Source organism: Arthrobacter sp. ISL-69 (genome assembly GCF_018613775.1).
Taxonomy (GTDB): domain Bacteria; phylum Actinomycetota; class Actinomycetes; order Actinomycetales; family Micrococcaceae; genus Arthrobacter.
The window spans coordinates 1-56,081 of the sequence record NZ_JAGGPO010000047.1 but is presented as its reverse complement, the minus strand read 5'-3'; the positions used below and the strand labels follow the sequence as shown (position 1 = coordinate 56,081).

Here is a 56,081-nt window from a genome sequence, read left to right as displayed (position 1 = left end):
ACCTACCTGGTGGAACAGTCCCACGGCAGGTTCCGAGAGCATCCGGGCCACGGCCGCGCGCTGGTGCGGGCGTGGGGAGAAGTCCTTGGCCATGCCGGGCAGGGTCAGCCGCTCCCCCTCGGTGCTGTAGTCGCGCAGCACGATGGAATTGAAGCGGCGGTTGTACTCGTCGATGAGGCGGGTGGCCCGTTCTGGTTCCTCCCAGACCCACTCGCTGAAACGCTCCTGCAGCAGCTGGGCTTTCTCCTGGGCTGCTGCGGTTTCGGTGGGATTCAGGATGCGGCGCTTGTCCTCGCCTTCATCAGTGACGCGGACGGGCCGCTGTTCCAGGACCTGCTTGAGGACGTCAGACGCGGGCATCCGCTGGGTGCCCCAGTTGCTGGTGGCCGCAAGGGTATGGCGGTTGGCTTTGACGTCCCACATGGACCCGGCGGCATTGGAGACGGTGGCGTAGGGGTCATTCAGGATTTCCCGGACGAACTCCTGGTGGGTGCCGGCGTCGATCCAGACCGCGCCGAGACGGGCTTCCACTTCGTCCATGCGCAGCGGTTCCGGCATGGCTTCGGTGAGGGCCTGGACGTTGGCGGCGTACCTGTCGTCCGAGAGCGCGGCCGCTTGGGCGACTTCCAGCTTTTCCCGCACGTTCCCGGACAGGTACTCGGCCCGGGTCTGGTAGGTCTCCTCGGTGCCGGGGACCTCGTAGATGCTCTCCCCCATGGCGGCCCGTGTTTCGTCCCGGCTGATGCCCAGCAGGGACGCGGCGTAATCCAGGTCAACCTCTCCCACGGTATCGAGGGTGACGGTGAGGGCTTCTTCGGCGGTGTCCACACCAAGGACCGGGCGGCGGGGCTGGACCTGACGGCTGGAGAGCAGGGCAGCCGGGGAGGCTGTCTGCGTGGCTTCATCGAAGTTCTCCAAGGCCATGACCAGCGGCCCGAACGGGTCACGGGAGACGATGGAAACTGCCCGTGGCGTGATGCGGGCCTGGATGGGCTCCTGCGTCTCTTCATCCACGCGGCCGGTGTCCCGGAGCGTGAAGCGGTTGATCGGCCCGTAGGTGTCCGCGTACTGACTGTAGGCCGTCTTCAGGTCCTCACGCAGGGAACCAATGTCGGCGGTGTCGTCGCGGCTTTCGGCTTCTGCGGTGAGCAGCGTCCGTCCGGCGTCGCGCAGCCCCAGCAGGGCTCGGAGTTCAGCGGCCTGGGTTTTAGGTACTGCGAGGTCGGCGTGGGAGCCGTTCTGGACAACGGTGAAGCCGTCGTCCTTGGCGCTGATGTGGCCGTCCCATTCGTGGGTGGCGGCCGGTACGTAGGCGGCACGCTGGCGTTCCTGCTCGACGGTCCGCTCGGTCATGACCATGCCCGCGGACCGGGCTTCGTTAACGACATCAGCCAGGGCAGTGTTCAGGCGCACCGGGACGGCTGAGAGGTCGTCCGTGGTCAGCTGCAGGGTCTCGGCCCCGTACATGCCATGGCTGACGTGCAGCTCGCCCAACAGGCGTTCGGGGTACTCGTCAAAGTAGGAGTTCAGGCGGGTAATAGTCCCGTCGATCCGACGGGCTGTGACGGTCTCCCAAAGAGTGGAGGCCGGTTCCTGGCCAGGTTCCCTGCGGCGGAAGATCAACAGGTCCGTCATGGCGTCCGTGCCGGCTGCCTTCCGGTGGGAGCCGGTGGGCAACCTGACAGCGCCCACGAGGTCGGCCAGATGGTTCATTTCCCTGCGGGCTGCCGGGTTCGTGCCGTCCAGCGTGAAGCTGGACGTCAGCACAGCCACCATCCCGCCCGGGCGGGTCAGTTCCAAGGATTTGAGGATGAAATGGTTGTGGATCGAGTGGCCGCCGGCGTTGTGGCGAGGATCGTGCAGCTTGACGTTGGCGAAGGGCACGTTGCCGATAGCAAGGTCGAAGTGCCCGGTCGGCAGCTTGGTATCGGCAAAGGACTCGGCACGGACGGTGGCCTCGGGGTAGATGGCCTGGGAGATGGCCGCCGTGGTCGGGTCCAGCTCCACACCGGTCATCGTGGCGGTGTCAGGGGCAAAGCCCATGAAGGTTCCAACCCCGGATCCCGGTTCCAGAACAGTGCCGCCGTTAAAGCCCAGTTCCTGCACGGTTGACCACATGGCTTGGACGTAGGCAGCGTCCGTGTAGTGGGCGTTGATCGTGGTCCGCCGCGCGGCGTCGTACTCGGACTCGGTCAGGAGGCTGCGCAGATGCTCACGGTCCCCGGCATATTCCTCCCGGTTTTCATCGAATATCTGGAAGACGCCTTGCGCTCCCCAACTCCCCCACCGCGCCAGTGACGCCTTCTCAGCCTCCGTGGCCTGCCGGTCCTCATCCTGCAGCGTCTGCAGCACCTCGAGGGCTTCAAGGTTCGCCCGGATACGGCTACGGGCGCCGGGTGGGGCAAGGTCGTCCTGGGAAGACGGGCGGAACCTGCCCGTCCCGCTTTCTAGTAGAGCTGCTCGCGCAGCTTGTCCGCTTCCGCCATCGAGTCCAGGTACTCCTGAATACTCGGGTTCACGTACTCGTCCTCCTCGTCCTCCGTCTCCGGCGGCGAAAGCAGGTCGTAGCGAACGATCTCCTCGGCCTGGTTCCGCGCTGCGTTCAACCTGCCTACCTTCTCCAGGTAGCCCTCCCCCTTTGGGTCCGGCCCCGCGAGCTTGATCAGCAGCCCGTCCACTTGTTCTTGGGCTTCCTCCCCCAGCTTGGTGAAGAAGTCCTCCGGGTTCTGTATCTGGCTGTAGCGCGTGGGACTGGCTGTCTTCCAGGCTTCCTGAGCCTGCCTGCCGTACTTGTTCATTGCGATCCTCCTCTGGTGCCGCCCAAAGAGCTTCAAAGCTCAACTGGCCATCAATTTGTTTCTTTCGCCCCGCCATGGACTTCTCCCCCTGGTGCCTCGTGTGGTCCCGAAGGTCACGCTAGCGGGGATTCACCCGTATTACCTGTCACAGGAGGACTACTCCCCCGCGATGGCGGGGATCGGTCGTCCAACGGATGCCCGGACGACGCCATTCGTGGGATACCGGGGCGATACTGATCTGATATCACGAGGATACTATGGTGCTACTGGTTGCGCTCCGCTTTCCGGCGTTCCAGTTCCGGCCAGATGATGGATTCAAGCAGCTTCTGCTGGCTACGCCTGTCAGCGTCTGCCGATTCCTTGAGCAGCTGCTTCTGGTAGTCGTTGATCCTGAAAAGGATGCCCTGCGGGCCAATTGGCGCGTTGGGATCCAGGGGAGCCTCAACCACTTCCGGCGCGTATCCGCCCTTCCCGAACTCGTCGGCCTTCCGGGCCACGGCGTCTTCGTCCCCGGCCACCGCGGTGGATGCCACTGCGCGGGAGTCGCGTTTCTTTATAGCCATTCCTCAATCTCCTTCACTAGTACCTGCACTTCGGCCTTGGCCGATCCGTTCGAAATCTCGATGACGCCCTTGCCGGCCGGGATGCTGTCCCGATAGGCCTTCCTGATCTTCAGTGCGGCGTCGATACGCGGGATCTGCGGGTAGTCCTGCAGAAAGTCCTTGGCTTCATCCTCTTCAGTCGCAGAGGAGTAGGTGGGCACCTGGGTAAGCAGGGCAGCGACTTTGAGCTTCGGATTCATGTCCTTGGCCGTCTCGATGAGCTCGACCATGCCGGGCATGGTGTCCAGGTCGAACTGTGAGGGCCGCACCGGGATGAGCATCAGGTCCGCGACGGTCATGGCCGTCCGCATTTCCTGGCTGTCGTGCCCGGGAGCGTCCACGATCACATAGTCGTACCTGGCACTCAGGTCTTTCAGTGCTTCCCGGACATTGCCGGTCTTCTGGATGGCGTGGACGCGGGGGAGTGACTCATCCTGGGCGCGATCAGCGGCCCACGTGGACGCGGACTGAACGCTCTTGTCGCAGTCAACGATCAGGACGTCACGTCCTCTGCGGGCAAGCTCGGCCGCGACGTTGATGGTCGTCGTGGTCTTGCCTGTCCCGCCCTTCTGACTGGCTATAAGGAGTACTGGCATGGGGTCTTCCTCTCTTCGGGGCAATGATACTGCGGCGATATCAGACTGAAACTGTTTTGGGGTAGTTTCGCGGAGATATCTAAACAGTATAAGAGTGAAACTGTTTTGATACTAATATCAAAACGATATCACAACGATATCGCTTGTCAGGCCGGCTGTTTATCAGCCCAATTGGGCTTGGCGAATCCGGGCGACGCGCTCTCTCCAGGGCACGGTGGGCGGCGTGTAGCTGGAACGTTCCGCCAGCGCACGTTCCCGGCGTTCGGCGGCCGCCCGGGTTTCAGCGGCGCGTTGAGACCGTTCGGCCTCGCGTTTTTGGCTGGGGGAGCGGTACAAACCGCCGTCATGGCGGATCCACTTGCCCAGGCGGAACTTCAGCCATGCCCCAGTGTTTCCCACGCCGTGGGCGCCGTCATGGTGGTACTTGGCATCGGTATTCGGCCGCCAGTCGATGGCGTGAAGAATGTCCTTGATTGTCCAACCGGCCCGGAAGAAAGGCCGGCAGATGGCGGCGACATGCGCGGTGGAGATGCGCTGCAGCGGGAAAGACCTGAATTGAAGCTCCAGCGAGGCTAGACGCTCAGTCTCGCGGCGCTCACGCTTGGTCGTGGCGTCTGTCGTGGCGTTCGGGTCCCAGAGGGGTTCTGTCCGATTGAGCAGCTGGTGATTGACCTCGTGCCGCTGTGCGGCGCGCTTCAAAGAAGGTTGCGGCGAAGCCGCATCCATTTGAGGATTTGACGATTCGCCCGCCCGCGCGTGCGGGGGGTTATTAACAGCCCTAGTGGGCACCGGTACGCTACTTTTTTCCACACCCTGATCTTCGGCTTTTTCCAGCAGCACATAGATGGCCGCTTCGTTCTCGGTGCGGCCGCTGGATTTAGGGGTGAACTCGGCTGTGCGCCCCGTGGCAACCACAGCCAGCACGCCCCAATCCCTGAGCCGGCGGAAGTAGTTGGAAATGCTCTTGGAGGGGAATCCGAACCGCTCCTGGAGGCGCTGCCAGATGGGCATGATGGTCATACTGGCGGGGTCAAAGCCGGGACACTGTGCGACGGCGTTGGCGAACCGCCAGATGTTCGCCTTCAGGTCCTTGCGGGCCAGCTGGAACTCTGCCAGCTCCTGAATGCTGCGTAGCCAGCGGACGATGTGCCGGGCAGGCCTGTGCCCTGCCGGAATGACCGCCCACACGGCACGGTTGCTGCGCTCCTTCGCCTTCCGTACGCGCCTGGGCCTGTGCTTGCCCTTACGTCCTGCGCGTCGCTTGCTGCGACCTGTAGGGGAGTCAGGATCGGCGGTGGTGCCTTCCGTCCTGGGAAGGGCGGCACCAAGGGCCGCCACGTTCTCGGGCGTCAGGTGCAGTTTTTCGGGGTCTCGTTCGGCTGCTTTTTGCAGCCCGACACTCGCGCGGACAACCGTTGACGCGGAACCGGGGTCCGGTACCATAGGCATAAGTACTTTCTGTGAGCGCAGAAGGTGCGACAAAGGGAGCGTCCTCGCAAGAGGAAGCTTGAATAGTTCAGATCGAATCCCGCCAAGAACGAGATCTGAACGTAGAACTTGTTGAAGGCCCGCCTAGTGCGGGCCTTCCTAGTTAACTGGCCCGGTCGATAAGAGCCCCTTGGCCGTTGTTGTCGATTTTGTTGGGTAGACCGTTGTCACGGTCAATCAGCGCACCCAGGTAGTCACTGACAGACAGCCCGTAGCGGTTAGCCGCTTCGTGCGCACGTTTGTGTTGAGTTGGGGAAATACGGCCACGCAAAGCAACGCGAAGGCCGTCCAGCTTCGGGGTTGCGTATGGAATATTTGCGCTCATACCTCACATACTCGCTTAATGTCAGGGACGGAACCGGTACCGATCGGCGGCGTGTCGCAGATCATCTTCGGGCTCCAGCAGCCCCGGAAGAAGCCCTACTGACCGTCGAGGTATGCCGCGTAGTCCGCCAAGGCCTTGTCGCGCGCGGCCCGGTTGAGCGCGTAGACGACCCTCTGACCTTGGCGCTGATCACCAGCATCCGACGTGACAATGCCCTGCTCTTCCAAGTCCTGCAAGTGCCGGAATATGGTCTGGTATGTCGCGGACAGCTCGCGCGTAATTTGCCCAGAGGTAGTCCCGCCCGGGTGAAGCGCTAAATGTCGAATTATCGCAGCGCGCACCTGATTCATTCCGAACGCCTTCATGGCCGCATCAGCTTGTGGCTGTATGGCGGCGAGGGGCTTGGCGTATCGGGGCACCTGCCTATTTTGCCGTATTTGTTCACACCTGGATATTACACTAACATTTAATGTTAGGCTTAGGCGTGGGAGAGATGTGCATCTCACCGGGTCCTTGTGACAAGCGGTTTCGCGGAAATACAGGGACAATGGCGCGGTCCATCGATTGGATTTAGAAGATCGGTGGCTGCTGGTAAGTATGGAAACGATGTTCAGGGGGAGGACAGAGCATGCCTACGTTGTTACCGTTCGGCACGGAATGGCCAATGCACGGCCAACTGCGCGAACGAGCAGTGCAGGAACGTGGAATATTCCGTTCCTGGGTCGCCGGACTTGACGTATCTGACCAGCAGGAACGGGTCCTCAATAAGCTTCTGGAACTGATGGATGAGCGCGAGTTCGTTGAGGGCCGCGCCGCTTGCGTGACCTACGAGGCCGAGCTTGCCCGCCGTACAGGGCTGGGGCATTCCCTGGGAGGTGTCCTCGCGGACCTGAAGGACGCGTTCGTACTGACCTCCCACCGGGCGGCCGAAGTCTTCGAGGATGCCCGCCCGGGCGTGGTGCTGAGGATTCGACGCCCTGGCGTCGTCCTGACCGTAGAAGCCGCCGGTCCTCTGCGGCTCAAGGATTCATTGGTCCGCAATCGGGCCGGGGGACTGTCCTGATGCAGCGTAAGTCGCTTGGCCTGGTGGCCCTCATTGCCATCCCCGGACTGATCCTTGGTCTGATCTTCACCATGCTGCTGTTGTTAGCCCCCGCGAAGCCGGCTGAGGCCAACTGTGGCCCGGCTGTTTCTGTCGTCATTGACGGCAACACCAAGGTCGATGGCTACACCGAAGAGCAGCTGAAGAACGCCGCCGCGATCATGGGTGCCGGTAAGGCACTGGACCTGTCCGTGAAGGGTCAGATGATCAGCGTCATGGTCTCCCTGGGGGAGTCGGGGCTGAGTGTGCTGGACCACGGCGACGGACCCGGCCCTGATTCCAGAGGACTGTTCCAGCAGCGCGACAACGGCGCGTGGGGCTCCTACGCAGACCGCATGAACCCCGCCACCAGCGCCACGAACTTCATCAAGGCCCTGCAGGCCGTTCCCGGCTGGGAGCTCATGGAACCGACCATTGCCGGTAACAAGGTCCAGCGCAACGCCGACCCGTACCACTACCAGAAGTACTGGCCCGAGGCCGTCAAGCTCGTCCAGGCACTTTCGAACTCAAAGTTCTCCTTGGAAGGCAGCGACTGCGCCATCCCGGGGCAGTCCGGCGCCGGGGATGACTACCCCTGGAAAAAGGCTCCGACCTGGTTGCAGGTCGGCGCGAACACTGCCAGCACCTCGCCGCTGGGCATGTACAACCGGGAGTGCGTGGACTTCGCGCTGTGGCGGGTGAACCAGCAGATGGGTTCCACCAGTGCCCCGTTCAAGGTCCTCAACGGCACCTTCCGCCCGGACGGGCAGGGCCTCGGCTCGGCCCTGACATGGAAGGCCGGTTGGGATGCCAAGGGCTGGCCCACCGGCAATACACCCCGGGTCGGTGCGGTCGTCTGGTACGCGCCCGGTGCAGGGGGAGCGGACCCGACCTTCGGCCACGTTGCCGTGGTCAAGGAAGTCCAAGACAACGGGACCTACGTCGAAGAGGGCTATAACGGCAACCCGCCCCCGGATGACCACAACTACTACACCCGGGCCGTCAGCAACAACGTCCCGTCAGCTTTCCTGTACCTGCCCACTCAAGAGGAGAAGAAGTGAAAAAGTCCCTGCCCCTCATCGCCATGGTCCTGCTCTGCGCGGCGTGCGCACCGGCAGCGAACACCGCCCCGACGGAATCAGCCGGCACCACCCCCACAGCGTCCTCGCCCGTGTCCCTGAGCGCCAACAGCGGCCCGCAAGCACCCGGCGGCACAGTCCCGGCAACGAGTGGCATCTCCTGGGATCAGGCCAGCAAGGATCAGGCGGTGGACGTCGCCCAGAAGGCAATGGCGGACTTCGCCCGCCCGTCCGTGGAGGAACAGCAGTGGGCCAACGATCTTGCCCGCTGGCTCACCCCGCAGGCCACCGCCGACTACTCGGCCGTGGACCCAGCCAACATCCCGACCAACCGTGTCACTGGTCCGGCCACGCTGAGCGTCGATGAAGCCAACGGCTACGGCGTCACGGCAGCGGTCCCCACCAACGCCGGGACCTACACCCTGCAGCTGCTCCGCACGGGCAAGGATGCCCCGTGGAAGGTCAACCGGCTCACACCACCAACATCCTAATCGCCGCACCTCTCCATCTCACACGTAAGGAAGAAGTTCATGGGTACTACACCAACCGAGGTCCTGGCCTTTCCAAACATCAGGGCCATCGTCCGGGACAACGGGACCGCTGAGGTCGTCGTCGCGGGTAACTCCCGCGTCGTGCCTGCCGGGGACTCTGTACAGGATCTCCGCAACAACGCCCTGGCCCTGGTCGTGGGCGAGGCGCAGACACTGCAGCGCCCCGTCCGGGTCCAGATCGAGGATCCCGAAGGACACGGGGAACTGATCGTGCACCCGGACAACAAGATCGAATCCGTCTCCTACGAACCGCGCCCGGCACGCCGCCGGGCAGAGGCCCCGGAAACCACCCCCGAGACCGTCGCTCCAACCGTCATTGATACGGTCCCTGTTGCTGCTCCTGAACCAGTAGCCGTCCCCGCACAGCCCACCACTGCAGCAACGGTGGACCGCCAGCCATGGCCGCCCAACCCCGTCGAGAACGAGCCATCAACCGAGACTCCTGAGCCAGCCCAGCCCTCGGCCGCCGCGGAAGAACCGCAGAGAACCGCAACCGCCCCGGAAGCACCGCTGACCCGGCGCAGCCTGAAGGAAACCTCGTTCCTGGTCAGCGCCCCGGTTTTGGAACCGGCAACACAGGGCTGGCGGGGAACGCTCACGCGACTCGGATACCGGATGGCCCCATCCACGGAAGAACTCTCCGAACGGGAGGACATTCGCACTGTCAGCCAGCACTGGCCCGGCCCGCGCACCATCGCGGTGGTGAACCGCAAGGGCGGGGCGAACAAGACCCCCACGGTCGTCATGCTCTCGGCCATCCTCGCCCGCTACAGCGGGGCCGCCACAGTGGCCTGGGACAACAACGAATCCCAAGGCACCCTCGGGTGGCGGACGGAAAAAGGCTCCCACGACCGGAGTGTCCTGGACCTCATCGATGCTTCCACCGAGCTGCTGTCACCTTCAACGAACGCGGCCGAAATCGCCAAGTTCGTCCATCACCAGACCGCTGACAAGTTCGACGTTCTGCGCTCGGATGAGAACGAAGAAGGCGATCACGAAGTCACCGCTGAGGAAGTCGATATCGCCCACCAGGTGCTCACCCGGTACTACCGGCTGGTGGTCATGGACTCAGGCAACACCGCCCGGGCGGCAAACTGGCGTCGGATGATCGACCACACCAACCAGCTCGTCGTCCCTGTGACCGCCATCGAGGACCGCGCCGAAGCCGCCCGGCTGACGCTGCAGACCCTCGAATCCCGTGGTGGCCACGACGCGGAACTGGCACGCAACGCCGTCGTGATCGTCTCTGAGTCCACCGACGCCAAGCGCAGCATGACCGGGGACGCCCTGAAGCGGGCCAAGGACGAGGCGCAGCGGATCGCGGACGGCTTCGAACCGTTCGTCCGGGCGGTCGTCCGGATTCCTTACGATCCGGCCATGGTCAACGGCCCCATCCGCTATGAAGCCCTCCAGCCCGCCACCCAGCGAGCATGGCTGGCCGCAGCGGCCGCCGTAGCCGCCGGCTTCTAAAACAACCCACCAACGGATTCTGAAAGGAGGAACCATGCAACAGTCCCTGAACCCCTGGATCACCAGCCCCGCCGCCGACGGAGCAGAAGAGGAGGCGCCGGACGCGCACGTGCCGCCTGCGGCAGTGATCAGTGAACCGCTGAGGGGAATGGTTGAACCGGACACGGCAGACCGCCTATCCCGCCGCACCATGTCAGGTTCTGCAGCGCTGTGGATTACCGGCGCCCAAGGGGGAGCCGGCGAGAGCCGCATCGCTGACCTGCTCGACGGGGCCCGCCCCACCGACCACTGCTGGCCCGTCCTGCAGGACGGGAGCACACCCCGGGTGCTGCTGGTCTGCCGGGCAGACATGCGCGGCCTGACAGCGGCACAGAGCGCACTGACCCAATGGGCATCAGGCGCGGCACCGAAGCTGGATCTGCTCGGCCTCGCCGTCCTGGCGGACGCACCGGGGAAGACTCCCAAAGCGCTCCGTGACTTCGCCGCAATCGTCGGCGGGGGAGCGCCCCGACTCTGGACCCTGCCCTGGGTAGAGGCCTGGCGGCACGGCGACACCACAACGCCGCCAACGGGCCGCGAATACCAACGATTCATCAATGACTTGGCCTCCCTGGCCACCGACACCACACCCAGAACCACCCACTGAAAGGTCTCACCATGAACTCGTTCTCCGCACTTGCAGCAAGCGTCATCCCCAACCCCACCCCGACCGTCCCGGCCGAGGCCGGCGGCCTGCTCACGGTCCTGAACTGGGCCTCCGGTATCGGCCTGGTCCTGGGTGTCCTTGGCGTCATCATCGTCGGCATCGGCATGGTGATTCAGCTCCAGCGCGGCGAGGGCGCACAAGCCATCGGCAAGCTCGGCTGGGTCCTCCTGGGCTGCATCATCATCACCGGCGCCTCCGGTATCGTCCGCGCCTTCGTCTAAGCCAGCACCAACAACGGGAGGTTCATCATGAGCCAGTCAACAGAGAGCACCACCGAAAGCAATCCGTTCACCAAACCCGGTTTCCTCATCGCTGCCGCGCTGGTGGTCGCGCTGATCGCAGCAACCGTCGTCATCTTCCTGCTCCCCAAAGGACAGGGAAATGCCCAGCCGGCTCCTGCCCCGACAGAGACCAGCAGCACAGCCGCAGCCAGCCCCAGCGCCTCCGCTGGGGCTGGCAAGAGCGTCTGCGGCCTCCCTGCGAGCAAGGAAACTGCACTGGGAACCGCGCCCAAATCCAAGTGGGACTTGCTCGGAACCATGGCCGTTCCAACAGATCCATCAACAGCAGGCCCCGGCACTGTGGGCAAGGACGGTCTGAGGTCGTGCTTCGCCCAGTCACCCACAGGGGCTCTTTACGCAACGGTAAACATCTGGGCGTCGTCATTCAACGGCTATGCAAAACAGGTTTACCTGGAGCTTTCAGCTGACAGCCCTTCGCGGGACAAAGCAGTACAGGCCATAAAGGAAGGCAAGGACGTCAGCGGTGGGACCTCACCGAAGGTCCAGATCGCCGGCTTCATCATCCATTCATACACTCCCGAAACAGCCGTCGTGGAGCTGGCCATCAAGAGCAACGACGGCGGATATGGTGCTTTCTCAACGTCAGTGCTTTGGGAGGACGGCGACTGGAAACTCGATATCCCGCCCGCTGGCGGAGGCGCAGTTCGCCAGATCAGTGACCTGAGCTCGTTTATCCCTTGGGCCGGCGTCTGACATGGCAGAAAAGGAATGCGAAGTTTGGAACGCGGTCTGCTGGACCCAACAGGGTGCCAGCAATGTCGCGGCGGGGATCGCAGACGACGCAATCAACAATCTTGCAAAAGCCATCATGGAGGGCATGAGCCAGATGGTGACAACACTGTCTACCTTCTGGGTCTCCATGCCCACGGTGAACCTGGCCAGCGAGGACGGCACCACGCCAAGTCCCGTTGTTTCTGCGGTCAATAGCGAATTGATGCCCTGGACGCTGGCGCTGGCAGTCCTCGCCGTCATCCTCGGAGGCATCCGGATGATCTGGGAACAGCGTGGGGCACCGCTAAAGGATCTTCTCCGCTCGCTGCTTACGCTCACTTTGGTGTCGGGCCTTGGCTTGGGTGTCATCTCGATTCTGGTGATCGCCGCCGACGCCTTTTCTGTCGCCGTCATCGAGCGTTCCACGGACGGGAAGGGATTCGCAGAGTCGATGAACATCCTGGTCATAACCAACCAGACCGGCGTCGGGGTGTTTATCCTGATCGTCCTGGGGTTGATTGGCCTGATTGCCTCTCTCGTCCAGGTCGTGCTGATGGTGGTGCGCAGCGGCATGCTGGTGATCCTGGCGGGCATCCTGCCGACCACGGCCGCGTTCACGAACACGGAGATGGGCAGGCAGTGGTTCCAGAAAGCAGTTGGCTGGACTATTGCCTTCATCCTCTACAAGCCTGCGGCAGCCATCGTTTACTCGGTCGCGTTCCTGCTAATGGGCAACGGTGCGGGCCAGAACGCGCTGATTAGGTCCATCACGGGCTTCACGCTAATGGTCGTTGCCTTGTTCGCCCTGCCAGCCCTGATGCGTTTCGTCACGCCGATGGTCGGTGCCGTCGCCTCTGGCGGGGGAGCCGGGGCAGGCGCGGCAGTGGGGGCCATGGCAACAGGTGCCGTCTCCCTGGGCCGCAGTGGCAGCGGCAAAGGCAATGCCGCACCGACACCAGCGAGCACGCAGAGCAACCAGTCAGGCACGTCTCCGAAGGGCAGCGACGGAACACCTGGGCCCAAGGGAGGCGGCGGCCAGCCGACGCCAGCGTCGACCGGTCCTGCTGGAGCCACCGGCACCGCGGCGTCTGGCACAGCAGCTGGTACTGCAGGAGCTGGGGCGGGAGCAGGAGCAGCAGCTGGGGGAGCCGCAGCAGCAGCTGGACCAGTTGGCATGACCGTAGCCGCAGGAGCACAGGTGGCGTCAAAGACATCGCAGGCAATCGAAAAGACCGCGCAGGATTCAACCGGGGAGGGCCCCAGTGGCAGCAATTAGCACTGAATACAAAGAACCGTCCTACGGCAATTGGCGCGTACCGCGCTCAGCCGGTCTGGGCAACCTCGGCGCTATCGGCACCGGGATTGTCATGGCCGGGCTGTTGCTGGGCATCACCAGCTTTGCTATCTGGGGTTTGTTCCCGGGCCTCGCTGTTCTGGCCTTGGCCGGGGTCAGCGCCCTGTTGCTGACGGTCAAGGACAAGCATGGCCAGTCCGTTGTTGACCGGTTCGGCACCCGCATGGCTTTCAAGCTCTCCAAGTCCTCCGGAACGAATCTCTACCGTTCCGGCCCCCTGGGCGTGACGCAGTGGGGCATGTACCAGCTCCCTGGCCTAGCCGCGAAGTCCACCCTGTACGAGTTCACCGACTCCTACAAGCGCCCCTTCGCCCTGTTGCACGTGCCGACCACCGGCCACTTCACGGTGATCTTCTCCACCGAACCTGATGGTGCCTCGCTGGTGGACCCTGAGCAGGTTGATGCGTGGGTGGCGAACTGGGGCGGATGGCTCGCCGGGCTGGCGGATGAGGCCGGGCTGGACGCCGCGGCTGTCACGGTGGAGACCGCCCCGGACTCTGGGTACCGGTTGCGGAACGAAGTCATGATGAACATCGACCCGAACGCGCCGGCATTTGCCAAGGACATGCTGAGTGAAGTCGTTGATACGTATCCGGAAGGATCGGCCACGGTCCGCGCCTGGGTGTCCCTGACCTTCAACTCCGCTATTCGGGCAGGGTCCAAGAAGCGCACACCGGAAGATGTTGCCCGTGACCTCGCCTCGCGGATCCCGGGCCTGTCGGCCCGGCTTCAGTCCACCGGCGCCGGTATTGCCCGTCCGATGTCCGCGCAGGAACTCTGCGAGGTCGTGCGGATCGCCTACGATCCCCCCGCTGCCCTGATCATCGATGAAGCCCATGCCGCCGGTTCTCCGGTGTCCCTGACCTGGGGCGAGGTCGGCCCCACCGCGACGCAGGCGAGCTGGGATACTTACCGGCACGACAGCGCGTTCTCGGCCTCCTGGACGATGACTGGCGCCCCGCGCGGGTCTGTGAATTCCTCGGTCCTGTCCCGGCTGCTGGCCCCGCACGGGGACGTTGACCGTAAGCGAATTTCCCTGCTGTACCGCCCGATGGATTCCGCCCGGGCAGCCGCCGTGGTCGAGCGGGACCAGAACAACGCCAACGTCCGCATCACCTCCGGAAACCGGCCCTCCGCCCGCGCCCTGGTCGACGCCCGCTCCGCCGTGCAGACAGCGCAGGAGGAGGCCCAGGGTGCCGGGTTGGTGAATTTCGGGATGGTCGTCACGGCCACCGTCACCGACCGGGAACGCCTCGATGATGCCGTCGCCGCTGTGGAGCAGACCTCCGGTACTGCCCGGGTGTTGTTGCGCCGCGCTTACGGCGCGCAGGACACCGCGTTCGCGGCCTCCCTGCCGCTTGGCCTGGTGTTGCCCAAGCACAGCATGGTGCCGTCCGAGATTAAGGATGCCCTCTAATGACCCTCATGAAGATGTTCACCCGTACATCCAAGCAGACCACCGAGCCGACAAAGGCTGCGCCCAAGAAAAAGGCTGAGAAGCAGCCGCGCGAGGCCGGGCCGGGTGCCCGTGGCTGGTCCGGTCGTGGCGGGGGCATGGCCCAGCTCGTCCCGTCCGTGAAGGAATACCGGGGAACAACGGTTCAGGTCTGCGGCCTGTGGCCGTTCTCCTCCGGCGCGTCCTCGCCCATGATCGGCGTCCCACTCGGACGCCACGAGGAAACCCAGGCCACGGTCTGCTGTGACCCCATCAGCTGGTTCCAGCGCGCCCGACTCATCTCCAACCCCTCGGCCTTCATCCTGGGCAAGCCCGGGCTGGGGAAGTCCACCGTGGTGCGCCGGATGTTCATCGGCCTCTCCGCGCAGGGTGTTCACCCCCTGATCCTGGGAGACCTCAAAGGCGAGCACGTCAAAGCCGTGGAAGCCCTCAACGGGCAAGTCATCAAGCTTGGCCGTGGCGTCGGGTACCTGAACATTCTGGACCCCGGCCAGGCCGTTGAAGCCGCGCAGCTCCTCGAGGACAGCGGCCACCATGAGGATGCCACCCGGGTCCGGGCCGACGCGCACGGCCGGCGCCTGACGATGGTCGTTTCGCTGATCACGATCAGCCGGAACAACCCGCCCACCGATCAGGAACAGACAATCCTTGACCGGGCGCTGCGGGTACTCGATGACCGGTTCGAGGGCGTCCCGGTACTGAAGGACCTCCTGGACGTGATCATCTCCGCGCCCGATGAGCTGCGCCAGGTCGCACTGGACCGGGGAGACATGACCGTCTACCTGCAGGAAACCCGGGCCTTGGAGGCGACGCTGCTGGGCCTGACCGGTGGAGGAAAGCTGGGGGAAATCTTCTCCCGGCAGACCACCAATCCCATGATGCGGGACCGCGCCGTGGTCTTCGATGTCTCCAGCATTGACGAGACCGAAACAGACCTGCAGGCCGCAATTTTGCTGGCGTGCTGGTCCTACGGATTCGGAACCGTCAACGTCGCCAACGCCCTGGCAGATGCCGGCCTGGAACCGCGCCGGAACTACTTCGTCGTCCTCGATGAGCTGTGGCGGGCGCTGCGCTCCGGCAAAGGCATGGTTGACCGGGTGGACGCCCTCACCCGTCTGAACAGGTCCGTGGGTGTCGGGCAGATCATGATTTCCCACACCATGTCTGACCTGCTCGCCCTCCCCGCGGAAGAGGACCGGATGAAGGCCCGCGGCTTCGTGGAGCGTTCCGGCATGGTCATCTGCGGTGGTCTGCCGGCCTCCGAGATGCTGCTGCTGACCTCGGCCATTCCATTGTCCCGCCAGGAGCAGCAGAAACTCATTTCCTGGCAGGACCCGCCCGCCTGGGACTCACGCGGCGTTGACGTCGAACCTCCCGGCCGCGGGAAGTTCCTGATCAAGGTCGGCGGCCGCCCGGGGATCCCGGTGCAGGTTGGGCTGACCTCGATCGAAACCGGAGACCATGGCGTGAACGACACCCAAACAAAGTGGCACGCCCCGGCTGATTCCCTCCTTGAGCCGGCAGCTCCGCAGCTGCCCACCGAAGGAGGCACACCGTGAGCGCACCGAACCGTAAAGGAATGGGCCTCGGGGATGCCCTGCTGGTCTGGCTGGCCATCGGCTTCATCGTCGTCTTCGGCGGCGGGACCTACGCGGCCGCCCACCTCGGTTCCTGGATGGCCGGCATCGAAGCACCGCCCATGCACCCGATTGACCTGATCGCCGGTCTGGTCAAGGGCCGGGTTCCCTGGCCAACCCAGTCCACGGTGGCCGCGGCCCTCATGGCCGCCGTGATCCTGGTCCTGACCATCGTCGTACTCGTGGCCTGGAAGAACGGTGCGTCCAAGCGAGCCCGGGTCGATAAGGCCGCCCGGTACCTGGGCCGTGGGAAGTCCCTGGCCGCGTTCTCCGAGAAGGGCGCAAAAGCGACGGCCGAGCGCCTCGGAGTGAAGGACACTCCGGGCATCGTCGTCGGCAAGGTCGTCTCCACGAGCCAGACGTTCATGCAGTCCTGGGAAGACCTCAGCCTCGATATCTGGGGTCCTCGTACAGGTAAGTCGACTTCACGGGTCATGCCCGCGATCCTGGACGCACCCGGTGCCGTTGTCTCCACCTCGAACAAGCGTGACGTGGTGGACGGCACCCGGGGGGTCCGCGAGCTCACCGCCCCTGTGTGGGTGTTCGATCCGCAGAAGATCGCCCAGGAGGAAGCGGAGTGGTGGTGGAACCCGCTCTCCTACGTCACGGACGAAGAGAAGGCCTACAAGCTCACGCAGCACTTCTCGGTCGGTTCAAGGGTCCCGGGATCCAAGCCGGATGCCTACTTCGACCCCAAGGCCGAAGACATTCTCTCCTCGTACTTCCTCGCGGCCGCGCTGGGTGAGCGGCCCATCACGCAGGTCTACCTGTGGGTGACGGAGCAGGTTAACCGGGAACCAATCAACATCCTGAAAGAGCATGACTACGAGCTGCAGTACAAGGGGCTGGAGTCCACGCTGGAACTGGCCGACAAGCAGCGCGACGGTATCTTCGGCACCGCCGAGAAGATGATTCAGTGCCTCAAGAGCAGGAACACGCTGCGCTGGGTCGCTCCGACAGGTGGCGCGACGGTGGCCACGGATACCCGCCGGCAGTTCAACCCGCATGCTTTCGCTGCCTCACAGGAGACGATCTACATCCTCTCCAAGGAAGGGGCCGGCTCTGCTTCCCCGCTCACCACAGCTTTGACGGTGGCCATCGCTGAGGCGATGGAGGAACGGGCCGAGCGCAGCGGCGGCCGTCTGCCCAAGCCTGCGCTGTTCGCCCTGGACGAGTTGGCCAACGTCGTCCGCTGGGCTGCCCTGCCGGATCAGTTCAGCCACTACGGCTCCAAGGGCCTGATCGTCATGGGCATCCTGCAGTCCTGGTCACAGGGCGTTGAACTGTGGGGCGAGGCGAACATGCGGAAAATCTGGTCGGCCGCGAACGTCAAGGTCTACGGCGGCGGCGTGGCCGAAGAAGGTTTCCTCCGGGCACTCTCGGACCTGATCGGGGACTATAGCTACACCAACGTCTCCGTCTCGTCCGGAAAGTCCGGCTCCAGCCGCTCCCGACAGGAAGGCAAGGAACGCATCTTCGACGTCTCCAACCTCGCCGAACTCGACCGCGGCCGCGCGGTGGTCCTCGCGTCCGGTGCCCCGGCCACGCTGGTCCGGACCATGCCCTGGTACACCGGCCGGCATAAGGAAGCCGTGGAGGCGTCCATCAGGAAGTACAGCCCCCGCCCGGAGGAACCGGAGGCCGTCCCGGTGTCCGCTGCACCGGTCGCTAATCCCTGGGTCACCGGGTAAGGAAGCAACCAGCCATGGCAGATGATTTCGGATTGTTCGATACGGACACACCCGCCCCCAACCCCGGCACAGGCGAGGACGGCAAGCCGGAGAAGGCACCGGAACTCGTCTACGGCACGGCCGAAGAGTTCCTTCACGAGCAGCTGCTGCCGACATACGTCCGCAGCGTCACCGGGAAGACCGCAAAGTGGTGCATCGAGTGGTACTTCCACCCCGAAGCCGTCTCCCGCGTTGCGGCCTTGTGGCGTTCCTGGGAGCACCTGCGCCTCGACCCGGCAACCGGGATGAGCGTCTGGTGGCGCGATCACGCAGACCACCACATGGGCGTCCTGTTGAACCCCCAAGGGCCGTTCTACAACTGCGATATGAAAGAACACCGCGACCCGGACCATCTGGAACCCAAGAAAGCACCTGACGGCTGGTTCCGCGACGCAAGGACGCAAGCTACCTAAGCACGAAGACGAAAAGGGGGAGACCGCCAGTTGGCGGTCTCCCCCTTTTGGGGTGGCTTGTGAAAAAGTGAAATATCCAACGTTAGGCATCGCAGCGTCCGGTAACGATCGTTACCGGACCTAATCCGACAATGGCTTAGCGCTACTTTTCCGCGCATTGGTCCCGGACTCCCGAAACGGCGCCTGGCCACCACGTACGGATAGTCCGGCGCCGTCGCTTCCAAGGCTGGGCAAGGGAGTCCCGACGAGGCGCAGTTAGCGTCCTACGAGTCCCATCTGGTGTTCGTTGTACCGGTCGCCTTGCACTCCTACCCGTGCGGCCAGGGCATCGAGGCCAGCGAGCTCGTCAGCTGAGAGAGCGATCGTCGTGGACGCTGCGTTCTCCTCGACGCGTTCCCGGCGGCGGGTACCTGGAATCGGGACGATCCAGGGCTGCTGGGCGAGCAGCCAGGCCAAAGCGATCTGGCCTGGGCTTGCTTGTTTGCTGGCAGCGAGGTTTCCGATGTGGTCGACGAGAGCCTGGTTCGCGGCACGGTTCTCCGCCGTGAAGCGCGGGATGGTGGTCCGGACGTCGCCGTCACTGAACGTGGTGGAGCTGGTGACGCTGCCGGTGAGGAATCCTTTGCCGAGCGGGCTAAAGGGAACAAACCCGATACCCAGCTCCGCCAGGGTCGGAAGCACTTCAGGTTCGGGGTCCCGCGTCCACAGCGAGTACTCGCTCTGCACAGCCGTCACAGGCTGAACGGCGTGAGCCGCCCGGATCGTGGCGGCAGATGCTTCAGAGAGTCCGAAGTGGCGGACCTTGCCGGCCTGGATGAGTTCCCCGACGGCGCCGGCGACGTCCTCGATGGGCACATTCGGGTCGACCCGGTGCTGGTAGAACAGGTCCAGCGTGTCCACGCGGAGCCTGCGCAGTGATTCATCGGCGACCTGCCTGATCCGCTCCGGGGTGCTGTCCAATCCGAGGACTTTGCCGTTATCGATCTTCATCCCGAACTTGGTGGCGATGACGACCCGGTCGCGGACAGGGGCCAGTGCCTCGCCAACGAGTTCTTCGTTGACGAAAGGCCCGTAGACCTCCGCAGTGTCGAAGAAGGTGATGCCGGTGTCGACCGCGCCGCGGAGCACGGCCATCATGGCCTGCCGGTCTCCTGGGTTGGGCCCGTAGCCTTGGGACATGCCCATGCAGCCCAATCCGATGGCTGAGACCTGCAGTCCCTGGCCGAGGGTACGTGTATGCATCTGGTGTTCCTCTTTCCTGTTCGTGTTTACTGCTGTGTGCACACCACCGGGTGCGGTGCGCGGCTGTCAGTTAGTAGCCGGTAGGGGTGTTTTTCCATGGTGGCGGCGCGGGTCCGCTCAACGACCACGAGTGATGTTGCGGCCGGTGTCGAATCCCGAGCGGTAGGGCCGTGGTTGCTGCACCCTGCGTTGCTGCACCTTGCTATTGCGGATGCCATCAGGCCAGAGGCTGTTGCTGCCGTAAATTTTCTTGTTCATGGCTCCTGCCGGTGCAGTGGTTCTTTTCGGTTTCTTATTTGAGGTTTCGTCGGCCCGGCCCTGGGCCGGAAGGATGTGAAGGGAACCTACTCGGTGCTGTCGTGGCGTGACAGCCTGACTTCTTCTATGTCGAGCCTGGCCTGCACTTGGCGGAGCACTGTGTCATCGATGCGGCTTTCGTCCCGGAGCCTGACAACGGCGGCGCGTTTGCGGGCGAGTAGTGCCAGGCGCAGCGCGGTGTCGTGCTGGTCGTGCCGGAGCGCTCGTTCGTCTCCGGCGCGGTCGTTGCTGGCGTGCAGGACGCGCAGGTGTTCGGCGTATTCGCGGCGGAGCCGGTCGGTGACTTCGTGGTCGGCGCCAAGGTCGTCGGCGAGTCCCGGGAGTGCTGTCAGGGCTTCTTCGATGGCGGTAGTTTCGGCGAACTGGCGTTCCTCACCGGCGGACCTGTCGTGGGGCAGACGGGCCCAGCGGACCACTGCCGGCAGCAGCGGACCCTGGATAACCAGGGTTACCACGATGACTCCGGCGGTCACAAAGATGATCATGTCCCGGCCGGGGAACGGGGCGCCTGAGGCCAGCGTCCCAGGTACAGCCAGTGCCGCGGCGAGAGACACGGCCCCACGGAAACCTGCGACTCCGCTGACTACCCGGGCACGGTTGCTGACCCTTCGCAGGCGCTGCTGGGGCCGCCTGTCGATGAGCCGGATCGCGTAGGTGGTGACGAACAGGAAGAGGAAGCGGATGCCGACCACCACTGCCGAGACTGCCGCCACAGCCAGCAGTCCGCTCGCGAGCCCTACACTGTTCAGCCCCCGGACAGCGGACTGCAGCTCCAAGCCAACCAGGACGAAGAGGGCGCCGTTGAGCAAAAACGCCGTGAGGGACCAGAACGCCTGTCCCTGCCGGCGGGCTCCGGCCCGGACCACCCGGGGACCGATCTGGCTCATGAACAGCCCGGCGACGACCACGGCCAGGACTCCTGAGGCGTGGACGGTCTCGGCGAGCAGGAAGGCGGTGAAGGGGGTCAGGATGGAAACGACGTTGGCCAGCAAAGGGTCCTCCAGGCGGCGGTGGATCTGCATTCCAACCCACGCTGTCACGGCTCCGGCCAGTGCCCCGGCGCCGTAGGCGAGCAGGAACAGCCCCGTGATGCGGGGGATGTCGAAGTGCTGCTCGCCGACGGTGATGCCCACGGCCAGGCCGTAGATCACCAGGGCGGTTCCGTCGTTGATCAGGCTCTCGGCACGCAGCGCCGTGACGTTGCGGCGGGGCAGCGCCCGGGCGAGTACCCCGACGGCGGTTGCATCGGTGGGGGCGACGGCGGCGCCGAGAACCCAGGCAGGCCCCCAGGGCAGGCCGAGTGCGTGCGCGACCAGGGCCACGCCCCCGGCAGTAGCGATTACCAGCGCGGTACTCATTAGCACGATGCCGCGCAGGTTGTTCCGGATTTCCCGCAGGGACGTGGTCAGACTTTCCCAGTACAGCAAGGCCGGCAGGAACAGGAGCAGCACGGTTTCCGGAGGCAGATGGACCTCACGCAGTGTGGGAATGAAACCCAACAGGGCGCCGCTGGCCAGCAGCAGTACCGGGGCGGCGACCCGGACGCGGCGCGCTGCGATGTTGCACACCAGCACCAGCACGCCCAGGATCACGACTAGTTCTAGTCCAAGCACGATTATTGCCTTTCACGTGGTCGGTCGGCCCGCTTCGCCCATGATCCGCAGGTCTTCCCCATCTCGATGTCCTCTCGGACGCGACCCATTCGGTTGCGGTCGTAGAAGTCCCGGGCCTGAGGAACCGGCGTCCGTCATCGCCGGACGCGAGGAGAAGTCCCTTCTCTTCGCGTGAAGTGAAGAGAAGGGACTTCGGAGCTCGTCTTCGGCCTTCGCCGCTAGTCGGTAAACACCTTCTTCGCGATCCCCATCGCGGCCATCCCGTAGGGCCAACCGGCGTAGAAGGTGACGTGGGTCAGGGCTTCGATGAGCTCTTCCTGGGTCACGCCGTTCTCTACGGCACGGCCAAGGTGGAACTCGAGCTGCGGGTAATGACCGCCGGCGGCGAGCAGCGCGACGGTGATGAGGCTGCGGTCGCGGGCCGCAAGCTCGGGGCGGTTCCAGACGTCCTCGAAGAGCACGTCGTCGGTGAGGGCGGCGAGCTTGGGGGCGAAGTCTTCGAACAGGTTGCGTCCGCCGCCTACCTGCTTGGGCTGGTCAGTCATGAGGATCCTTCTTTCATTTGGGTGGGTTGGTGGTGGGTTCTACGGTTGAAGCGGCACTCTGGTCCGCCACCGTCGTTCATCTGATGGCTGGAGCCGCGGTTCGTGGCGCTGCTCCGGCCGGGTCAGTCCGCGTCAGTGGAGGACGCGAGCTGCTTCTGGGCCTCGAGCGCCGTGAGGCGATCCTGCAGAACCTGATGGGTTGTGCCGTAGGCGTCGGAGCCGAGCAGCAGTCGCAGCGGCGCGGGCTCGACATCGACGCTGTCGATCATCGCGGCGACCATCTTGCCCGTGTCACCGAGCGCCTCAACACCGATCAGCCCGCGGAACGCGTGAGCCGGGTTGCCTTCATAGGCGGCGAGCTCGTCGGCGATCTGCACGCTGCCTCCGAGGAACTCGGTGCGCGCTGCACCGGGCTCGACGATCGTCACACCGATGCCGAACGGGGCAACTTCCTGCGAGACGGACTCCGCAAAGCCTTCTATGCCCCACTTGGTGGCGTGATACATCGATGAGCCGGGGAAGGTGACTTGCCCGCCGTAGCTGGAGATCTGGATGATCCGTCCCCCGCCCTGTGCACGGAGGTGCGGCAGCGCAGCGCGGATCAGCTGGATTGAGCCGGAGAGGTTGGTGTCAATGATGTGCTGGATCTGCTTGTCGGAGAGCTCTTCGGCCGCACCGAAGAGCCCGTAGCCGGCGTTGCTGACCACGACGTCGATGCGCTCAACGTCTCCGAAGGCGCGGTCGACGGTCGAGCGCACAGCGGCGGCGTCGGTAACGTCGAGCAGCTCCACGCGGAAGGCGTCGCCGTACTGCTCCTGCAGATCGGCGACGGTTTCGGGCTTGCGCACGGTCCCGATGACATGGTCGCCGCGTGTGAGCAGCTGCTCGGTGAGCACCCGGCCGAAGCCGCTGGATACACCGGTGATAAGCCAGGTGCGCTTGGTGGTGATGGAATCGGTGGTCATGGTTCTCCTATTTTCGAGGGTCGGCCGGTTAGAAGGTCTTGGGTTCGTTAAGAGATGAGGAGGCTACCGTCGGCGCTGCGGGTGGTGCGCACGCTTTCGGGTCAACGTTTCGGGCACCGGGCACGACCGTGTGGCCATGAGCGGCGGGACCTGGCGAGGGCCCGGCTGACTTTCTGCCCGTCCCGAGGATCCCCTGTTCTCACGATTCGCCTCCGGGCCTGTCAGCGGGTGTCGGGAGGGCGACGCCGGTGTGGTCGGCGATCTGTGCGATGAGCTCGTCCTGGAAATTTTGGTTCAGGGTGGCTGGGTGGGGTTTCTGCTGGTGCATGTGGTGCCAGTACCCGCCGGTGACTTCGGCTCCGGGGTCGTTGCTTCCGGCCAGCCATGCCTGGGTGAGGTGGCCTTCGCGGAGGTCATCCGACGCGCCGGCCCCGCCCATACGGGTGGGCACCCAGCCGGGGTCGACGGCGTTGCTGAAGGTGTCCGGCCAGGTGCGGGCGAGGAACATCGTGAACGCGGTGATGAACAGTTTCGAGTCCGAGTACGTCTTGGTGGCCCGGGTCCCGGACCAGTCCGCGCCGGTCAGGTCGGCCCGCCCGCCGCGGTGCATGCCGCTGCTGAGGTACACCAGCCGGTCCGGGAGTTCAATCAGTGCCGTGAGCAGGTAGGGGGCGACGACGTTCACCGGCAGGAGGGCGGCTCCGTCGACGACGCCGGCGTTATGGATGATGGCGTCCATCCGCCCGATGCTGTTCACTTGCTCTGCGACAGCGCGAACGCCGTCGGCTCGGGCGAGATCTCCGACGACGATTCGGACACCGCGTGCGGTCAGATCGTTCAGTGCGTCGGCCCGGTGGGGATTGCGGGCGTGGAGGACGAGCTGGTGCCCGTCGTGGAGGAGGTCCAGGGCGGCGTTCCGGCCAAGTCCTTCGGAGGATCCGGTGATGAAGATGCGGGACATTTAAGGGATCTCTTTCCTGGTGTTCGGTGGTGTCAGTTCTGGTCGACGAGAGCACCGCGACGGGTGAAGACCCAGACGAGGAGCGCGACGATGACGATGGCCAGTGCGGTGCCGGTGATGGTGGGCCACCCGCCGGTGGCCCACAGCGGCCCGGCGAGGGCGGAGCCGATCGCGCCGCCAAGGAAGTTGCTGACCACGAACGCGGTGTTCAGGCGGCTCCGGTTCTGACCGGGCAGGGACAGCAGCCGGGTCTGGCCGAGCACGAGGGCGCCCTGGGCGGCGAGATCCAACACGATCACGACCACGATCAGTGCGATCACGGAGGACTGTGCCAACCAGGCGCCGACGAAGGAGACGGCCAGGAGGGTCAGCGCGACTCCGGAGGCTGGCACTGACCAGCCGCGGTCGTGGAACGAGCCGGCGCGCCGCGCGGCGACTGCACCTGCGAGGCCCGCGAGGCCGACCAGGCCGATCTGGCCGACGGTGAAGGAGAACGGCGGGGCGGACAGCAGGTAGGTCAGCGAGGTCCAGAACAGGGAGAACACGGAGAACACTGCGGCGCTGATGAGGATTGTGGGCGCGGCTGCACGGTGCTGGGCGACGGTGGTGAACACGGACCGGAGCAGACGGAAGTAGTTCGTGGCCGGGCGCTGTTCCAGCCGGGGGATCATGAACGAGAGCACGACGGCGAGTGCGACGGTGAGGATGGCGGCGAGGACGTAAATGGCGCGCCAGCCGACGTACTCTGCTACGGCTCCGCTGATCGTGCGGGACAGAAGGATGCCGATGAGGGCACCGGAGGCGATGGTGCCCAGCACACGCCCGCGCTGTTCGGGAGCCGCCAGCTCACTGGCCAGCGGGGTCAGCAACTGCGCCGAAACGGTGGTCAGGCCCACTCCGCCGAGCGCGGCGAGCAAAAGCGAGAAAGTGGGGGCGACGGCCGCGCCGATGAGGGCGATCGCTGACAGTCCAAGAATGAGGGGAATCATCTTCCTGCGGTTCAGGACATCGCCAAGGGGGACGATCAGGAAGATCCCGAGCGCGTAACCGATCTGGGTGACGGTTACCAGCGACGCAGCGACAGCCGAAGACACATCAAGCGAGCGAGCGATCTCCTCGATAAGGGGCTGTGCCCAGTAGAGGTTTCCAACGGCGAGGCCGGCGGCGATCGCGAAGGTGATAGTCCGAAGACGCGTCATGCCACTGGTGCGCGTCATGCCACTGATGGTGGAGGTTGTCATGATTTCCTTTCCTGATGATTGCGTAACGCTCCCAGCGGTTGCGTCAGGGGTATTCAGCCGAGCCAGCCGCTGAATTCACCGTTGCAGCTGCGGATACCACCGATCGGGGACCACGTGGGGAACCTCATACGTCGCCCTGTGCGGGTGTCGGAGTCACTGAGCGGCGCTGAGCGAAGACGAGTGCGCTGAACAGGATGAGGGCGATGGCGGCGAACGTGGTTCCAACGACCGGTGGTGCGAGCTGGCCCAGGGTGCTGGTGAGGGCGGCGCCGGTAATGGCCGTGCCGATGGCGGTGCCGACGTTGAACATGGAAGTTGCCATCGCGCTGGGAAGGGTGGCGCCGTGCCCCCCGTACTTCGTGACAAGCGAGAAGAGCACCGGGTTGGCTGACAGTCCCACGGCTCCGAGCACCGTGAAGGCGACAAGGGTAGCTACCGGAATCGTCGAGACGATGGACAGCATTGCCATGGCAAGAAGACTGATGAAAACAGTGACCACGGGTGTGCGGAACGGACGGGTGTCACCGAGACGCCCACCGACGACGTTCCCGGCCAGTGCACCGACACCGAAGAGGAGCAGCGCTGCGGGCACGTACGACGCGGAGAGTCCCGTCCGGCCGGTGAGCAGCGGTGAGATGAAGCTGTAGACGGACAGGACCCCGGCGGTGACGGCGGCGCAGGTAGCGAGGACCAGCCACAGGCGACCAGAGCGGAGTGCGGCGAACTCCGCACGGATCGAGGGAGCGGTTCGGCCTGTTGTCTCTGAGGGCACGAGAGATGCCACCGCACCGATGGCCACTGCAGACAGGAGCGCAAGAGCCCAGAACGGTCCGCGCCATCCGACGACCTGGCCGCCGAGGGAGCCCAGTGGCACGCCCACGACGGTCGCGAGCATTCCGCCTCCGAGGACGATCCCGAGCGCGCTGGAGCGGCGCTCGGGGCCTACCAGGCCGACGGCGACGACAGCGGCGACGGACCAGAATGTGCCAGTCGCGATGGCAGCGGCGAAGCGGCTGAGCAAGAGCACGACGAAGCTGTCGGTGAGGGCAAGTACGACGTGCGCAACGGCGAACAGCCCGAGCGCCATGACGAGGGTGACCCGCCGGGGCAGGCGCAGCGTCAGCATCGGCATGACTGGTGCGCCGATGATCATGCCGACGGCGAAGGCAGTGACCGCCAAGCCCGCGTGCGCCTCGGTGGTGCCGAAGTCGGCGGCGACCTCGGGCAAGAGCCCGGCCACTACGAACTCGGTGGTGCCCATCAGGAAAGTTCCTGCGGCCAGGACGTACACGGCCAGGGGCAAAGAAGGTCCGCGCCGGCGGGCGAGCTGGAGGGGTGGCTGGACGGTGGTCGTGTCAGGCATGAAGGCTTCCTGGGGAGGGGAATGGGGAAAGGCGCAGGTGCCGGCGGCGGCGGGAGCTGGGCGGTTCAGGGCAGGTGGGGAACCTCAACGCCTGGTTCTGGAGGCGCCGGTGGTGCCGAACTTCGGAGTTTGGATGCACGGTGTCTGACGACAGCAAAGTTAATCCTAGAAACCGGATACTTGGCATCCATATAAGAAATTTATCATACAAGCGGATACGCCGCAACCGCTTAGCCGAGCGGGTGCCGCGGCTGGGGGCCAGCACCCGCTCGTCGCGGTAGCGTCGGCGAGGACTACTTCAGGTTGTTGTTGAAGAACTCCGTGATGGTGTCGAACGGGATCTTGTCCGCCCGGTCGTAGAGGTCGACGTGGTTGGCGTCCTCTATGATCATGAGCTCCTTCGGCTCCGCCGCGGCGGCGTAGGCGTCCTCGCTGAAGTACCGCGAGTGGGCGTCCTCGCCGGCGATCAGCAGGGCCGGTCGCGGGGAGATTTCGGCGATGTTGGTCAGCAGCGGAAGATTCATGAAGGACAGCGGGGTGGTCGCGGTCCAGGCGCCGTTCGAGTTCGGCGAGTTCTCGTGGAAGCCGCGCGGGGTGCGGTAGTAGTCGAAGAACTCTTCGGTGACCGGGTCGGTGTCGGCGTCCAGCTTCTCAGGCAGAATCCGGGGACCGGGCGCTGTGGAGTCGTTGTCGGCATCTGTCCACCGCTGCTCGCTCAGCTGCTCGAGCAGCCGGGTGCGCTGGTCGGTGGTGAGGCTGTCATTCATGCCGCGGCCCATGACCCGCGACATGTCATACATGCTCGCGGTCACGACCGCCTTGATGCGCTTGTCGACCGCCGCGGCGGACAGGCCCATGCCGCCGAAACCGCAGATGCCGATGCGGTTGCGGTCCACCACGGCCTGCTGGCCGAGGAAGTCGACAGCGGCGCTGAAGTCCTCGGTGTTGACGTCCGGGGTGGCCACATTGCGCGGCTCTCCGGCACTCTCACCGGTGTACGAGGGGTCGAACGCGAGGGCGGCATATCCCCGCTCGGCCATCGTCTGGGCATACAGACCCGACGACTGCTCCTTGACCGCGCCAAACGGACCAGAGATCGCGAGTGCCGCCAACTGTCCGCCGGCGGAGTTCTTCGGCAGGTACAGGTCACCAGCGAGGATGATGCCGTAGCGGTTCTTGAACGCGACCTTCTCGTGCTCGACCTGATCGCTCTTGGGGAAGGTCTTGTCCCACTCCTGGGTCAGCTCCAAAGCTTCTCCTTCTATCTCAGATACATTCGTGCTGGCTCTTCCAGTCTGGCGCGAACGCGCACTGAACCAGTAGAACGATGCTGGCTCGTTCTTGCCTGATCCTGCGAAGCGGGGCTCGGATTGGGCAGAAGCTCCCGCTTCGGTGGCTACAATTTTGTCCTGAGCGGGTCACTGCCGCCGCCGACGACGAAGGAGGGACCCCGGTGCCGGATCATCAGGACGACCATCAGCCAGACCGGCGCCAGGAAGCGCTCCGCCGAATCCTCGCGGGCACGATCGACCGCTGGACCAAGGGCTCAGAGGACATCCCGACCGCTATTCCCGGTTTGTCGTTCTTTCGCCGCGAGGCACCGACCGAACCAGGGCTCTGCCAGATCGAGCCAAGCGTCGTGCTCGCTGTCCAGGGTGCCAAGCGCATCCTGGTCGGGGAAGGTAACTACGCCTATGACAGCCGGAATTTCCTGATCGCATCGCTCGACATCCCCGCTAGTTCGCAGGTCCTGGACGCGAGCCCGGAACGCCCGTGCCTGGGACTGATCATGCAACTCGATCTCCGCATGCTGGCCGAGCTGGGGGCGCAGACCCATCTCCCGCCTCCGAAGGACTGCTCGGACCGAAGGGGGGTGGCCCTGGGAACCGTCACACCGAGCCTGCTGGAGCCGTTTAAGCGGCTCACAGACCTCCTTGAGGAACCCGAAGCGATCGAGGCGCTGGCACCGCTTGTGCTGCGCGAGATCCACTACCGGCTGCTCGACAGCGATCAATCAGGTCGGCTGCGTCAGCTGACGGCGGTCGGAAGTCAGAGCTTCTCCGTCGCCAGGGCCATCGGGTGGCTCAAGGCCAACTACGCCTCACAGTTGCGGATCGAGGAGCTCGCCGACCGAGTGCACATGAGCCCGTCGAGCTTCCACCACCACTTCCGCCTGCTCACGGCCATGACCCCGCTGCAGTACCAGAAGTGGCTGCGGCTGCACGAGGCCAGACGGCTGATGCTCACCGAAGGGTGCGACGCCACCAGCGCTGCGTACGAGGTCGGCTACGAGAGTCCCTCGCAGTTCAGTCGCGAGTACTCGAAACTCTTCGGGGCCCCACCCCGACGTGACGTGATCGGCCTGCGCCGCAACGCCGTTCTCGCGGCGCACTAGCCGTACGCCCCGGCACGTCATCGGATTCGGGACAAGCCGCAGCACGGGCGGGCCGCCGAATAGATGCGGCCCGCCCGTGGGTGGGGTGATGCTCAGGCTTCGTCGATGACGATGCCGGAGGACTCGAGGTCGAGGTTGTCGATGTCGAGGGTATCTCCGGTGTCCAGTGCGTCGATGCGGGTCAGTTCATCGCCGGTCAGCTCGAAGTCGAAGACGTCGAAGTTCTGGGCGATGCGTTCGGCGTTGATGGACTTGGGGATAGCCGAGCGGCCCTGCTGGATGTGCCAGCGGAGCATGACCTGCGCGTTGGTCTTGCCGTAGACCTCACCGATGGCACGGATCGTGGGGTCGTTCAGCGGGTTGGAACTCGCCCCGTTGTAGCTGCGGATACCGCCGATCGGGGACCAGGCCTGGGTGAGGATGCCGTGTGCGGCATTCTTCGCCTGAATCTCGGCGTGGGTGTTGTACGGGTGCAGTTCGATCTGGTTGACCGCCGGCACGATGTCCGTTTCGGCAAGCAGGGCGTCCAGGCGGGCCGGCACCAGGTTGCTGACACCGATGGCGCGCACAGCCCCGTCGGCCAGGAGCTTCTCCAGCGCCTTGTAGGCCTGGATCGTGCGCTCGAACTTTGCGGTCAGCGGCTGGTGCAGGAGCAGCAGATCCAGCTGCTCGACGCCGAGCTTCTTGGTGCTCTTCTCGAATGCGTGCAGGGTCTCGTCGTATCCGTAGTCGCTGATCCACACCTTGGTTTCGATGAACACCTCTTCGCGCGGCACTCCCGAGCGGTGCAGGCCCTCACCAACTTCCCGCTCGTTCAAGTAGGCGGCGGCGGTGTCAATGTGTCGGTACCCGAGTTCCAGTGCGGTCTGCACGGCTGTGACTGTCTCCTCCGGAGCGGTCTGGAACACGCCCAGGCCGATCGCGGGCATAGTGACGCCATTATTGAAGGTAAGTGCCGAGGACATTTCTTCTCTTTTCATCTATCGGTTCAATGTTGACGTTGGGGCGCCACTCCCACGACCAGGGTGTCCAGTCGCATCAGAAGCACGTCCGCAGAAATGGCTGGCGCCGTGCTTAGGAAGCTTCTGCCGGGACGCCGGGTCCGGGCTTGTGGTGGGCGCTCATGTCGCCGACGCCATCTGCATCGACGATCCGTTCCTGGAAGCGCCACGATCCCTCGTCGAGGACGAACGTGTCGAGGTAGCGACCCTGGAATATCAGCTGGAGGGGGAAGTCCTTGGTGACCTGGATCGAATCGACGTACGAGACGCTGCGTGCGGTGGCACCGTCTTCCGCGATGTCGATGATCAGGTTGCTCACGACGTGCCGGGTGCCGAGCCGGTCACCGTAGACACGAATGACCTGGAGGGCTGCCAGATGCTCCTCGGCGCCCTGGCAGATCACCTCGGGCGATAGCTGCCAGCGTGCGTTCTCGAACAGTGCAGCGGCGCCGGCCAAGTCAGCACCATCCAGACGATGGCAATAGGTGTAGATCAAGCGTGTGATCGCCGATTCGGCGTCGCGACGCTGCTCAGATGTCAACATGTTTTTCCTTCACTTCTAATCGGCAGTACGACTGACCCCTGTTCGCGCTGGGCGCCGGAGCGTTGACTGCTACAAATCTGGAATACCCGAGTCCAGACGGGAGACCTGGAAGCCCTTCTGGAGGCGCCGGGTTTTGGTGTCTAAACCTCGGAGGCTGGATGCACACTGTCTGATGGCAGCAAACTTGCAAGAAAACGGATACCGCACATCCATATAATGAAATTACCATAGAAGCGGATACGCCGCAACCGCTTTGGTAAGCTCTTGAACATGACCGAACTCAAGCTGCGTAAGGATGCCGCCCGCAATCGCGCACGGCTATTAGAAGCAGGGCGCGAGGTCTTCGCCCAGCGGGGCCTGGATGCGACCCTGAACGATGTCGCCCACCATGCCGGCGTGGGTGTGGGCACGGCGTACCGACGGTTCGCGAACAAGGAAGACCTCATCGACGCGATTCGGTGTCAGCAGGACAGTGAACTCGAGGCAATCCTGAATGAATCTCTCGCCATGGATGACCCCTGGGACGCACTCGTGCTCTATCTGGAGAAATCGCTCGCCCTGCATGTGAGAGACCGCGGGATGGCCGAACTCCTCACCGGACGGCGCGTCCGGCCGGAAATGCACGATCAGAGCCGCAACCGGCTGGCGCCTCTCGTGAATCGCGTCGCCGAACGTGCACGCGACGCCGGAGTCATACGCGCAGACGCCACCGGCACGGATTTGATCTTCCTCCAGATAGCCTGCATATCCATCGGCAACGTCGTGCAGAACGGCCCCGAAATCGAAGAACGCAACGATGCCCGCGACCTATACCGCCGCTATCTCTGGGTCATGCTCGATGGCCTGACCCCTCAACGCGGCGACACCGCACCACTCCCCGTACAAGCACTCACCACGGCGCAGCTCCACACACTCCTCCGCGGCCCCATCACCGCGGACAACTCACACGCGATGGGAAGCAACGCCAACGGCAGGCCGTAGGCCGTTCCCCACGGGTCGACACCACGTCGTCACCCACGAAAAATTCATCGAAACCATCACCCACGTCCCGCTCTACGCCGACTGGCCCAAGAGCATGTGAGCCATGGCGTCGCCAAGAATGTCTTTACACACAGCAGGTAGGAAAAACATGAACATCGAACCCCTAGTGCCGACCACCAAGAACCCGCCGGCCCAGTTTGCCGGGGACGTGTGGCTTGACCCGATCGCCCTACCCCACGAGGACGACCAGACGATGGTCGTCGCGACGGTCCGTTTCGCCCCCGGAGCACGAACCGCCTGGCACTCCCACCAGCACGGCCAGTACCTTCGCGTGACCCAAGGCATCGGCCGTTTCGGTACCCGGGACGGAAAGATCATCGAAGTCCACCCTGGCCAGACGCTTTACACTCCACCCGGCGAAGAGCATTGGCACGCCGCCGCCCCCGGCTGCTTCATGGAACACATCGCCATGCTCCAAAACGGCGAGGACCCGTCCAAAACCACCACCTGGGGCGAGCACATCACCGACGACGAGTACAAGGGCCGCTAACTGCAGCTCGTGACTCACAAGCCAATAAGGAGTTGGGTCTTCTCCTTGCACAGAACACGCCAACTCTTCAAGGGGCCGTCTCATAACCCTTCGTTACCGGACGTCGCGAAGGCTTAGCGTGGGATATTCGACTTTTTCACAAGCCGCCCCCTTTTCGTCTTCGTGGGCTGTCTAGCGGGCGGGACCGCTTTTGGCCCGTTCCGCGTCCACTGCTGCCCCTGTGCGGGTCTTCTTGGCCTTTGTTGCGCCCTTGCCCATGGTGACGGCCGCGCGGGGGTGTGTGCCCTCGCTGCGCTCCGCGGCGGCGCGCCCACGGACTTGGGTTTCGTTCGCTCCGGTTCCGGCCAAGGACGCGGCGAAAGCTTCCTGGCGTTCCGCTGAGCCGTAGTCAGCGGCAGACGTCGTCTCTGATTTGAGGCCCTGATCTTTTAGCCGGCTGCTGTCGTTACCGGTGACGCGGTTCTCGATCTCGCGGCCGACGCTTTCCATGCGAGCGAAGAGTTCCTTTTCGGCTCGTTCGTACCGCTGTTCCACGGGCGTCCGTTCGGACCCTTTGAAGCCTCCCTCGGCCAGGAGTTTGGCTTCGTGCATGTCCTTGGCTGCTTGGACGAACGCGGGATCCTCGAAGTGTGAATCTCCGGCGCCGTTGACGTTCGCGGTGGTTTCCTTGCGCAGCTGGTCGATGTCGGGCCCGTTAATGCCGTCCTTGCCGATGAGGAACATGCGTTCCTGCACGCTGGCATCCGCGGCCGCCACTGCTGCGGGGGTCTTCGCGGTGTGTGCAGTCTGCAAGGCCTGGGCCAGTTCCGGGTTGGCAAGGTACTCCACGGGCACCTGGTGGCGTTCCATTTCCGGGGCCAGCGTCGCAGCCTGGGCGCGGAGTTCTTCGGCGCGGGCAGCCGCTAGCAGCTGCATGGCCTTCTCATGTTCGGCGGCCGCCGTGCGTGTTTCTTCTTGGCTGCGTTCCAATGCGTCCTGCCGGGCCTTATCCGTGGCGGCGGTCCTGACGCCTGACTCCAGATGGGCAGCGTCCGCGCCGATACCGCGGGTGTCGATCCCGTAGCGCGTGAAGACTTCCTGACGGATCTTCTCCGAGGCCGCCAGAGCGGTCGGGTCGTGGTCCTTCCAGCCTTCAGCGACGGCGTGTGCCGTGGCAATGTCGTGGGGCTGGGCCTTGTCCCACCACTGCTCCTTATTTACAGGGGCCAGAGCCGCGTGTGCTGCGCTGCGATCTGCCGTGAGGCGGGCCTGCGCTTCGTGCGCTGCCTGGGCGTCCTGGTGTTCCTGCTGCCGCTGGGATTCCTGCCGTCGCCGGGCCAAAGTCTCGGCAATGCGTGAGGCGATCATCAGCGACTGCCGCAGGCCGCCGTCCAGGACTTCATCCATTCCATCTGATTCACTCATCGTGCTCCCCTTGCAGTTGGTGGTGGTCTTTATCGGTCCAGCACGGGGCCGGAATCTCGGCCCGTGTGCTGGCGGGTTTTGGCTGGCGTTGGTGTGCTCGGCACCGCTGACCCTGGGCGAATGGGCGCCATGCCGCGAAGTCCAAGCTCTACGGAATTCGGTACCGCTGCCTGTTCCGGTGCACCGACGGTGACCGGTCGGGGCATGGTGGCAGCGAACGGTTTCAGCTGCTCAGTGACGACGGCACGGAGCCGCTGCGCTTCTCTGGTTCGTCCGGACTGTTGGTGCATTTCGTGGATGGCGAACGCAGTGTTCACCAGCTGCAGCATGAGTGCCGCCTGGGCGGCCGTCTTGTTCTTGCTGGACGCAGCCATGAACAACATGGCAGTGCCGGCAATGGACGGCAGGGCGACGGGCTTGCTGTGCTCCCGTGGTGCCCGGAGCTGGGCGGTGCGGGACAGCTCAGCCGCGGTGGCGGCCAACGGACCCGGCGTCGGTTCGAGCCGGTGGGACCATGCCGCGAACGCGCCGGATACTTCCCTCGCTGCTTTCGCCCAGGTGGCGTGATCATCACGGGGCAGTGCGCGCAGCTGCTCAACCAGTGCGGTCGCGTTCCGGGTGTACTCGACCCACATTTCGGCCGGTGGTGTTCCGTTCTCGGGGCCGGTCTTGGACACGGTGCGCCTGTTCCGGGCCGCTGCGTTCCATTCCGCTGCGGCTTCGGTTGCCAGGTGCGGAGAGTCCATCCACTCTTCACGCAAAGCACCGAGCTTCAGGTCGGACGCGAGGGTGCCGCCACCGAACCAGATAGGACGTTCGCCCAGCTTGGGCCGCTCCGCAACGGAGTACCCGACAATGACGTCGGTGGTGTTCTTCGCGTAGCGCGGACGGACCAGCATGCCGGTGTCGCGGGCACGCCGGACGAACTCACCTTCGGTAGCCGAGGCGCTGGCACTGGCACGGACTTTCCGGGCCAAAGATGAGCGGTGCATTTCCCGCTCGTCCCGCACAGCAGTGGCTTTCTCGGCCCGGTCGTAGCCCCGGGTGGAGTGCACCGTGGAGAGCTGTTCCAGCCCGTACTTGACCTCCAGCTCACGGCACGACTCTTGCGCCTTCTTATAATCGCCGTGGGTGGATGCCTTGGTTCCGTCTTCGCGGACCAGGGAGACGGCCAGGTGGATGTGGTGGTTGCCGTTCTCGCTCGTGCCGTGGTTGACCGCAACCCACCGGCAGCGCGCCTTCCCGCTGGTTTCGGTGAAGCCCATGGAGTCCACGAAGTCATTGGCGATATCGCCCCACTGCTGGTCCGTCAGTGCGCCCTCTTCGGCGCGCAGACTCAGCGAGCAGTGCCACACGCTGGCGTCCTTGTAACCGACGTGGACGCGCTCCTTCTTGGCCGCGTCCCACTGCATGTCCTTGATCTGAACCGATACGCCATATGCCCTGCGCGGCTGGTCAAGATGCTTGGCAATAGCAAGCGCATCGTCACGGTCCAAAACACCGTCGTCGTACCACGCCATGATCGCAGCGTCGCCTGCTACCAAGTGGGGATCGCTGTGTGCGTTCTTGGTCTTGTTGGCGTCCGTCGATGCCAGGTAAACCATGAGTCCGCCCATGCGTGAACCGCGGGTGATGTTCGGGATCATCTCTACATCAGCCCCTCAATGGTGCGGTCAATGCGCATCGCCACTGACCGGAGGTGCTTCAACGCTTCGTGCGCCTCAGCGGGGAACTCGCTCGTGGCGTTCGCTTGCCGTGCGAGCTGGTTGACGTTGTTCGAAGAACGGGCCAGCAGATTGTGCAGAGACATCAGTTCCGCGATAGCGGCACGTCGTTCCGTTGTCGTCTCCTGGGTCTCGGACAATGCCGAAGTAATCAGCAGGTTCGGGACGGTAACCTTCTCCCGCTCAGCCCTCGCGACAAGCGCGGCTTCCTCTTCAACAGTGACCCACAGGTCACGGCGCTTCTTGGTGCCGGCGGGAGTGTTCTCCCGGCGTCGGCGCGACAGATTGAAACGGTGAGTGAATCCCTCATCCGACAATCAATCCATCCCTTCAAAGGCCCAGCGCAGCGACCCCGGAACCGGGGACCACACTGACCAGTGTGCCGCACTCGACCGCCAGTGTCGAGCGCGACAAGCCACTTACACCCGTGTAAATGTATAGCTTGCTCCGCACGGTCTTCTTTGGCCGTTTTCGCACCACTCGTGCACGGTTCCAAAAACCCCCGCCCGGCACCGCGGCGGAAACGGTAGAGTCGGGGCATGAACATCGACGACATCGCCGCCAAAGCGGCCGCAAAAATTGACGCCGCCCGGGACACCAAAGTCAACGCCGTAAAGACCGCCGCTGCCAGCGGTGTCGAACTCGCAGAAGCAGCCCAGCTCCTTGCGGCGGCCGAACAGAAGTACGCCAAGGACTACCAGGCAGCCCTCCGCACCGACTGGACCGAATCGGACCTTCGCGGCTTCGGCCTGGACGCTCCGGCGAAGAAGGCCGGCGGCCGTCCGCGCGGCGCCAAAACCACTCGCCAACCAAAGCAAACTGACGACGCAGCACGTGAGAAGGAAATGATCGGCGCGACCAGCCCCGACAACTAGTTACCCCTCGCCCACAGGTGCACGGCAAAAGCTACATCCTTCGGGCTTTTCCCGCACACAAGTGGACGACGGGACCCACCTGACCGCCTGCACACAACCACCACGTCACCACCGCGCATACGTCACCACGGGCCGGCGGTGGCTGTGCACAGCCTGGGGAAGTGCGGGGCCGGGAACTGGATGGTTCCCCATGGTCCAAGCCATGCCGCTGGCGAGGCGCCACTCGCACGGGCCCTGGTTCTTTTCAGCCGGGATCATTCAGCAGCGCAGCGGGGGCGCAGGACCCACGGCCGCCGGAACCACCGCGCACGGCAACCGTTTCAAAGCACACGGGGCAACCGCGGAGGTACTGCCATTAGCTACCACCACCATCACCCGCAGCGCACACCAGAAACGACACCAGGGGACCGCGATTACCGCCGGCGGCCTAATCGTGAAGTGCAGACTTCCCAGAACAACGACGCATCCAGCGTGTGCATGTTCACCGGCAGACCAACTGCGACATTCCGACTGTGGTGACCTGGTGAATGTGTGCAGGCGGTCAGGTGGGTCCCGTCGTCCACCTGTGTGCGGGAAAAGCCCGAAGGATGTAGCTTTTGCCGTGCACCTGATGCTCCTATAGGAGTCAAATTGAACATGGCTGTTTTGATTCAGTACTTGCATGACGCTTTGAACCAGGACCACCCGTCAAAAGAGGGTCGTCTTGCAGAGTCGGCATCAATAGGACGCACCCGGTCGAGGCGAACGAGGGTCACGGCCGCCGTCGGCCTCGTCGGCGGTGTGGGCTCAGGTAACGAGTACAACCGTCAAGCTAGGGAGGTGGCGGGGCCGAGTCTGCAGAACGCTCGGCGCGCCATGGGGTGCGCCACTCCGCAGCTTCCCAGCCATCCATGATGTAGATACGCTCGTGTTCAACCCGGTCGCCCCTGAATTCCATCAGACTGACGCTAAACATCCAAGGCGCGCCGTCGTAGCTGATCAGGTTCTCTACAACGACCAAGTCGGCACGATGAGTGATCCGGCGAGTGTGGAACTTGATCCTCGCTGGGTACTGCCGGCGCCACTCGCGGAAGTTCTCCACGCCTTCGAACCGTTCGCCAGACTGAGGGAACTCAAGCACAGCGTCGTCGTGGTAGATCTCATGGGTGATGTCCTGGTCCATGCTTGCGAACTCCCAGTGACGCCGCAGGGCCTGCAGGAGGTCCGTCTCATTGAGCATCACTCACCTCCTCGCACCAAGACTAAATGTTAACTTCAGGTTCCTTGCCTGGCAATGGGTAGCAGGTCGAACTCCAAGCGACGACGATGCTCTTATGGGCGTCAAATCATGGCAAAGGGAATGCCGTGTGCAGCTCGACTATTCGGACGTAGCCGGCCTGGCTTCCGTCCGCGTAACTCCGGGACAGCTAGCAGGGCTCCACATGATTGATAAGTGGGGTGCGCTGACGTGGGGTCAGGGGTCCGGGACCGTCCGGTGCGGTCGTTTTGGCTGGGGCATCCATGATGGCCGGGCGGACCCGTCCCAGGACCCCAGCCGATGGCCGCGGCGGTGACTACGGGGAAAGCTACGGACGGCGAAGACGGCCAGTGCCACGAAAGCGGACACCGCCAGGGCCACCAGCCCCAAAGGGTGCGGTGCGCCCATCACGCTGGGTCCCGCCGGCCGTGGTAGCTACTGCTCGAGGCGGATGTCGACCTCGCGCTCGACGAAAGTCCATTCCTCGGTCGCTCGGAGCATGGCGACCAGTTCGTCGAACCCGGCTTCCTCGGCAGGGGCGAACTCGAACCACGTCAGGAAATCGAACGGCTCACCGAGGTCCCGGCTGTGGTGGAGTCGGCGTGCCACCGCTGGCAGGTACTTCAAGCCGATGGCAATGTGCTGGGAGTGTTCCTCGACGATCGCCCGCCGCTCGTCTTGTGAAAGTGCCCACCACGCGTGAGATTTCTTGATCGGGATGAGGGCGGCGCGGGTCGCCTCGCGCCGCCCGAGGCGCGGCGAACGGGACACCAGTTCGTCGTGCTCCCGCTTCGTGACGTACCTCTCATGACTGACCACGCCGCGCAGCGCCCAGGTAGCTGCTTCAGGAGCGGCCCGCACGCCCTCGAAGACCGCGACACGCTCGACCGTCGGAAGAGGCGCCCCCTGGACTGCGGAGATACCACTCACGCGCCAGGCGCCCTCTTGGCCTCCTGCGAACACAACCGGAAGAATTGACATGCCTCATAGTAGGGGCAAGCGGCCGCCGACACCCAAGCAGCTGCGGCCGGCGGTGGTGCACGCCCTCTGACGCCAGTGAAGAGAGTGCGCGGCCGGAAGCTGGACAAGCATCCGGCCGCCGCTGGTTCAGTCTCTTAGAGGTGTCCGTGGGACTTCATGAAAGCGGACACGACCGTCTCTGCCAGCTCCGTGGCCTCGTTTTCCAGTGAGTCCGCCTCGGTCTTCAATTCAGCGGCTCGGACCATTTTGTCCCCGAGCTGCTTCTCTGTTTCCTCGTCAAAACGGGGAATAGGTACTTTTCGAACGTCAATAGGATCTAGGTGGGGGATGGAGGTCCCGTATGCATTCCGTATCACCATTGGGCGCCCGACTAGCGGGTTCCCTAGAGCCAAAAGCAGGTACCCAGTGTGGATCTTCGATTTATCCGGGATGATCCGAATCAAATCGTCGCTGCCGAATATATCTTCATGTGCACTTGTCAGAAGAATCACGCGGCCGTTCAGACCGTAGACCTGACCGGAGCGAGCCATGATGAGCCAGCCGGCGTGCAGGGTGTAGTTCTCCCGGTTGTCGATCAGGCCCGCGTAAACGCGCTTGGTAACGGGAGCATTGAGGTCGAATAGCTCCTCCGCGCTACGGTACGGGGTCCCCTTCTCGCCGAAATACCGGCGGTATCGATTTCCGAGCGAAACCTGTTCCGTGACGTCGTCTAGCGTCTCTACGGGGCGGGTGCCGGCGGAACGCAGCCAGCCGGCGATCGCCAAGTAGTCGGGACGAAAGTGCTCCGCGTCCAGACGCCTGCGCGCGGTCATCAAAGTCGAAGCGCTGACGGTTCCGTATACGTCCGTTCCATTCGCGCCGCCCTCAGGTCGAACCAGGGCCTCATAATCCGCGTTCGCCTCCTTCTCAAGCGTCGCTGCCTGCCGTCTTTTAGACATGACTTCGGAGACAAGGGCCGAAGTCTTTTCCAGGATTTCGGGTGGCGGCATGATCACGGGCATCAGCTGAACGTGCTCCGGCTCAAGGTGCTTGATCATATGGCCGTACTGAGATGCGCTCGCTATGCCGTGGAACTGCGGCGTCCGCATATAGGCGTAGAGCCACCCGTAGTGGGTCGCGTCGCGCGGAACAATGCGAAGCAAGTCGTGAGTGATGACGATGTTCTCGTGGTGAGGGTAAACGGCCGTGATCCTGCCGACCCGACCTGAGCAGCTCATGAGGATTTGCTCGGGGCTGACGTAGCGCGCAGCTTCATCCGGCACGTGGGAGCGAGCGAGCCACTTCCTCACGACTGGTGTCGCCTCAAAAACCTGGCCCGCGGACAGGAACGGCAGCCCTGCGCCGACCCTGACAACGATCCCCTTCAGCCGGGAAGGCTGCCAAACCTCGGCGATTTCCTTCATGGTTGTCCAGCCAGATGGAGCGGACTCAATGAGCTGCCGTTGGCCGTACCCATCCGTGAGATAAGAACGGGCCTCAAGTCGTCGTTGCCCTGTCGAAACGACGGAAGCCAGGACCGGTGCCCAGAGTTCTCCCCCTTGTGTCTCCGGCCGCTGAAGTACCGCTACGCGTTCTGGAGTGACCATGCTCGGTACGCCTCCGCGATCTCAGATGTGTTGTCGTCTACTTTGCGCTCCTGAGCCCGGTGCAGTTGCGTCGTCTTACGGCCGTCCACCATGACCATAACCACGTCGCTCGTCTCTTCAATGATTTCATTGCCTTCGTCGTCCCGGACGTAGATGGCGTTCCCGCGCTTGTCGTGGCCCACGTGATCGCAGATGGCCATGAAGATGTCGTAGTCGTTCATCATGCGGGAGAGCTGTTCAGTGCGCATCTGGTCCGCGGTTTTGCGGCGGAAGACGAGAACGCTGGTCTGCACGCTCGTTCCCGGCTGGAACGTGTCCGCGTGAAGGTCGACGCTGGCCATTATTTGGGTGTGATCGAGCAGCCACTGGCGAACATAACCGAGTCCCGGCGAGCCGAGGATGCCGTCTGGCAAGACCATCGCTGCCACGCCGCTGCCAGGCTTGAGCAGTTCAACACAGCGTTCGATGAAGAGGATTTCAGGTGGGCGGGACTTGGTCTCGGTTCCCTTAATCCAGCGGTCTGATTCCTCGTCGTAGGTCCAGTGGTGCCCGAGATCGAACCGGTCCAGGATGGCAGGGTCGTCGATGGGGATCTTCGACCCGAACGGCGGGTTGGTGACAATGCAGTCGACAGTGCCGAACAATTCCCGCGCACGAAGATCTTCCTGCCAAAGCGCCTGGGACGCCAGGGAGTTGGCCTGAAACAGGCCCCCGGAGCCGTCGTTGTTCATTACCATGTTCATCTTGCTGGCTTTGACCAGGCTGGGGTTGAAGTCGATCCCGATGAGGTTGCGCTCCAGGAACTTCTTCTTCCGCGCCTCGATGCTGGCCGTCTTAGCGGATTCGCTTCGCGACGTTGCATTAACCTCGGACTCAATCTTGGCCAGGACATGGTTCATAGCAGTGATCAGGAAGCCGCCCGTGCCGCATGCCGGGTCCAGAATCAGATCACCGTCGCTCGGGTCGAGCATCGAAACCATCATCGAGCAGACATTCCTAGGGGTGAAGAATTCCCCCCGGTCCCCACGGAGATTGGAGCCGACGATCTCCTCGTAAGCCTTGCCCTTGACGTCGACGTCGCTGTCTAGGAGCGCGAACATCTGAAGCTGCGCGACGATGTATGCCAAAACCACGGGCGATAGTTCAATCTCCTCCGTGGCCTTGAAAATCTGAGGGTAGTCAGCCTTAACGGCTTGGAATAGTGCGTCGATCCGCTTCTTGCACTTCAAGGGGCCGTTGAGACCTGAGCGTTCCGTCGCGGCGGCGTAGAAGGTGGGCCGGTCGGAATGGCGCTCGTCCTGAATTTTGCAGAAGATCAGTTTCAGCAGTTCCCAGAAAGCGTCGGGCTTTTGAAGCCCCTGATTGCCGGTGATGTAGTCGTGGGCGCGCCGGAAGGCGAATAGGAGGGAGTCACTTGCCGCTGGGCGGAGCTGTTCGAATTCCGGTCGGTCTTCTGATTCGGCATCGGCACCGAAGCGTGGAATGTCCGGGACACTTTCCATGACACGGATGCCGTCCTTGACCACCGCGCGGAAACATTCCAGTTCCAGGCCGTTGGTCCACATGCCGTATTCGACGTTCGGGCACGCGGCCATGTAGCTCTGCAACTGGCCAACGCCTTCCTTTCGGTCTGCGGGGCGGATCGTGGACTTCTTGCACTCAATGAGTATTCGGGCTTCGGATTGTTCCCGCCCGCTGTTCGGGCCGAAGATCGCGATATCCGCGCGGACGCGGCGGCTGCCGAACTTGAGCGGCCATTCGACTGCGACGTCGACTTTGGAATAGCGGTACTCCCGGACCAGTGACTTCGATATCTCCTGCCGGACGTACTCTTCGGGAGTGTCGGGTCGTTGCGAAACGCCGTCGATGAAGTCCAGGACCCTTCCCGGAGCCACGATGACATGAGGCTCGGCGGACGGGTAAATCAGAGGTTCTGCAGTCACGTGTTCCTAGGATGGCTAAAACATTGGGGCTTGGGCGGGAGGCAGTGTCACTGCCGTCTCCGTCTACTGTATCTTTCCCACCGGGAGAGCCATCCGGGGCCCTGGTGGTCGTGGTATTCAGCTTCTGCCGGCAAAGCCCACCCGCAGACGCCAGGTCTACGGTCCCGCCAGAGCCAGTGGGAAACGCAATGCGAGCCGAACACTGAAGAAGGCATCCTCCGAGCGAAGATATTGGTTATGACTTCTTGAGGATGGCGCCGTCAGGTGCCACCCATGCTCAGGTACCGGTAGACGGTGGCGCGGCTGGCCCCGATGATCTTTCCAATGTCGGCAGGCTTGAGGCCCTGGGCCTTCAGCTCGTGGGCGCGTTTGACCTTGCCGTGGTCGGCGGTTACCTCGCGTCGTCCTGCCTTGCGGCCGTTGGCGGAGGCTGCGGCCATCCCTGCCCTGGTCCGTTCGGAGAGCTGGTCACGTTCCAGTTGGGCGAAGGCAGAGATGATGGTGACCATGGCCTGGGCCATGGCCCCGCCGAGTTCGGTGTCCGGGTCCGTGGCGATGCCGTCGCGCAGCGAGCGGAACTTGATGCCGCGGGCCTTGAATCCATCGAGCAGCTCGAGCAGGTGACGAGTGCTGCGCCCGAGCCTGTCCAGCTTCCACACCACGACCTCGTCCCCTCGGCTGAGGCGATCGAGCATCTTGTCCAATTCGGGGCGGCTGGTCCTGGTGCCGCTGATTCCGTGGTCTCGGTAGATGCGGTCGCACCCTGCGGCCTCCAGATCCCGGATCTGCAGGGCAGTGTTCTGCTCGGCCGAGCTCACACGGGCATATCCGAGGCGCGTCATGCGGGTGTCCCTCCCGTCCTGTCTCGTCAAAGGACCTTTTCTGTTGTTTCTGAGAATAACAGGATGAGACACCTTGCTGAGACAGGCGTGGGGTGCGAGAACCCCGGGTTCGACGGGGATTCTCTCAGCGCCGGCAGGATCGGGCGATCCGGTGGGCGACGTCCTGTCAAAGGATCCTTTACTGAGACAGTTCGCGAGGTCTTCGGGTGCCGCTACGCGCGGCTCACCCCGAAAAAGTTCCTGCCGTGGGCGAAGATTGGGCCATGGCAATGGGTATCCGTGGACTAACCGCCGTGATCTACAAGCAGACTGGGTCCGTGCCGGTGATCCAAGGTGCCTCCTCGTGAAGCAGATGAGGCTCCGGTACGCCGGAGCCTGTCGGCTGTGCGGTGCCTCTCTTCCGGCCGGGACAGAAGCGATCTATGAGAGCGAGACGAAGACCACCCGCTGCTTGGTGTGTGCCACCGAGGTCACGGAAACTATGTCCCCCGACCCGGAACCACCTTGTGATGAGTCGTTGTCCACTGAGTCCGGCGTGGCCGGGTCGTCTGCCCGACGCGAATATGAGCGCCGCAAGGCGAAGGACGAGGAAAGGCTCCGCGAGAAGTGGGGTCGCTTCGGTGGCCTGGCAGTCGCCCTTTCTGACGAGCGGTCGCACACCAAGTCCTGGGATCGAGGCGCGATCGGTGAGGAACGCCTCGGCGCTCGGCTTAATGCCCTGGCCGCCGATGGCCTGGCTGTCCTCCACGACCGACGCATCCCCGGCTCGAAGGCCAACATCGACCACATCGCCATCACTCCCGGTGGGATCTGGGTGATCGATGCCAAGCGGTACAAGGGACGGCCTGAACTGAAGATCGAGGGTGGCATCCTTCGCCCACGAGTCGAGAAGCTCCTCGTTGGCCGGCGTGATTGCACGAAACTGGTCGATGGAGTGCTCAAACAGGTCGACGTCGTGCGCGATCTCGTCGGGGATGTTCCGGTCACCGGGGCGATGTGCTTCATCGAAGCAGACTGGCCCCTGATCGGGGGCGCGTTCTCGACTCGTGGCGTTCACGTGCTCTGGCCGGAACGGTTAGCCAAAGTGCTTATAGAGCAGACAGCCGGCGACGTTGATGTGGCGAGGATGCGTGAGTCGGTAGCCTCGCGGTTCACGTCTGCGTGACGTCAGGTGTCGATGTTTGAAGCTGTTCGGAAGCACGCTAAGGGATCCCTATACGGACACGGAACGGCTGTGCAGACGACTTCGGAAAATGACACACGCGGGTCGGTCTTGTGTGGAACCGGGTGCGTAGTCGGGGAAGGTCTTGATAATTCCCGTTCGTTGCAGAGCGTCTTCTTGCAGTTGCGGGTTTTTCTCAGCGGTTGCTGACGCGGGCGTATCCGATGAGGTTCGCCGTCACAGCTCTCTGCCTCGTTCCTGGCCTCGGTCCTTTGGCTGTGGGCGGGCTTCGGCGGCCGGCGTTTCGGCCGGCAGCCTCAGGGCATCCAGCGCCGAACCCGGATAGGAGATGTGCACAAGTTTCATGACCTGCTCCATCCTGGGGTCCAGATCAGTGGACTGCTGCTGTACCTTCTGATCGTTGCGTTGCCTGGGGGCCGATGCGGCGTGACGCAACTCCTCTGACCAACCACTGAGCCGAGCTTTGAGCTTTGCCAGTTCCTGCTCTCCGACGCCGTATTCCTCCACCCGCCGAGCGCTGCCGAGCCGGTTGATTTGATCGAGCTGGCCAGCGAACATCTGCACGTCGAAACCTGGATCACGATCAACGGCCAGTTCGAGGATTTCCTCATCAGTGAAACGTCCTGATTCCCTGATGGCGTCAAGGTCGAGGTAGTCACGCACTTCGGCCCGGCTGTAGACGGCTGAGACCTTACTGGCTACGGCATCGGGCAGACTCAGAACCGGGCCTATGGACAGCGTCACCGGTTCTTCTGAACGCCAGTCAACGGCAAGGTCGACTTCGACTCTCTGACCGGCTGCCGACGTGACAGTGAACTTCGCATACTGAGGGGCATTGCGGTCCTCCTCGACTTCGAACCCGCGCTCCCGCAGGGTGGCCGCGAGCCTCTTGGTGGATTCCGTAAATGCCTCTGGGCTGGTTACGGATGTGAAGAGGTCGATGTCCTGTGTAGGGCGGTCGATGATTCCGTGCTCACGGATGGCCCCGGAGCCGGCAAGAGCGAATCCTCCCCCTGCCAGGGAGTCCAATGCCAGACGGGTGACTTCGCGCTGGTAATCAAGCTCCGCCATTACTGCTGCTGCGCCAGCTGGGGAAATTTGTTCTCCCACAGGTCCCTGCAGCGCGCAGGAAGCATCAACTGGCTCCACATCCGACAAAGGAGGGCCACATTGAGCAGTTCTTCCTGGTCCTCTCGTGCGGCTTCGCGCAGGATGGCCTGATAGGCCTTGATGACGTCCTCCGACTGACCTAGATCACACTCCGCCTTAGGTCCCCAATAGACCCGCAGCGGAAGAGTCAAAGTGCCTTCCGAGGGACCGTGAAGGTCTTCCAGACGTTCCGGCACTTCGTAGGGGATCACGTCCTGCACGTAGACACGCGGTTCGGCCGTGTGGCCTCCTGCGGGCCGGTGCTTAATGCTGGGCATTGGTGTCTCCTATGGCGCGGCTGGTCGTTCCCGCTGGGCTCAGGGTAGCAAGGGTGCACGAAACTCAATAGTGATAGGCGCCGTACGAAAGGTTTCGTGCAAGAGACTCCCCCGCGCGTTCCGTGAAAGTGACAGGAAGTTGGGAGCTTGCAGGATCCTGCTGTGTCCGTGCACGAAAACGACCGATTCCGTGCGAACACGTCACTCCTCGATACCGGTTTCTTCGAAGTCTTCGTTCTCCGATTCCGCCTCGCGTGCGTGAATCCGTTTGTACGCCGCTTGCAGCTCCTCTTCGACGACTTCATCGTCCGAGATTCTAGCGATGTTGTAGTTGAAGAAGTCGGCGGACGAATGGATGAAAGTCGGAGAGACGACCTCCCCTAGGATCGGGAGACCCGGATCCGTGTAGGCAGTGGCAACGTCAAGGATGGTCGACACCCACCGGGCCTTCCGGAACAGGCTTAGCACCACGCCGACCGATGGTTCATACATCGGGAGCTGCAGGTCTTCCATCACCGTCTGTGCGGTCGATTCTAGCCCGTCGTCGGCTAGTTGCTCTCTGATCGCGTACGCCATTGCCTCCCTGAGCGAGATTAGCCGGCGCACTTCCTCGGAGACCGAAGACTTTGCAGCAAGTGCAGACCACTCGTTGTAGGTATTAACCTCGGCGTTGTCCTTCCACAGCGAGTCCAGGTGCTCGTACCGTCCGGTTCCGTCGGCGAACCGCTCAACTGTGTTCGTGAGGTCGGGGTCGAGTCCATCCAACGGGCGGACGAGGTACTCCGCCTTGTGCATCGAGGCCCCAGGAGTCAACACCTCAACGGCGTCGAGCAGTTTCCCGATCTTGTGCGATTGGGGGAGTTTGGGGAACTTTCCGGTGGCCGCGTACCCGTTGCAGGCGATAGCCAGCTTGCACAGGCGCTCCAGGCCGGAGGAGTACGAGTACATCCCGACGTGAAGTGCATAGTTCAGGTCTTTGCTGCCCCACGGGAACAGATCAGGGCCGGTAGGGACGGAGCACAGCCTCCGAAGCCCGGTCAGGGTCAGCTCTGCGGCGAACTGGGTCTCGGCGACAAGGCTCTCCCAGATGCGCGCGGTCATCTGGCCATTCAAGCCGTGGCTCATCTGGCCGGACCCTACAGGTTCTCTTTAGGCCATGGGTAGAGGCTGTCCAAGTAGCCCCCGGCGATGATCATGCTGCCATCGGGGTCCGTGCGGATGTCCGAGTGCTCGTGGCTGCCGCCGGCATGGGCGATAGCGGCCAGTACCAGAGCCAGGTTCCCCCGGTCCAAGCCGGGTACGACGTCGCCCAGAACGACCTGGACGTTCTCGGCCAGCGACGCCGCCAGCAGCAGGAAGCGGCGCTCACCTCCCGAGAGCATGCCCGCTTGCTCGGGGATGGCTTCAAAGTCGATCCATGCTTGCACTTGGTGGGGCCCCGCTGGTGTTGCACTGGTGTGGATCCATGGGTTTCCCTTTGCGGCAAAGCGTCCGCCGAAGGCCCTTATCAGCAGCTCGGTGGCGGCCTCCAGGTTGTAGGAGCCTTTGGCCCAGGCGCGGAGATCATCTGCGTGTGTCATGGTCTAAGTCTCCCTGTTAGTGGTCGTTGAGGATTCGTTCGATTTCGATGATGCAGCTTCTCTGGACGTCGGCGTAAGTGTCAGAGCCCTTACGGTCCTTCTCAAACATTCCCGCGTTCCGGGATCCGCGAAGAAATGCTGAGGTCATCTCAACCGGGTCTGTCTGCCCTCCCCTGAAGAAGACTCTGTACCGGCTCTCGTAGGTGCCATGCTGGGCACCTCGCCATCCGCCGTCCGCCACCAGGACCAAGGAGCCACCTGTATTCAGATTGATCCATTCGACGCTTCTGATGTCATCGAAGACGACTCGCCCTTGCAGGTACTCGCCCCACCCTTCGGTGAGTGTCGCTGTTTCGGTTGAAAGCCAAGCCATGTTCATTTCCCGTCGATTGGTGCAGATATGAAGTGCAAGATGGTGTCGGGGCCAGAGTAGCTATTAGCCCCGACACTAACGGCCGTTTAGAAAAGTGCGTTCAGTGGTTTGATATCGGGGATGTCACCGTACTTCGGCCATCCGGCCCCGCTCTCGCACGCCAGGAACCGCTGGGTGAGGTCGCCGCTGATCGGTTTGCCCTCTTCGGCGTATTCCGGCTGGGAGTAGAAATCGATGATTTCCGCGACGGTACCGCGTCCGTGTGCGGACCAGCCGGAGAAGTTGCTTCGATGTGGTTCGGTGGGGTCCAGCCGTCCCTGTGGTGGTTCGAGGTAGCCGGTGGTCTTGCTTGGAAAGCTGCTGTTTCGTGCCATGTCCTATACCTCTGCCGTGGCGATTTGGCGGACTTCGCGGAATGAGTGGGTGTTCTGTTCCAGCCAGCGGTGAAGCTCGTCTTCCGTGGTGGTTGCCTTGATCTTTGTCTTGCCCTGGCGTGAGTCGTAGATGGCGAACCAGATGGTCATGGTGTCCTCCAAAGCTTGGTGGCCCGGCACCCGGGGCGTGTTCCTCCGGGTGCCGGGTGGTCTTTAGTCGGTGGTGGGGATTCCAGCGGCGAGGAGGTCTTCCCAAAGGGCGGAACCTTCGATGTCGGTCCAGTCCGAACCGGCGTGGACGTCCGGGGCGCTCCCCCGGTGTTCCCAGATTTCCAGTCTGCTCATGGAGCCCTTGTGGTCGAGGACCAACCTGGTTGCCGGCTCGTCGTTCTCCGGGGATCGGTAGAGGCCTGCGACATGATGGTCGTCAATGTCGTGCACTTCGGGCAGCTGGTTCGAGCAGACAAGGAAAGGATTGGCTTTCAGCAGCGTTTCGGCGTGCTGGTCCCCGTAGATTCCTGAGTCGATGGCGCGCCGATCAAATACCAGCGGTTCAATATCGGTCACTTCGTGTTCTCGCCCGGACGTCTTGGCGGTGATTGTGGGGAGCATCCCGGAACCGTGCATCACGTCGATGTACTGGTGGAGCCGGGCTGTGGTGATGACGGGGGTTTCGTGGTGTGCCCGTACCCAGGATTCCAAGCCTTCGCGGCTGATGGTGACGTTGGCGCGTCGTTCGGAGGATTCCCGGACGGTGATGGTCACGTGCAGCGTGTCTGCGGAGTTGGTTTCGACGCGGGGGCCGGCTGTCAGGGTGTGCTTCTTCATCGTGTTCTCCTTGCGTAGGAAGGGAGGTCCGGCAGGTGCTGTGTCCGCAGCGTCTGCACGTTGGTGGGGAGCGGCTAAGCGGTCAGCTGAGCCAGTTCCTCGATCTTGTCTGGTCGGAATCCGGACCAGTGGTCTTGGTCGGTGACGACCACGGGAGCTTGCAGGTAGCCCAGTGTCTTGATGCGGTCCAGCGCTTCGGCGTCGGTCGAGATATCTACCGTCTGGTGGGCAATGGCTTTCTTCCCCAGTGCCCGCTCGGCTGCGTCGCACTGCACGCATCCTGGCTTGGTGTACACGGTGACCGTCATGGGGATCAGCTCCATCTTTTCGTCGGTTCTGGTTTCGCTCGTCTGCCTTCTTGATACTATTATGATATCACCTTGATATCACTCTGAATAGTAGCAGCGGCTGTTTTTCCCGTGAATACTAGGAAGGGCGGGACCTTTTCGGCCCCACCCTTCCTTTGGCTATTCGCCGGCTTCCATTACTCCGACGTCATACCCGCCCCATAGGCTGCGTCCGGGGACGTGGCGGCCACTCATAGCCGTCCGTGCCGTCCTGACCGGCGCTCCGGGATACTGCCATTCCTTGGGGTAGTCCTCAGGAACGTTGAATTTGTATCCCCCGTTGGGCTTCATGGCTGACGTGACCAGTGGCAGGTCCTGCCATCCTGGCCAGCAGTGGTTGAGCATGTCCTCCACGGCCTGGTTCTCGTTCTCGTGGATTCCTCCCCACCAGTCGCAGTCGTGGCAGTAGACGCGGCACAGGAGGTCTCCCATGCACTGACAGTCCGGGTTGCGCCAGTGCTCGTTGCAGCGCAGGTCCGCTCCGTAGGTGAAGGTGCGGTGGGCGGATCCGGCAGCGACGTTCCTGCCCGTCTGGTTTTCATTCCACTGGCGGCTCCAGTTGGATACCCCCATCCGCCCCTCGCTCTTGGCCCGGTACTCATAGGCGGCGTCCAGCTCGTCCGGGTGGTAATGGCCAACGGTGAAGTGCAGCGGGGCCGTGGGCAGGGTCTGCAGTTCAAGTAGGGTGAGAAGGTCAAGCTGGCCGGTCAGCACATCTGTTGCTGTCATGGTCCAATCTCCTTATTGCGTAGGGATGAGAGTCGCTTGGCGAGGGTGGGTTCTGTGTCCGCAGGGCCCACCCGTTTTATATCGTGTTGATACTATTATGATATCATTTTGATAGTACGCACTCAAGGTAAATCCCCGTAAATACGCGGATTCTTCGCCCTCCCTCATATCTCCACCGCGCCCCAAGGTTCCGTGCGTGCGGGCCGCTGCTCCCCGCCTGACCATTGCGTCGTCCCTGCTGAAAAGAACCCGACCCCACCCGGGTGGTGTGTCGGCGGCGACAGGCTTGGACCATGGGGAACTCTGCCGATCCTGGAAGATTGTCAGACCCCACTGCACACTAAAGGGAGGCCGTCGGGCATATTTTTTCGGTGTGTCATTCGAACACATATTCGATAAGGTGTGTTAGTGAACCGGGAGACTATGCCCAGTTGCATCTGCTGCATGGGCTGCGCCGTGTGGCGGTGTCTGAGTTGCTCCGTGATGCTACCCGCGACCGCAGACATTGTTGGTTCCGCCCGACTTTCCTGCATCTGATGCAGGAAAATTGCGTCGAAGGCGGCCCATTTGCAGGGCGTCAACGCGTTCTAGGTAGGCCATCTGGACGTCGCAGCCGGGGTCTCTTTCGACGGCAGCAGCAGCGCTGATGCACCGCCATGTACTGCTTGGTGGTCGCATGGGACGAGGACAGTCTGGCAATCGTCACCACGGCCCGGCTGGTGACCCAGTTACCCAGATTGGCGACTGAGCTAGGCTCACGGTATGAAGCCCGCGCCTGCCACCGTGCAGACGTGAAAACCGGGCGCCCACAAGTCATGTGTGGGACTGCTTTAACAACTGCCTGGCGGCTCGGACTGATAGAGAAGGCCGTTTTGCGGCCTGACGAATAGGGATATCGTATGGATCTCTTTGAAACGATCATGTTTCCGTTCAAGTGGTTTGTCTCCATCATCATGGTGGGCTTCCACGAAGGCCTGAGCACCATCGGGATGCCTGAAGCATCCGGCTGGACGTGGACGCTGTCCATCATCGGGCTGGTACTGGTCATCCGTGCCGCCCTGATCCCTGTTTTCGTCAAGCAGATCAAGGCCCAGCGTGGCATGCAGCTGCTGCAGCCGGACCTGAAGAAAATGCAGGACAAGTACAAGGGCAAGACCGACCAGCTCTCCCGCCAGGCCATGGCGCAGGAACAGATGGCCATGTACAAGAAGCACGGGACCAATCCGTTCTCCGCCTGCCTGCCGATGCTCATTCAGATGCCGTTCTTCTTCGCCCTGTTTCAGGTGCTTTCCGGGATCAGCACGGCGAAGCAGGGTGGCCAGGGCGTCGGGGCCATGAGCATCGAGCAGGTCAGGCAGTTCGACGAGTCCAGCATCTTTGGCGCACCGCTGTCTGCCGTGCTGCTGCGCAATGACTCCGGCAATGTCGCAGTCACGGTACTGACCATCGTGATGATCTTGGCCATGACGGCCTCGCAGTTCATCACCCAGAAGCAGATCATGGCCAAGAACATGTCCGAAGAAGCCATGGCCAGCCCCTTCATGCGCCAGCAGAAGATGATGCTATACATCCTGCCCGTCGTCTTCGGCGTCGGCGGCATCAACTTCCCCATCGGGGTCCTGATCTACTGGACAACCACAAACCTCTGGACCATGGCCCAGCAGTTCTTCGTCATCCGCCGCATGCCGACGCCCGGTTCCCCTGCAGCCAAGGCCCTCGCCGAGCGCCGCGCCGCCAAGGGCCTGCCGGCCCTGCCGATTCTGGGAGGAAAACAGGCTGACGCTGAAGCGGAGGCCGCTGCCGCTGCTTCGGTTGTCAACACCCGCGGACAGCGTATCCAGCCACAGCGTAGGAACAGGAAGAAGAAGTAATCAACTCAAAGCTCGGACAGCAGTACTTTCACGGCGATGATCGCGGCCGCAGCTCAAGGTGAGCAGCTGTCGCACCGCAAGGCGAAGGCTGTGCGGTCCTCCTGAAAGAGTGCGCATATCCGAGGGGGACCTGCTTCGCCGCTGCAAATATTCCTGCGTTCTCGGTGAGCTATTCCTTCAAAAGCTACTCCGCAAACTACCGAGGACTATGCGCTATTGTGGTCGCCGCAGAATTCAGTATTGGGGACCGCACTGACAAAGTACGTTCCCCGCCAGTTGCATCTGATGAAGGATCAGATCCGGCCCTGCGGCGCAGCTTCCGCCTTCCGTCCTTGGTGTCCCGACTGCCGTAGCTTTGACTCTCAGTGCTGGGCAGGGGAGGGACTCGGGGTCTGGCCTGGGAACAGCGAAAACTATTTTGGCGGATCGGGAACCTTTTCGGATCCTGCGGACACTACAAGGCATGAGGCTAATGGGGGAAACCGACGAAGACCTGTGGCGTAAATGCATTGTAGGCAACGCTGACGCCTTCGGGGTCCTGTTCGACAGGCACGCCGATGCGGTCTTCCGGTACTGCCTGTCCCGGTGCGGTTCCTGGCACGACGCGGAGGAACTCGTCTCGATCACCTTCTTGGAGGCGTGGAGGCAGCGGAACAGACTCAGACCGGAGAGGGACACGGTCCTGCCGTGGCTGCTCGGCGTGGCAACGAACGCGAACCGCAACCGCGCCAGGGGATCCCGGCGGCACGCCAATTTCCTGGCGAGGCTGCCGCACTCGGATCCCCGGCATGGCCAACCTGAAGCAGACCATGCGGAGTCGGTCGCCTCGAGGCTCGACGCGGAACGTGCCGTCCGCGAATTGCTCGACACGACCGCGGGGCTGAACGACGGGGAACGGGACGTAGTGATCCTGTGCCTGATGAACGGAGTTGGGCAGGAAGAGGCCGCCCAGACCCTCGGCGTACGGCTCGGGACCGTGAAATCGAGACTGCATCGTGCACGGGCCAAGCTGGCTGCCATGACCCTGGGATTAGAGCCCGTTGAAGAATTCGACACGACGATCGTTGAAGCGAGGCTGTCATGAACCTGTCTGAAGTGACCTACCCGAAAGACACGAAAAGCCGCGTCCAGAACCTCCTCGTCCAGGAAGCCCGCCGGCAGCCCAAGCCAATCCCGCGGTGGCGCAAACCGGCAATGCTGACCTTCGCCGGGCTGGCACTGGCCGGAACCACCGCCGCAGGCGTCTACGTGGCACTCGCCCCGGTGGACGACAAACGGGACATCCGCTGCTACTACCACGCCGACATCACCACCAGACTGCCCGTTACAGGCAAGCCAGGGGAGACAAGGCCCCCGTACATCACGACCGGGACTTTCATCACAGGATTCGACACCAAGAACAACCCAAACCCGGACGATAAGAACGCCGGAATGAAACAGATCGCCGACCCCATAAACCAGTGCAGCCGCTCGTGGGATATCGGAACCATGAACCTAGACGGCATCACTGATGACCTCATCCCGGACGGTTTCGTGTCTCCTCCCCAGGGCCCCAGGGGCGACCGTGTCGTCCCTGAGGAGGCGAACATGGACCAGAACGGCAACCCTCTCTACCCCGGGCCGGACAACCTGGCATTGGGGCACTATGTTCCGTTCCTGACCGCGTGCGTCGTGGACAACACCGTCGCCGTCATCCCCGGCCCTGCCGAGGTATGTGCCCAACTGGGAATCCCCGCCCTCGAGAAATAAGGCAACCTGAGCATAACGATGAGGCTCCAAGAGGTAGGGGCGGAACCCATCGGGCCGCCCCTTCTCCGGAGCCTCATTCACGCTAAGTCGGTCTCGTTTCAGTTCCAACTGGAGGGACTCAGTAGTGTGGTTTTTCGACTGCGCGTAGCTTCATGGCATGGGGAAATTTATATCGCTGGCGCAGGCAGGGCTTTTGGTGGTTGCCCTCGGGACCGGGTGCGGCATCGTGCCAGGCGGCGGCCCCGTTCCAGTCAGCAGCACAGCTCCAGTCAGCGCCGCCGAAACGTGCGTTGACTGGGTCCGGTTTGAGTCCCCTCAAGATCAATATGACAATGCTGGCATGGTGCTGATCGGTAAGCCTGTGGGCGAAGACGGTGAAACCAGCATTTACGGTTACAAGGCCACGACCCACCTAATAGAAGTCGAACGGGTACTTAAGGGCGAACCTGGAGATGGAACCCTCCGCATCTCCTCCACACCCCAGACCTGTACTGCTGGGGGCGAGTCCTACCCGGACGGCGACCCACTCCGTACTGATCAGCGAGCCATCATTTTTGCGACCCGGCAGGGCAACGAGTGGTTCACCCTAACGCCCGCCCAAGGAGTCTTGCCCTTCCAACAGGGGAGAGAACTTCCCTTTCGGTAGTGCTCTTGCCGGCAATAGGCGCATGAACAGGACGGCGTCCACAAGCTTGGGGCACGTTACCCGGGCCGCAAATGGCGCCTCGAAGTGTGTGGGACCACCAGATCGCCTGACCGCGAGGACCCTTGATCCAGTCGTTCTTGGAGCGCCATTCGTTCAAAAGCTACTCCGCAAACTGCCGGTAGCTATAGCTGTGGGCTGGGGCCCGCGGCGCCGTGCGTGAGGCGGAATGGGCTGGCTCCTTCACCGGGCGGTGTGATGTCGAAGACCGGAAGAGTCTGTCCGCCGCAGGCGGCTTTTTCGCCGGCCCGGTTGCCGGAGATCTGCGGAAGCGTCCAGGTGTCGAAAGCATAGACGGTTCCCCATTCGTTGAGGACGACAGCGCGGTCGGCGTGCGAGGCTCCATCGATCCTGAAGGAGCCGTTTGAATCCTGGGGGAGGGATCGCGTTGCTGCGGTATATCCCGCCGGCCAACGCAGAACTACTTTCTCCGCGCTGGTTTGGAAGGTAAAACATGCCTCGGAGGCCGTGATGTGTCCGTGAACGGTTCCCTCCGATGTTCTGTCCTTGCCCTCCGCGACAGGGGGTGCAGCCGCGTAGGTGGACAGGGGCACGTCGCCGGTGGGAGCCACCGCTATTCGGGACCGAAGGTCCGCACCGATGTCCACGGGTTGCTGCTTCACGGGATCACCCACTGTGGCGGAGCGGAGGTTTAGGATTTGCAGCAGAGCTTGCGGTTCGCTCATCAGGTGTCCGATACCGTCGGGGCCCTTCTTGATGAACGCAAGATAGGTCAGCGGGGCGACGGTGTTGGTGTTCTTCCACTGATTCGCGTCCGGCATGGCTGAAACGTCCAGCGTGCTCCTGCCGGTAGAACGCGTTCCTTTCAGTACTTGAAGCACATTCACCGGTTCCACCCCGAGTCCGGGCGGACCGTACGCCGGGCCTCCCGCCTGACCAAGCTGGGACATGAAGGATTTGTATTCCTGCTGCCATGCGTCGGTGTTCGGGAGAGCCTGCAGGACCAGGACCTCGTCGGCGGCGAAGAACAGGTCTCTGAGCGGTCCTGCGGGCGGCGATTGCAATGGTGTGCTGTCCGAGACAGGAGGTGCCGCGGCCATGTCCGCGGGGACTGTTCCGAAAGCCGAGGCAACGAGCACACTGGCCGCGACCGCCGCCGCGGCGCCGAGACCGGCTACGGCCAAACGCCCCCAAGGACGCTTAGCCGGAGCTCGGTGGAAATCATGTATCGACCCGCCAACGGCTATATGGGTGACGTCGGAATCCATGAAGGACAGCGAACGCTCCCGGCTGCGGATCAGTTCTTCCTCGGTGATCATGAGCGCAGGATCGGCGGGTGAAAGGATGCGGGGGGCTTCTGTTGAGAAGGTGGGGTCCTGGCTCATTCTGTTACTCCCTCTGAGATTGCATGTTCTTGAAGTACGCGGCTGAGTTCCTTACGTGCCCGGTGCAGCCTCATTCGCACGGCCGTGGAGGTTGTGTTGAGAAGACCGGAGACTTCCGAAGAGGTGAGCCCGTCCCAGTACGTCAGCAGCAGCACTTCACGGTCATCGGTGGAGAGCAGGTTCAGGGCATCCCTGACGGCGGAGTCATTGGCCGGTACTTCGGTGGCGCGCTCCAGACGCAGGGCTCCGAAGAGGCCAGCCGACCGGGACAGAGAGCGGTCGTGGTTCCTGAGCACATTCTTGGCGACACCGAAAAGAACCATGACCGAAAGGACGCCACCTTGGCCGGATTTCTCCCAGGCAATCCTGAACACCTCCGCGCACAGGTCCTCAGCAGTTGCAGCATCATCGGTCCGACGCCGGAAATAGCGGTAGATGCGGTCGTGCCCCGCCGCGTGCGCGGTCAGGAACCGCTTTTCCCGCTCCGAATCCACGCGTTCCCCCGACACTGTCTGTAAGCTCATGCCCTGTTAATGTCCGGCAGCAAACAAACTGTAACGAGAATCCACAAGAAATTTTCGTCGTTGCCCGGCGGCGCGAGACCGGGCCTCAAATGGAGCATCAGTTGGGAGCCGCTTCATCGCTGCTAGCAGTCCTTCCTTTCCGGAGGGCTATTCGTTCGAAAGCTACTCGGCAAATTACCGGTAGCAAGCGACCCAGCTGCAGGCGCAGTACGCTCGCCGTGCCGGCCCGATTGGGCTGACGGTGGAGGAGCTTGATTTCGAGCATTTCCCGGCCAAGAACGGGTATCCGGGGATACCGGTGAAGGCGTGGATCAGATTTCCGAACTGCGCGGAGTTGGTGGACGGTGAAGTGTTCGCCTGGACAGCCAAGGCCGCCGAGGTGACCTGGAAGGACGGCCCGGTGACGTACCGGACGTGGGTGTGGAGTTCGGCGGTCA

At 63.2% G+C, this 56,081-nt stretch carries 59 protein-coding genes (1 of these 59 running past the window's edge); 20 read left to right on the top strand and 39 right to left on the bottom strand.

Annotated elements, in window-relative coordinates; translation table 11 throughout:
* The 7 genes from J7I79_RS22525 to J7I79_RS22500 all read right to left on the bottom strand — a co-directional run.
* Positions 1-2,118 carry the beginning of a helicase-related protein gene (locus tag J7I79_RS22525; protein ID WP_251043174.1) on the bottom strand. It extends 2,604 nt beyond the left edge of the window, so the window shows 2,118 of its 4,722 coding nt (coding positions 1-2,118); it begins with the start codon at positions 2,116-2,118; the stop codon falls past the left edge of the window.
* 329 nt (positions 2,119-2,447) lie between these two features.
* Positions 2,448-2,798, bottom strand: a complete 351-nt coding sequence (locus tag J7I79_RS24430; protein WP_251043167.1) for a TnpV protein — start codon at positions 2,796-2,798, stop codon at positions 2,448-2,450.
* A gap of 263 nt (positions 2,799-3,061) precedes the next feature.
* Positions 3,062-3,361, bottom strand: a complete 300-nt coding sequence (locus J7I79_RS22520) for a hypothetical protein (protein ID WP_214957222.1) — start codon at positions 3,359-3,361, stop codon at positions 3,062-3,064.
* Complete coding sequence (locus J7I79_RS22515) at positions 3,352-3,996, bottom strand: AAA family ATPase (protein ID WP_193591279.1); 645 nt, start codon at positions 3,994-3,996, stop codon at positions 3,352-3,354. Before J7I79_RS22515 ends, J7I79_RS22520 begins: the two co-directional genes overlap by 10 nt.
* A 162-nt stretch (positions 3,997-4,158) precedes the next feature.
* Positions 4,159-5,184, bottom strand: coding sequence for a hypothetical protein (locus J7I79_RS22510; protein ID WP_214957220.1), 1,026 nt, complete (start codon positions 5,182-5,184; stop codon positions 4,159-4,161).
* A gap of 403 nt (positions 5,185-5,587) precedes the next feature.
* Positions 5,588-5,809 (bottom strand): hypothetical protein, encoded by a 222-nt coding sequence (locus tag J7I79_RS22505; RefSeq protein ID WP_214957218.1) that lies wholly within the window; start codon positions 5,807-5,809, stop codon positions 5,588-5,590.
* Between the two features lie 95 nt (positions 5,810-5,904).
* A complete protein-coding gene (locus J7I79_RS22500) occupies positions 5,905-6,228 on the bottom strand; it encodes a helix-turn-helix transcriptional regulator (RefSeq protein ID WP_214957216.1) in 324 nt (107 codons plus the stop codon).
* 209 nt (positions 6,229-6,437) lie between these two features.
* On the opposite strand from J7I79_RS22500, the gene J7I79_RS22495 reads away from it, so the two are divergent.
* From J7I79_RS22495 to J7I79_RS22440, 12 genes are read left to right on the top strand one after another with little or no spacing between them, the layout of a single operon-like run.
* Positions 6,438-6,872 (top strand): hypothetical protein, encoded by a 435-nt coding sequence (locus tag J7I79_RS22495; RefSeq protein ID WP_214957214.1) that lies wholly within the window; start codon positions 6,438-6,440, stop codon positions 6,870-6,872.
* Positions 6,872-7,951, top strand: coding sequence for a CHAP domain-containing protein (locus J7I79_RS22490; RefSeq protein WP_214957212.1), 1,080 nt, complete (start codon positions 6,872-6,874; stop codon positions 7,949-7,951). Before J7I79_RS22495 ends, J7I79_RS22490 begins: the two co-directional genes overlap by 1 nt.
* Entirely contained in the window at positions 7,948-8,460 is a 513-nt protein-coding gene (locus J7I79_RS22485) for a hypothetical protein (protein WP_214957210.1), read from the top strand. Before J7I79_RS22490 ends, J7I79_RS22485 begins: the two co-directional genes overlap by 4 nt.
* A 39-nt stretch (positions 8,461-8,499) precedes the next feature.
* A complete protein-coding gene (locus tag J7I79_RS22480; protein WP_214957208.1) occupies positions 8,500-9,990 on the top strand; it encodes a chromosome partitioning protein ParA in 1,491 nt (496 codons plus the stop codon).
* A 34-nt stretch (positions 9,991-10,024) separates the two neighbouring features.
* Positions 10,025-10,636 (top strand): DUF6668 family protein, encoded by a 612-nt coding sequence (locus tag J7I79_RS22475; protein ID WP_214957206.1) that lies wholly within the window; start codon positions 10,025-10,027, stop codon positions 10,634-10,636.
* An 11-nt stretch (positions 10,637-10,647) separates the two neighbouring features.
* Positions 10,648-10,917 carry a hypothetical protein gene (locus J7I79_RS22470; protein WP_193591271.1) on the top strand — a complete coding sequence of 90 codons (270 nt, stop codon included), beginning with the start codon at positions 10,648-10,650 and terminating at the stop codon, positions 10,915-10,917.
* Between the two features lie 27 nt (positions 10,918-10,944).
* Positions 10,945-11,691: a hypothetical protein gene (locus J7I79_RS22465; RefSeq protein ID WP_214957205.1), complete on the top strand. Its 747-nt coding sequence runs from the start codon at positions 10,945-10,947 to the stop codon at positions 11,689-11,691.
* Between the two features lies 1 nt (position 11,692).
* Positions 11,693-12,985 (top strand): hypothetical protein, encoded by a 1,293-nt coding sequence (locus J7I79_RS22460; RefSeq protein ID WP_214957203.1) that lies wholly within the window; start codon positions 11,693-11,695, stop codon positions 12,983-12,985.
* Entirely contained in the window at positions 12,972-14,480 is a 1,509-nt protein-coding gene (locus J7I79_RS22455) for an SCO6880 family protein (protein ID WP_214957201.1), read from the top strand. Before J7I79_RS22460 ends, J7I79_RS22455 begins: the two co-directional genes overlap by 14 nt.
* Positions 14,480-16,078: an ATP/GTP-binding protein gene (locus tag J7I79_RS22450; protein WP_214957199.1), complete on the top strand. Its 1,599-nt coding sequence runs from the start codon at positions 14,480-14,482 to the stop codon at positions 16,076-16,078. Before J7I79_RS22455 ends, J7I79_RS22450 begins: the two co-directional genes overlap by 1 nt.
* Complete coding sequence (locus J7I79_RS22445; RefSeq protein WP_214957197.1) at positions 16,075-17,847, top strand: type IV secretory system conjugative DNA transfer family protein; 1,773 nt, start codon at positions 16,075-16,077, stop codon at positions 17,845-17,847. The genes J7I79_RS22450 and J7I79_RS22445 overlap by 4 nt, the downstream gene beginning before the upstream one ends.
* Positions 17,848-17,861: 14 nt before the next feature.
* Positions 17,862-18,299 carry a DUF4913 domain-containing protein gene (locus J7I79_RS22440; RefSeq protein WP_214957195.1) on the top strand — a complete coding sequence of 146 codons (438 nt, stop codon included), beginning with the start codon at positions 17,862-17,864 and terminating at the stop codon, positions 18,297-18,299.
* 255 nt (positions 18,300-18,554) lie between these two features.
* Here the strand turns inward: J7I79_RS22440 and J7I79_RS22435 are convergent, their stop codons facing one another.
* The 9 genes from J7I79_RS22435 to J7I79_RS22395 form a co-directional block, all read right to left on the bottom strand.
* Positions 18,555-19,541, bottom strand: a complete 987-nt coding sequence (locus tag J7I79_RS22435) for an aldo/keto reductase (protein WP_214957193.1) — start codon at positions 19,539-19,541, stop codon at positions 18,555-18,557.
* Positions 19,542-19,658: 117 nt separating this feature from the next.
* Entirely contained in the window at positions 19,659-19,799 is a 141-nt protein-coding gene (locus tag J7I79_RS22430; protein WP_214957191.1) for a hypothetical protein, read from the bottom strand.
* An 86-nt stretch (positions 19,800-19,885) separates the two neighbouring features.
* Entirely contained in the window at positions 19,886-21,472 is a 1,587-nt protein-coding gene (locus J7I79_RS22425) for a Na+/H+ antiporter (protein ID WP_214957189.1), read from the bottom strand.
* 218 nt (positions 21,473-21,690) lie between these two features.
* A complete protein-coding gene (locus J7I79_RS22420) occupies positions 21,691-22,017 on the bottom strand; it encodes a carboxymuconolactone decarboxylase family protein (RefSeq protein WP_214957187.1) in 327 nt (108 codons plus the stop codon).
* Positions 22,018-22,139: 122 nt separating this feature from the next.
* Positions 22,140-22,982 carry an SDR family oxidoreductase gene (locus J7I79_RS22415; RefSeq protein WP_214957185.1) on the bottom strand — a complete coding sequence of 281 codons (843 nt, stop codon included), beginning with the start codon at positions 22,980-22,982 and terminating at the stop codon, positions 22,140-22,142.
* A gap of 199 nt (positions 22,983-23,181) precedes the next feature.
* Positions 23,182-23,943 (bottom strand): SDR family NAD(P)-dependent oxidoreductase, encoded by a 762-nt coding sequence (locus J7I79_RS22410; protein WP_214957183.1) that lies wholly within the window; start codon positions 23,941-23,943, stop codon positions 23,182-23,184.
* A 32-nt stretch (positions 23,944-23,975) separates the two neighbouring features.
* Positions 23,976-25,184 carry an MFS transporter gene (locus J7I79_RS22405; protein WP_214957181.1) on the bottom strand — a complete coding sequence of 403 codons (1,209 nt, stop codon included), beginning with the start codon at positions 25,182-25,184 and terminating at the stop codon, positions 23,976-23,978.
* A gap of 124 nt (positions 25,185-25,308) precedes the next feature.
* Complete coding sequence (locus tag J7I79_RS22400; protein WP_214957179.1) at positions 25,309-26,547, bottom strand: MFS transporter; 1,239 nt, start codon at positions 26,545-26,547, stop codon at positions 25,309-25,311.
* 293 nt (positions 26,548-26,840) lie between these two features.
* Entirely contained in the window at positions 26,841-27,797 is a 957-nt protein-coding gene (locus J7I79_RS22395; RefSeq protein WP_251043166.1) for an alpha/beta hydrolase, read from the bottom strand.
* Between the two features lie 203 nt (positions 27,798-28,000).
* On the opposite strand from J7I79_RS22395, the gene J7I79_RS22390 reads away from it, so the two are divergent.
* Positions 28,001-28,942 (top strand): AraC family transcriptional regulator, encoded by a 942-nt coding sequence (locus J7I79_RS22390; RefSeq protein WP_214957176.1) that lies wholly within the window; start codon positions 28,001-28,003, stop codon positions 28,940-28,942.
* A 92-nt stretch (positions 28,943-29,034) separates the two neighbouring features.
* Here J7I79_RS22390 and J7I79_RS22385 read toward each other — a convergent pair whose 3' ends face one another.
* Both J7I79_RS22385 and J7I79_RS22380 read right to left on the bottom strand, forming a co-directional pair.
* On the bottom strand, positions 29,035-29,907 hold the full coding sequence (locus J7I79_RS22385; RefSeq protein WP_214957175.1) for an aldo/keto reductase: 873 nt from the start codon (positions 29,905-29,907) through the stop codon (positions 29,035-29,037).
* A 109-nt stretch (positions 29,908-30,016) separates the two neighbouring features.
* Positions 30,017-30,487: a nuclear transport factor 2 family protein gene (locus tag J7I79_RS22380; protein WP_214957173.1), complete on the bottom strand. Its 471-nt coding sequence runs from the start codon at positions 30,485-30,487 to the stop codon at positions 30,017-30,019.
* A gap of 270 nt (positions 30,488-30,757) precedes the next feature.
* On the opposite strand from J7I79_RS22380, the gene J7I79_RS22375 reads away from it, so the two are divergent.
* Together J7I79_RS22375 and J7I79_RS22370 are read left to right on the top strand one after the other, a co-directional pair.
* Positions 30,758-31,468, top strand: a complete 711-nt coding sequence (locus J7I79_RS22375) for a TetR/AcrR family transcriptional regulator (RefSeq protein WP_214957171.1) — start codon at positions 30,758-30,760, stop codon at positions 31,466-31,468.
* 148 nt (positions 31,469-31,616) lie between these two features.
* Positions 31,617-32,018: a cupin domain-containing protein gene (locus J7I79_RS22370; RefSeq protein WP_214957169.1), complete on the top strand. Its 402-nt coding sequence runs from the start codon at positions 31,617-31,619 to the stop codon at positions 32,016-32,018.
* A gap of 171 nt (positions 32,019-32,189) precedes the next feature.
* On the opposite strand, the gene J7I79_RS22365 is transcribed toward J7I79_RS22370, so the two are convergent.
* Genes J7I79_RS22365 through mobC form a run of 3 tightly spaced genes read right to left on the bottom strand, consistent with a single transcriptional unit; the run spans position 32,190 to position 35,463 of the window.
* A complete protein-coding gene (locus J7I79_RS22365; RefSeq protein ID WP_214957168.1) occupies positions 32,190-33,422 on the bottom strand; it encodes a hypothetical protein in 1,233 nt (410 codons plus the stop codon).
* A 29-nt stretch (positions 33,423-33,451) separates the two neighbouring features.
* Positions 33,452-35,068, bottom strand: coding sequence for a relaxase/mobilization nuclease domain-containing protein (locus tag J7I79_RS22360; RefSeq protein ID WP_214957166.1), 1,617 nt, complete (start codon positions 35,066-35,068; stop codon positions 33,452-33,454).
* Between the two features lie 2 nt (positions 35,069-35,070).
* Positions 35,071-35,463: a plasmid mobilization relaxosome protein MobC gene (mobC, locus tag J7I79_RS22355; protein ID WP_214957164.1), complete on the bottom strand. Its 393-nt coding sequence runs from the start codon at positions 35,461-35,463 to the stop codon at positions 35,071-35,073.
* A 222-nt stretch (positions 35,464-35,685) separates the two neighbouring features.
* Here mobC and J7I79_RS22350 point away from each other — a divergent pair, with 222 nt between their 5' ends.
* Positions 35,686-36,021 (top strand): hypothetical protein, encoded by a 336-nt coding sequence (locus tag J7I79_RS22350; RefSeq protein ID WP_214957162.1) that lies wholly within the window; start codon positions 35,686-35,688, stop codon positions 36,019-36,021.
* A gap of 811 nt (positions 36,022-36,832) precedes the next feature.
* Here the strand turns inward: J7I79_RS22350 and J7I79_RS22345 are convergent.
* From J7I79_RS22345 to J7I79_RS22325, 5 genes are all read right to left on the bottom strand, one after another.
* Complete coding sequence (locus tag J7I79_RS22345) at positions 36,833-37,240, bottom strand: nuclear transport factor 2 family protein (RefSeq protein ID WP_214957160.1); 408 nt, start codon at positions 37,238-37,240, stop codon at positions 36,833-36,835.
* A gap of 453 nt (positions 37,241-37,693) precedes the next feature.
* Positions 37,694-38,239, bottom strand: coding sequence for a chlorite dismutase family protein (locus J7I79_RS22340; RefSeq protein ID WP_214957158.1), 546 nt, complete (start codon positions 38,237-38,239; stop codon positions 37,694-37,696).
* A 134-nt stretch (positions 38,240-38,373) separates the two neighbouring features.
* Positions 38,374-39,642 carry a hypothetical protein gene (locus J7I79_RS22335; RefSeq protein WP_214957156.1) on the bottom strand — a complete coding sequence of 423 codons (1,269 nt, stop codon included), beginning with the start codon at positions 39,640-39,642 and terminating at the stop codon, positions 38,374-38,376.
* Between the two features lie 161 nt (positions 39,643-39,803).
* Complete coding sequence (locus J7I79_RS22330; protein ID WP_214957154.1) at positions 39,804-41,768, bottom strand: N-6 DNA methylase; 1,965 nt, start codon at positions 41,766-41,768, stop codon at positions 39,804-39,806.
* Positions 41,769-42,028: 260 nt separating this feature from the next.
* Entirely contained in the window at positions 42,029-42,610 is a 582-nt protein-coding gene (locus tag J7I79_RS22325) for a recombinase family protein (RefSeq protein WP_214957152.1), read from the bottom strand.
* A gap of 352 nt (positions 42,611-42,962) precedes the next feature.
* Here J7I79_RS22325 and J7I79_RS22320 point away from each other — a divergent pair, with 352 nt between their 5' ends.
* The gene (locus J7I79_RS22320; protein ID WP_214957231.1) at positions 42,963-43,775 is read left to right on the top strand and encodes a nuclease-related domain-containing protein; all 813 of its coding nucleotides are present in this window, start codon (positions 42,963-42,965) and stop codon (positions 43,773-43,775) included.
* A 234-nt stretch (positions 43,776-44,009) separates the two neighbouring features.
* On the opposite strand, the gene J7I79_RS22315 is transcribed toward J7I79_RS22320, so the two are convergent.
* The 10 genes from J7I79_RS22315 to J7I79_RS22270 form a co-directional block, all read right to left on the bottom strand.
* The gene (locus tag J7I79_RS22315; RefSeq protein WP_214957151.1) at positions 44,010-44,864 is read right to left on the bottom strand and encodes a nucleotidyl transferase AbiEii/AbiGii toxin family protein; all 855 of its coding nucleotides are present in this window, start codon (positions 44,862-44,864) and stop codon (positions 44,010-44,012) included.
* Positions 44,864-45,220 (bottom strand): transcriptional regulator, encoded by a 357-nt coding sequence (locus tag J7I79_RS22310; RefSeq protein WP_214957149.1) that lies wholly within the window; start codon positions 45,218-45,220, stop codon positions 44,864-44,866. Before J7I79_RS22310 ends, J7I79_RS22315 begins: the two co-directional genes overlap by 1 nt.
* Before the next feature lie 201 nt (positions 45,221-45,421).
* A complete protein-coding gene (locus J7I79_RS22305; protein ID WP_214957147.1) occupies positions 45,422-46,321 on the bottom strand; it encodes a hypothetical protein in 900 nt (299 codons plus the stop codon).
* Between the two features lie 35 nt (positions 46,322-46,356).
* Positions 46,357-46,800 carry a hypothetical protein gene (locus tag J7I79_RS22300; RefSeq protein WP_214957145.1) on the bottom strand — a complete coding sequence of 148 codons (444 nt, stop codon included), beginning with the start codon at positions 46,798-46,800 and terminating at the stop codon, positions 46,357-46,359.
* A gap of 16 nt (positions 46,801-46,816) precedes the next feature.
* Positions 46,817-47,173: a hypothetical protein gene (locus J7I79_RS22295; protein WP_214957143.1), complete on the bottom strand. Its 357-nt coding sequence runs from the start codon at positions 47,171-47,173 to the stop codon at positions 46,817-46,819.
* A gap of 86 nt (positions 47,174-47,259) precedes the next feature.
* Positions 47,260-47,547, bottom strand: coding sequence for a hypothetical protein (locus J7I79_RS22290; RefSeq protein WP_214957141.1), 288 nt, complete (start codon positions 47,545-47,547; stop codon positions 47,260-47,262).
* 3 nt (positions 47,548-47,550) lie between these two features.
* Positions 47,551-47,697: a hypothetical protein gene (locus J7I79_RS22285; protein WP_214957139.1), complete on the bottom strand. Its 147-nt coding sequence runs from the start codon at positions 47,695-47,697 to the stop codon at positions 47,551-47,553.
* A gap of 63 nt (positions 47,698-47,760) precedes the next feature.
* Positions 47,761-48,375 carry a hypothetical protein gene (locus J7I79_RS22280; RefSeq protein ID WP_214957137.1) on the bottom strand — a complete coding sequence of 205 codons (615 nt, stop codon included), beginning with the start codon at positions 48,373-48,375 and terminating at the stop codon, positions 47,761-47,763.
* 74 nt (positions 48,376-48,449) lie between these two features.
* Entirely contained in the window at positions 48,450-48,683 is a 234-nt protein-coding gene (gene nrdH / locus J7I79_RS22275; protein ID WP_214957135.1) for a glutaredoxin-like protein NrdH, read from the bottom strand.
* A gap of 159 nt (positions 48,684-48,842) precedes the next feature.
* Positions 48,843-49,451, bottom strand: coding sequence for a DUF6349 family protein (locus J7I79_RS22270; protein WP_214957133.1), 609 nt, complete (start codon positions 49,449-49,451; stop codon positions 48,843-48,845).
* Positions 49,452-50,350: 899 nt separating this feature from the next.
* Here J7I79_RS22270 and yidC point away from each other — a divergent pair.
* The 3 genes from yidC to J7I79_RS22255 all read left to right on the top strand — a co-directional run bounded on the left by yidC (position 50,351) and on the right by J7I79_RS22255 (position 53,071).
* A complete protein-coding gene (gene yidC, locus J7I79_RS22265; RefSeq protein ID WP_214957131.1) occupies positions 50,351-51,322 on the top strand; it encodes a membrane protein insertase YidC in 972 nt (323 codons plus the stop codon).
* A 472-nt stretch (positions 51,323-51,794) separates the two neighbouring features.
* A complete protein-coding gene (locus tag J7I79_RS22260; RefSeq protein ID WP_214957129.1) occupies positions 51,795-52,406 on the top strand; it encodes an RNA polymerase sigma factor in 612 nt (203 codons plus the stop codon).
* Entirely contained in the window at positions 52,403-53,071 is a 669-nt protein-coding gene (locus tag J7I79_RS22255; RefSeq protein WP_214957127.1) for a hypothetical protein, read from the top strand. Before J7I79_RS22260 ends, J7I79_RS22255 begins: the two co-directional genes overlap by 4 nt.
* Positions 53,072-53,899: 828 nt before the next feature.
* Here J7I79_RS22255 and J7I79_RS22250 read toward each other — a convergent pair.
* From J7I79_RS22250 to J7I79_RS22240, 3 genes are all read right to left on the bottom strand, one after another.
* A complete protein-coding gene (locus J7I79_RS22250; protein ID WP_214957125.1) occupies positions 53,900-55,120 on the bottom strand; it encodes a hypothetical protein in 1,221 nt (406 codons plus the stop codon).
* Positions 55,117-55,644, bottom strand: coding sequence for an RNA polymerase sigma factor (locus J7I79_RS22245; protein ID WP_214957123.1), 528 nt, complete (start codon positions 55,642-55,644; stop codon positions 55,117-55,119). The genes J7I79_RS22250 and J7I79_RS22245 overlap by 4 nt, the downstream gene beginning before the upstream one ends.
* A gap of 174 nt (positions 55,645-55,818) precedes the next feature.
* On the bottom strand, positions 55,819-56,081 hold a 263-nt coding region (locus J7I79_RS22240; RefSeq protein ID WP_214957121.1), incomplete at its 5' end, for a hypothetical protein.

Bases quoted from the DNA above. Each gene is read 5' to 3' on its own strand.
- J7I79_RS24430 (WP_251043167.1), bottom strand. From the start codon at position 2,798: ATGAACAAGTACGGCAGGCAGGCTCAGGAAGCCTGGAAGACAGCCAGT.
- J7I79_RS22520 (WP_214957222.1), bottom strand. From the start codon at position 3,361: ATGGCTATAAAGAAACGCGACTCCCGCGCAGTGGCATCCACCGCGGTG.
- J7I79_RS22515 (WP_193591279.1), bottom strand. From the start codon at position 3,996: ATGCCAGTACTCCTTATAGCCAGTCAGAAGGGCGGGACAGGCAAGACC.
- J7I79_RS22505 (WP_214957218.1), bottom strand. From the start codon at position 5,809: ATGAGCGCAAATATTCCATACGCAACCCCGAAGCTGGACGGCCTTCGC.
- J7I79_RS22495 (WP_214957214.1), top strand. From the start codon at position 6,438: ATGCCTACGTTGTTACCGTTCGGCACGGAATGGCCAATGCACGGCCAA.
- J7I79_RS22490 (WP_214957212.1), top strand. From the start codon at position 6,872: ATGCAGCGTAAGTCGCTTGGCCTGGTGGCCCTCATTGCCATCCCCGGA.
- J7I79_RS22480 (WP_214957208.1), top strand. From the start codon at position 8,500: ATGGGTACTACACCAACCGAGGTCCTGGCCTTTCCAAACATCAGGGCC.
- J7I79_RS22475 (WP_214957206.1), top strand. From the start codon at position 10,025: ATGCAACAGTCCCTGAACCCCTGGATCACCAGCCCCGCCGCCGACGGA.
- J7I79_RS22470 (WP_193591271.1), top strand. From the start codon at position 10,648: ATGAACTCGTTCTCCGCACTTGCAGCAAGCGTCATCCCCAACCCCACC.
- J7I79_RS22465 (WP_214957205.1), top strand. From the start codon at position 10,945: ATGAGCCAGTCAACAGAGAGCACCACCGAAAGCAATCCGTTCACCAAA.
- J7I79_RS22460 (WP_214957203.1), top strand. From the start codon at position 11,693: ATGGCAGAAAAGGAATGCGAAGTTTGGAACGCGGTCTGCTGGACCCAA.
- J7I79_RS22450 (WP_214957199.1), top strand. From the start codon at position 14,480: ATGACCCTCATGAAGATGTTCACCCGTACATCCAAGCAGACCACCGAG.
- J7I79_RS22440 (WP_214957195.1), top strand. From the start codon at position 17,862: ATGGCAGATGATTTCGGATTGTTCGATACGGACACACCCGCCCCCAAC.
- J7I79_RS22435 (WP_214957193.1), bottom strand. From the start codon at position 19,541: ATGCATACACGTACCCTCGGCCAGGGACTGCAGGTCTCAGCCATCGGA.
- J7I79_RS22430 (WP_214957191.1), bottom strand. From the start codon at position 19,799: ATGAACAAGAAAATTTACGGCAGCAACAGCCTCTGGCCTGATGGCATC.
- J7I79_RS22420 (WP_214957187.1), bottom strand. From the start codon at position 22,017: ATGACTGACCAGCCCAAGCAGGTAGGCGGCGGACGCAACCTGTTCGAA.
- J7I79_RS22415 (WP_214957185.1), bottom strand. From the start codon at position 22,982: ATGACCACCGATTCCATCACCACCAAGCGCACCTGGCTTATCACCGGT.
- J7I79_RS22410 (WP_214957183.1), bottom strand. From the start codon at position 23,943: ATGTCCCGCATCTTCATCACCGGATCCTCCGAAGGACTTGGCCGGAAC.
- J7I79_RS22405 (WP_214957181.1), bottom strand. From the start codon at position 25,184: ATGACAACCTCCACCATCAGTGGCATGACGCGCACCAGTGGCATGACG.
- J7I79_RS22400 (WP_214957179.1), bottom strand. From the start codon at position 26,547: ATGCCTGACACGACCACCGTCCAGCCACCCCTCCAGCTCGCCCGCCGG.
- J7I79_RS22385 (WP_214957175.1), bottom strand. From the start codon at position 29,907: ATGTCCTCGGCACTTACCTTCAATAATGGCGTCACTATGCCCGCGATC.
- J7I79_RS22380 (WP_214957173.1), bottom strand. From the start codon at position 30,487: ATGTTGACATCTGAGCAGCGTCGCGACGCCGAATCGGCGATCACACGC.
- J7I79_RS22375 (WP_214957171.1), top strand. From the start codon at position 30,758: ATGACCGAACTCAAGCTGCGTAAGGATGCCGCCCGCAATCGCGCACGG.
- J7I79_RS22370 (WP_214957169.1), top strand. From the start codon at position 31,617: ATGAACATCGAACCCCTAGTGCCGACCACCAAGAACCCGCCGGCCCAG.
- J7I79_RS22365 (WP_214957168.1), bottom strand. From the start codon at position 33,422: ATGAGTGAATCAGATGGAATGGATGAAGTCCTGGACGGCGGCCTGCGG.
- J7I79_RS22360 (WP_214957166.1), bottom strand. From the start codon at position 35,068: ATGATCCCGAACATCACCCGCGGTTCACGCATGGGCGGACTCATGGTT.
- J7I79_RS22350 (WP_214957162.1), top strand. From the start codon at position 35,686: ATGAACATCGACGACATCGCCGCCAAAGCGGCCGCAAAAATTGACGCC.
- J7I79_RS22345 (WP_214957160.1), bottom strand. From the start codon at position 37,240: ATGCTCAATGAGACGGACCTCCTGCAGGCCCTGCGGCGTCACTGGGAG.
- J7I79_RS22340 (WP_214957158.1), bottom strand. From the start codon at position 38,239: ATGTCAATTCTTCCGGTTGTGTTCGCAGGAGGCCAAGAGGGCGCCTGG.
- J7I79_RS22335 (WP_214957156.1), bottom strand. From the start codon at position 39,642: ATGAAGGAAATCGCCGAGGTTTGGCAGCCTTCCCGGCTGAAGGGGATC.
- J7I79_RS22325 (WP_214957152.1), bottom strand. From the start codon at position 42,610: ATGACGCGCCTCGGATATGCCCGTGTGAGCTCGGCCGAGCAGAACACT.
- J7I79_RS22320 (WP_214957231.1), top strand. From the start codon at position 42,963: ATGAGGCTCCGGTACGCCGGAGCCTGTCGGCTGTGCGGTGCCTCTCTT.
- J7I79_RS22315 (WP_214957151.1), bottom strand. From the start codon at position 44,864: ATGGCGGAGCTTGATTACCAGCGCGAAGTCACCCGTCTGGCATTGGAC.
- J7I79_RS22310 (WP_214957149.1), bottom strand. From the start codon at position 45,220: ATGCCCAGCATTAAGCACCGGCCCGCAGGAGGCCACACGGCCGAACCG.
- J7I79_RS22305 (WP_214957147.1), bottom strand. From the start codon at position 46,321: ATGACCGCGCGCATCTGGGAGAGCCTTGTCGCCGAGACCCAGTTCGCC.
- J7I79_RS22300 (WP_214957145.1), bottom strand. From the start codon at position 46,800: ATGACACACGCAGATGATCTCCGCGCCTGGGCCAAAGGCTCCTACAAC.
- J7I79_RS22295 (WP_214957143.1), bottom strand. From the start codon at position 47,173: ATGGCTTGGCTTTCAACCGAAACAGCGACACTCACCGAAGGGTGGGGC.
- J7I79_RS22290 (WP_214957141.1), bottom strand. From the start codon at position 47,547: ATGGCACGAAACAGCAGCTTTCCAAGCAAGACCACCGGCTACCTCGAA.
- J7I79_RS22285 (WP_214957139.1), bottom strand. From the start codon at position 47,697: ATGACCATCTGGTTCGCCATCTACGACTCACGCCAGGGCAAGACAAAG.
- J7I79_RS22280 (WP_214957137.1), bottom strand. From the start codon at position 48,375: ATGAAGAAGCACACCCTGACAGCCGGCCCCCGCGTCGAAACCAACTCC.
- nrdH (WP_214957135.1), bottom strand. From the start codon at position 48,683: ATGACGGTCACCGTGTACACCAAGCCAGGATGCGTGCAGTGCGACGCA.
- J7I79_RS22270 (WP_214957133.1), bottom strand. From the start codon at position 49,451: ATGACAGCAACAGATGTGCTGACCGGCCAGCTTGACCTTCTCACCCTA.
- yidC (WP_214957131.1), top strand. From the start codon at position 50,351: ATGGATCTCTTTGAAACGATCATGTTTCCGTTCAAGTGGTTTGTCTCC.
- J7I79_RS22260 (WP_214957129.1), top strand. From the start codon at position 51,795: ATGGGGGAAACCGACGAAGACCTGTGGCGTAAATGCATTGTAGGCAAC.
- J7I79_RS22255 (WP_214957127.1), top strand. From the start codon at position 52,403: ATGAACCTGTCTGAAGTGACCTACCCGAAAGACACGAAAAGCCGCGTC.
- J7I79_RS22250 (WP_214957125.1), bottom strand. From the start codon at position 55,120: ATGAGCCAGGACCCCACCTTCTCAACAGAAGCCCCCCGCATCCTTTCA.
- J7I79_RS22245 (WP_214957123.1), bottom strand. From the start codon at position 55,644: ATGAGCTTACAGACAGTGTCGGGGGAACGCGTGGATTCGGAGCGGGAA.